The 55,653-nt window shown below is 64.5% G+C and carries 58 protein-coding genes (1 of these 58 only partly in view); 20 read left to right on the top strand and 38 right to left on the bottom strand.

What is annotated here, in order from left to right; translation table 11 throughout:
- The 7 genes from ACK4TE_RS04750 to ACK4TE_RS04720 all read left to right on the top strand — a co-directional run.
- On the top strand, positions 1-498 hold the 3' portion of the coding sequence (locus ACK4TE_RS04750) for a B12-binding domain-containing protein (RefSeq protein ID WP_409910338.1). Its footprint begins 417 nt before the window's first position; 498 of the gene's 915 nt are visible here — the last part of the coding sequence; the start codon falls outside the window, past its left edge; the stop codon is at positions 496-498.
- A 122-nt stretch (positions 499-620) separates the two neighbouring features.
- Complete coding sequence (gene ppsR, locus ACK4TE_RS04745) at positions 621-1,976, top strand: transcriptional regulator PpsR (protein ID WP_409910337.1); 1,356 nt, start codon at positions 621-623, stop codon at positions 1,974-1,976.
- A gap of 102 nt (positions 1,977-2,078) precedes the next feature.
- Positions 2,079-2,987, top strand: coding sequence for a chlorophyll synthase ChlG (gene chlG / locus ACK4TE_RS04740; RefSeq protein WP_409910336.1), 909 nt, complete (start codon positions 2,079-2,081; stop codon positions 2,985-2,987).
- On the top strand, positions 2,984-4,360 hold the full coding sequence (locus ACK4TE_RS04735; protein ID WP_409910335.1) for a BCD family MFS transporter: 1,377 nt from the start codon (positions 2,984-2,986) through the stop codon (positions 4,358-4,360). The genes chlG and ACK4TE_RS04735 overlap by 4 nt, the downstream gene beginning before the upstream one ends.
- Complete coding sequence (locus ACK4TE_RS04730; RefSeq protein ID WP_409910334.1) at positions 4,357-5,571, top strand: geranylgeranyl diphosphate reductase; 1,215 nt, start codon at positions 4,357-4,359, stop codon at positions 5,569-5,571. The genes ACK4TE_RS04735 and ACK4TE_RS04730 overlap by 4 nt, the downstream gene beginning before the upstream one ends.
- On the top strand, positions 5,568-6,044 hold the full coding sequence (locus ACK4TE_RS04725) for a TspO/MBR family protein (protein ID WP_409910333.1): 477 nt from the start codon (positions 5,568-5,570) through the stop codon (positions 6,042-6,044). Before ACK4TE_RS04730 ends, ACK4TE_RS04725 begins: the two co-directional genes overlap by 4 nt.
- 8 nt (positions 6,045-6,052) lie before the next feature.
- On the top strand, positions 6,053-6,325 hold the full coding sequence (locus tag ACK4TE_RS04720) for a hypothetical protein (protein WP_409910332.1): 273 nt from the start codon (positions 6,053-6,055) through the stop codon (positions 6,323-6,325).
- Positions 6,326-6,468: 143 nt separating this feature from the next.
- Here ACK4TE_RS04720 and pufM read toward each other — a convergent pair whose 3' ends face one another.
- From pufM to ACK4TE_RS04665, 11 genes are all read right to left on the bottom strand, one after another.
- Positions 6,469-7,392 carry a photosynthetic reaction center subunit M gene (gene pufM / locus ACK4TE_RS04715; RefSeq protein ID WP_409910331.1) on the bottom strand — a complete coding sequence of 308 codons (924 nt, stop codon included), beginning with the start codon at positions 7,390-7,392 and terminating at the stop codon, positions 6,469-6,471.
- A 12-nt stretch (positions 7,393-7,404) separates the two neighbouring features.
- Complete coding sequence (gene pufL, locus ACK4TE_RS04710) at positions 7,405-8,232, bottom strand: photosynthetic reaction center subunit L (RefSeq protein ID WP_409910330.1); 828 nt, start codon at positions 8,230-8,232, stop codon at positions 7,405-7,407.
- Positions 8,233-8,348: 116 nt separating this feature from the next.
- On the bottom strand, positions 8,349-8,528 hold the full coding sequence (gene pufA / locus ACK4TE_RS04705; protein ID WP_409910329.1) for a light-harvesting antenna LH1, alpha subunit: 180 nt from the start codon (positions 8,526-8,528) through the stop codon (positions 8,349-8,351).
- Positions 8,529-8,542: 14 nt separating this feature from the next.
- A complete protein-coding gene (gene pufB / locus ACK4TE_RS04700; RefSeq protein WP_409910328.1) occupies positions 8,543-8,773 on the bottom strand; it encodes a light-harvesting antenna LH1, beta subunit in 231 nt (76 codons plus the stop codon).
- Between the two features lie 128 nt (positions 8,774-8,901).
- Positions 8,902-9,075: a hypothetical protein gene (locus ACK4TE_RS04695; RefSeq protein WP_409910327.1), complete on the bottom strand. Its 174-nt coding sequence runs from the start codon at positions 9,073-9,075 to the stop codon at positions 8,902-8,904.
- Positions 9,076-9,183: 108 nt separating this feature from the next.
- Positions 9,184-10,641, bottom strand: coding sequence for a chlorophyllide a reductase subunit Z (bchZ, locus tag ACK4TE_RS04690; RefSeq protein ID WP_409910326.1), 1,458 nt, complete (start codon positions 10,639-10,641; stop codon positions 9,184-9,186).
- A complete protein-coding gene (gene bchY / locus ACK4TE_RS04685) occupies positions 10,635-12,206 on the bottom strand; it encodes a chlorophyllide a reductase subunit Y (RefSeq protein WP_409910325.1) in 1,572 nt (523 codons plus the stop codon). The genes bchZ and bchY overlap by 7 nt, the downstream gene beginning before the upstream one ends.
- A 6-nt stretch (positions 12,207-12,212) precedes the next feature.
- Positions 12,213-13,229: a chlorophyllide a reductase iron protein subunit X gene (locus ACK4TE_RS04680; protein WP_409910324.1), complete on the bottom strand. Its 1,017-nt coding sequence runs from the start codon at positions 13,227-13,229 to the stop codon at positions 12,213-12,215.
- Entirely contained in the window at positions 13,222-14,238 is a 1,017-nt protein-coding gene (gene bchC, locus ACK4TE_RS04675) for a chlorophyll synthesis pathway protein BchC (RefSeq protein ID WP_409910323.1), read from the bottom strand. Before bchC ends, ACK4TE_RS04680 begins: the two co-directional genes overlap by 8 nt.
- A gap of 81 nt (positions 14,239-14,319) precedes the next feature.
- On the bottom strand, positions 14,320-15,411 hold the full coding sequence (locus ACK4TE_RS04670) for a methyltransferase (protein ID WP_409910322.1): 1,092 nt from the start codon (positions 15,409-15,411) through the stop codon (positions 14,320-14,322).
- Positions 15,412-15,441: 30 nt separating this feature from the next.
- Positions 15,442-16,314 (bottom strand): polyprenyl synthetase family protein, encoded by an 873-nt coding sequence (locus ACK4TE_RS04665; protein ID WP_409910321.1) that lies wholly within the window; start codon positions 16,312-16,314, stop codon positions 15,442-15,444.
- 86 nt (positions 16,315-16,400) lie between these two features.
- On the opposite strand from ACK4TE_RS04665, the gene ACK4TE_RS04660 reads away from it, so the two are divergent.
- The gene (locus tag ACK4TE_RS04660; RefSeq protein WP_409910320.1) at positions 16,401-17,366 is read left to right on the top strand and encodes a hypothetical protein; all 966 of its coding nucleotides are present in this window, start codon (positions 16,401-16,403) and stop codon (positions 17,364-17,366) included.
- 6 nt (positions 17,367-17,372) lie between these two features.
- On the opposite strand, the gene ACK4TE_RS04655 is transcribed toward ACK4TE_RS04660, so the two are convergent.
- Together ACK4TE_RS04655 and ACK4TE_RS04650 are read right to left on the bottom strand one after the other, a co-directional pair.
- Positions 17,373-17,519, bottom strand: coding sequence for a hypothetical protein (locus ACK4TE_RS04655; RefSeq protein WP_409910319.1), 147 nt, complete (start codon positions 17,517-17,519; stop codon positions 17,373-17,375).
- A gap of 6 nt (positions 17,520-17,525) precedes the next feature.
- Positions 17,526-18,632 carry a phytoene/squalene synthase family protein gene (locus tag ACK4TE_RS04650; RefSeq protein ID WP_409910318.1) on the bottom strand — a complete coding sequence of 369 codons (1,107 nt, stop codon included), beginning with the start codon at positions 18,630-18,632 and terminating at the stop codon, positions 17,526-17,528.
- A gap of 73 nt (positions 18,633-18,705) precedes the next feature.
- Here ACK4TE_RS04650 and crtD point away from each other — a divergent pair, with 73 nt between their 5' ends.
- Positions 18,706-20,214 carry a 1-hydroxycarotenoid 3,4-desaturase CrtD gene (gene crtD / locus ACK4TE_RS04645; RefSeq protein WP_409910317.1) on the top strand — a complete coding sequence of 503 codons (1,509 nt, stop codon included), beginning with the start codon at positions 18,706-18,708 and terminating at the stop codon, positions 20,212-20,214.
- On the opposite strand, the gene crtI is transcribed toward crtD, so the two are convergent.
- The 16 genes from crtI to petA all read right to left on the bottom strand — a co-directional run bounded on the left by crtI (position 20,193) and on the right by petA (position 35,908).
- Positions 20,193-21,716, bottom strand: a complete 1,524-nt coding sequence (gene crtI / locus ACK4TE_RS04640) for a phytoene desaturase family protein (protein WP_409910316.1) — start codon at positions 21,714-21,716, stop codon at positions 20,193-20,195. The genes crtD and crtI overlap by 22 nt on opposite strands.
- A 19-nt stretch (positions 21,717-21,735) precedes the next feature.
- Positions 21,736-23,046: a DUF3422 family protein gene (locus tag ACK4TE_RS04635; RefSeq protein ID WP_409910315.1), complete on the bottom strand. Its 1,311-nt coding sequence runs from the start codon at positions 23,044-23,046 to the stop codon at positions 21,736-21,738.
- Between the two features lie 52 nt (positions 23,047-23,098).
- Positions 23,099-23,998: an alpha/beta fold hydrolase BchO gene (gene bchO, locus ACK4TE_RS04630; RefSeq protein WP_409910314.1), complete on the bottom strand. Its 900-nt coding sequence runs from the start codon at positions 23,996-23,998 to the stop codon at positions 23,099-23,101.
- Between the two features lie 7 nt (positions 23,999-24,005).
- Positions 24,006-25,793, bottom strand: coding sequence for a magnesium chelatase subunit D (locus ACK4TE_RS04625; protein WP_409910313.1), 1,788 nt, complete (start codon positions 25,791-25,793; stop codon positions 24,006-24,008).
- Positions 25,790-26,803: a magnesium chelatase ATPase subunit I gene (bchI, locus tag ACK4TE_RS04620; RefSeq protein WP_409910312.1), complete on the bottom strand. Its 1,014-nt coding sequence runs from the start codon at positions 26,801-26,803 to the stop codon at positions 25,790-25,792. Before bchI ends, ACK4TE_RS04625 begins: the two co-directional genes overlap by 4 nt.
- Before the next feature lie 129 nt (positions 26,804-26,932).
- The gene (locus tag ACK4TE_RS04615) at positions 26,933-27,481 is read right to left on the bottom strand and encodes a c-type cytochrome (RefSeq protein WP_409910311.1); all 549 of its coding nucleotides are present in this window, start codon (positions 27,479-27,481) and stop codon (positions 26,933-26,935) included.
- A 94-nt stretch (positions 27,482-27,575) separates the two neighbouring features.
- The gene (idi, locus tag ACK4TE_RS04610) at positions 27,576-28,115 is read right to left on the bottom strand and encodes an isopentenyl-diphosphate Delta-isomerase (RefSeq protein WP_409910310.1); all 540 of its coding nucleotides are present in this window, start codon (positions 28,113-28,115) and stop codon (positions 27,576-27,578) included.
- Positions 28,116-28,179: 64 nt separating this feature from the next.
- A complete protein-coding gene (locus ACK4TE_RS04605) occupies positions 28,180-28,485 on the bottom strand; it encodes a hypothetical protein (RefSeq protein ID WP_409910309.1) in 306 nt (101 codons plus the stop codon).
- 73 nt (positions 28,486-28,558) lie between these two features.
- Entirely contained in the window at positions 28,559-29,266 is a 708-nt protein-coding gene (locus ACK4TE_RS04600; protein WP_409910308.1) for a TerB family tellurite resistance protein, read from the bottom strand.
- Positions 29,267-29,387: 121 nt separating this feature from the next.
- Entirely contained in the window at positions 29,388-30,344 is a 957-nt protein-coding gene (locus ACK4TE_RS04595) for an ion transporter (protein WP_409910307.1), read from the bottom strand.
- A 94-nt stretch (positions 30,345-30,438) separates the two neighbouring features.
- Entirely contained in the window at positions 30,439-30,903 is a 465-nt protein-coding gene (locus ACK4TE_RS04590; RefSeq protein WP_409910306.1) for a YybH family protein, read from the bottom strand.
- Between the two features lie 7 nt (positions 30,904-30,910).
- Positions 30,911-31,807, bottom strand: a complete 897-nt coding sequence (locus tag ACK4TE_RS04585; RefSeq protein WP_409910305.1) for a hypothetical protein — start codon at positions 31,805-31,807, stop codon at positions 30,911-30,913.
- A gap of 71 nt (positions 31,808-31,878) precedes the next feature.
- A complete protein-coding gene (gene mtnP / locus ACK4TE_RS04580; RefSeq protein ID WP_409910304.1) occupies positions 31,879-32,754 on the bottom strand; it encodes an S-methyl-5'-thioadenosine phosphorylase in 876 nt (291 codons plus the stop codon).
- A 128-nt stretch (positions 32,755-32,882) separates the two neighbouring features.
- Positions 32,883-33,842: a cytochrome c1 gene (locus tag ACK4TE_RS04575; protein ID WP_409910303.1), complete on the bottom strand. Its 960-nt coding sequence runs from the start codon at positions 33,840-33,842 to the stop codon at positions 32,883-32,885.
- Positions 33,843-33,862: 20 nt separating this feature from the next.
- A complete protein-coding gene (locus ACK4TE_RS04570) occupies positions 33,863-35,323 on the bottom strand; it encodes a cytochrome b (protein ID WP_409910302.1) in 1,461 nt (486 codons plus the stop codon).
- Between the two features lie 15 nt (positions 35,324-35,338).
- Positions 35,339-35,908, bottom strand: a complete 570-nt coding sequence (gene petA / locus ACK4TE_RS04565) for a ubiquinol-cytochrome c reductase iron-sulfur subunit (protein ID WP_409910301.1) — start codon at positions 35,906-35,908, stop codon at positions 35,339-35,341.
- A 200-nt stretch (positions 35,909-36,108) separates the two neighbouring features.
- Between petA and hemF the strand changes: the two genes are divergently transcribed.
- The gene (gene hemF, locus ACK4TE_RS04560; RefSeq protein WP_409910300.1) at positions 36,109-37,005 is read left to right on the top strand and encodes an oxygen-dependent coproporphyrinogen oxidase; all 897 of its coding nucleotides are present in this window, start codon (positions 36,109-36,111) and stop codon (positions 37,003-37,005) included.
- A gap of 40 nt (positions 37,006-37,045) precedes the next feature.
- Here hemF and ACK4TE_RS04555 read toward each other — a convergent pair whose 3' ends face one another.
- Both ACK4TE_RS04555 and ACK4TE_RS04550 read right to left on the bottom strand, forming a co-directional pair.
- Positions 37,046-37,447 (bottom strand): type II toxin-antitoxin system death-on-curing family toxin, encoded by a 402-nt coding sequence (locus ACK4TE_RS04555; protein WP_409910299.1) that lies wholly within the window; start codon positions 37,445-37,447, stop codon positions 37,046-37,048.
- A complete protein-coding gene (locus ACK4TE_RS04550) occupies positions 37,444-37,764 on the bottom strand; it encodes an AbrB/MazE/SpoVT family DNA-binding domain-containing protein (RefSeq protein WP_409910298.1) in 321 nt (106 codons plus the stop codon). Before ACK4TE_RS04550 ends, ACK4TE_RS04555 begins: the two co-directional genes overlap by 4 nt.
- Positions 37,765-37,836: 72 nt before the next feature.
- On the opposite strand from ACK4TE_RS04550, the gene ACK4TE_RS04545 reads away from it, so the two are divergent.
- Positions 37,837-38,343 (top strand): TspO/MBR family protein, encoded by a 507-nt coding sequence (locus ACK4TE_RS04545; protein ID WP_409910297.1) that lies wholly within the window; start codon positions 37,837-37,839, stop codon positions 38,341-38,343.
- Here the strand turns inward: ACK4TE_RS04545 and ACK4TE_RS04540 are convergent.
- The 4 genes from ACK4TE_RS04540 to ACK4TE_RS04525 all read right to left on the bottom strand — a co-directional run bounded on the left by ACK4TE_RS04540 (position 38,318) and on the right by ACK4TE_RS04525 (position 41,149).
- The gene (locus ACK4TE_RS04540; RefSeq protein ID WP_409910296.1) at positions 38,318-39,532 is read right to left on the bottom strand and encodes a CCA tRNA nucleotidyltransferase; all 1,215 of its coding nucleotides are present in this window, start codon (positions 39,530-39,532) and stop codon (positions 38,318-38,320) included. The genes ACK4TE_RS04545 and ACK4TE_RS04540 overlap by 26 nt on opposite strands.
- Positions 39,519-39,851 (bottom strand): DUF6111 family protein, encoded by a 333-nt coding sequence (locus ACK4TE_RS04535; protein WP_409910295.1) that lies wholly within the window; start codon positions 39,849-39,851, stop codon positions 39,519-39,521. The genes ACK4TE_RS04540 and ACK4TE_RS04535 overlap by 14 nt, the downstream gene beginning before the upstream one ends.
- 79 nt (positions 39,852-39,930) lie before the next feature.
- A complete protein-coding gene (locus ACK4TE_RS04530; protein ID WP_409910294.1) occupies positions 39,931-40,554 on the bottom strand; it encodes a CoA pyrophosphatase in 624 nt (207 codons plus the stop codon).
- Between the two features lie 7 nt (positions 40,555-40,561).
- Positions 40,562-41,149, bottom strand: coding sequence for a DUF1285 domain-containing protein (locus tag ACK4TE_RS04525; RefSeq protein WP_409910293.1), 588 nt, complete (start codon positions 41,147-41,149; stop codon positions 40,562-40,564).
- A 75-nt stretch (positions 41,150-41,224) separates the two neighbouring features.
- On the opposite strand from ACK4TE_RS04525, the gene ACK4TE_RS04520 reads away from it, so the two are divergent.
- Genes ACK4TE_RS04520 through ACK4TE_RS04505 form a run of 4 tightly spaced genes read left to right on the top strand, consistent with a single transcriptional unit; the run spans position 41,225 to position 47,991 of the window.
- The gene (locus ACK4TE_RS04520; RefSeq protein WP_409910292.1) at positions 41,225-42,223 is read left to right on the top strand and encodes an AAA family ATPase; all 999 of its coding nucleotides are present in this window, start codon (positions 41,225-41,227) and stop codon (positions 42,221-42,223) included.
- A 19-nt stretch (positions 42,224-42,242) separates the two neighbouring features.
- Complete coding sequence (locus ACK4TE_RS04515; protein WP_409910291.1) at positions 42,243-43,109, top strand: DUF58 domain-containing protein; 867 nt, start codon at positions 42,243-42,245, stop codon at positions 43,107-43,109.
- Positions 43,106-45,955: a DUF4159 domain-containing protein gene (locus ACK4TE_RS04510; RefSeq protein WP_409910290.1), complete on the top strand. Its 2,850-nt coding sequence runs from the start codon at positions 43,106-43,108 to the stop codon at positions 45,953-45,955. Before ACK4TE_RS04515 ends, ACK4TE_RS04510 begins: the two co-directional genes overlap by 4 nt.
- Positions 45,952-47,991 (top strand): hypothetical protein, encoded by a 2,040-nt coding sequence (locus tag ACK4TE_RS04505; RefSeq protein ID WP_409910289.1) that lies wholly within the window; start codon positions 45,952-45,954, stop codon positions 47,989-47,991. Before ACK4TE_RS04510 ends, ACK4TE_RS04505 begins: the two co-directional genes overlap by 4 nt.
- On the opposite strand, the gene ACK4TE_RS04500 is transcribed toward ACK4TE_RS04505, so the two are convergent.
- The 3 genes from ACK4TE_RS04500 to ACK4TE_RS04490 all read right to left on the bottom strand — a co-directional run bounded on the left by ACK4TE_RS04500 (position 47,988) and on the right by ACK4TE_RS04490 (position 50,899).
- Entirely contained in the window at positions 47,988-49,334 is a 1,347-nt protein-coding gene (locus ACK4TE_RS04500) for an MFS transporter (RefSeq protein WP_409910288.1), read from the bottom strand. The genes ACK4TE_RS04505 and ACK4TE_RS04500 overlap by 4 nt on opposite strands.
- A 125-nt stretch (positions 49,335-49,459) precedes the next feature.
- Positions 49,460-49,951 carry a GNAT family N-acetyltransferase gene (locus tag ACK4TE_RS04495; protein WP_409910287.1) on the bottom strand — a complete coding sequence of 164 codons (492 nt, stop codon included), beginning with the start codon at positions 49,949-49,951 and terminating at the stop codon, positions 49,460-49,462.
- Positions 49,952-50,002: 51 nt separating this feature from the next.
- On the bottom strand, positions 50,003-50,899 hold the full coding sequence (locus tag ACK4TE_RS04490; protein ID WP_409910286.1) for a 1-acyl-sn-glycerol-3-phosphate acyltransferase: 897 nt from the start codon (positions 50,897-50,899) through the stop codon (positions 50,003-50,005).
- Positions 50,900-51,143: 244 nt separating this feature from the next.
- Here ACK4TE_RS04490 and ACK4TE_RS04485 point away from each other — a divergent pair, with 244 nt between their 5' ends.
- The 5 genes from ACK4TE_RS04485 (at position 51,144) to ACK4TE_RS04465 (ending at position 55,442) form a co-directional block, all read left to right on the top strand.
- Complete coding sequence (locus ACK4TE_RS04485) at positions 51,144-51,587, top strand: response regulator (RefSeq protein ID WP_409910285.1); 444 nt, start codon at positions 51,144-51,146, stop codon at positions 51,585-51,587.
- A gap of 112 nt (positions 51,588-51,699) precedes the next feature.
- The gene (locus tag ACK4TE_RS04480; RefSeq protein WP_409910284.1) at positions 51,700-52,314 is read left to right on the top strand and encodes a rhomboid family intramembrane serine protease; all 615 of its coding nucleotides are present in this window, start codon (positions 51,700-51,702) and stop codon (positions 52,312-52,314) included.
- Between the two features lie 3 nt (positions 52,315-52,317).
- Positions 52,318-53,460: a cell division protein ZapE gene (zapE, locus tag ACK4TE_RS04475; RefSeq protein ID WP_409910283.1), complete on the top strand. Its 1,143-nt coding sequence runs from the start codon at positions 52,318-52,320 to the stop codon at positions 53,458-53,460.
- Positions 53,461-53,728: 268 nt separating this feature from the next.
- Entirely contained in the window at positions 53,729-54,628 is a 900-nt protein-coding gene (gene rpoH, locus ACK4TE_RS04470; RefSeq protein ID WP_409910282.1) for an RNA polymerase sigma factor RpoH, read from the top strand.
- Positions 54,618-55,442, top strand: coding sequence for a TrmH family RNA methyltransferase (locus ACK4TE_RS04465; protein ID WP_409910281.1), 825 nt, complete (start codon positions 54,618-54,620; stop codon positions 55,440-55,442). Before rpoH ends, ACK4TE_RS04465 begins: the two co-directional genes overlap by 11 nt.
- Positions 55,443-55,653 lie beyond the last annotated feature (211 nt).

The raw sequence follows: 55,653 nt of genomic DNA, 5'->3' as shown, positions 1-55,653 counted from the left end.
TGGGCGAATGACCGTGTGAGCTTTGTCGACGTGACCATCGGGGTGTGCCGGCTGCATGAAATCGTTCATCGCATCTCGGGAGACGCCGTACACACGACTGACCTGAGCTCCGAAACGGCCCCGAGCATCCTGATTGCGAGCGCGCCGGGAGAACAACATGTGTTCGGTGTGCTGGTCGCCTCCGAACTCTTCCGCCAGAATGGTTGGGCCGTCACATCGGACACGTCCGGAGACCCAGCCACCCTTCTGCGCACCCTTTCGAATCACCGGTTTGACATGGCCGGGTTGTCCGTGGCGAGCGACCTTGTTGCGGGTGATTTGCGGGCGATCGTGTCATCCTGGCGCAAGGCGTCGCGAAACAACCGGCTCAAGATTCTTGCTGGAGGGCATCTTTTCCAGCACTCACCGCATATTGCGCTGGAAATCGGCGCAGACGCTATCGCTGGTAGCGGACTGGATGCCCCGGACCTTGCAAGGAAACTGTTGGCAATGTCATAGCTGGGCTGCTAGGGGCTTTCGCGGGTTATCACCGTGGTCTGTTTGGAACCAAAATGGATGCATCGTCGCAAGCCTCGCCCCTCAAATCCTCGTTTCGCGACGCGGAGCAGCATCTTTCGGGATTGAGCGCTCAGACTGTTGCGGCACTTCTGGAACAGGCGGCAGACATCGTCCTTATCCTGCAGGACGGGGTGGTGAAGGATGTTGGCATCGCTTCCGAGGAACTGCGCAAATCGGGCTTCGCTGCAGGTTGGATCGGGAAAGCCTGGGCCGACACGGTCGCCCCTGACAGCCGGCCCAAGATCGAAACCCTGCTGAAGGACGCTGACGGCAAGACACAGGGTCGGTTGCGCCAGGTCAATCATCCCTCCGGAAGTGTGCGCGATATCGCGATTGCCTATCGCACCATCCGCGCCGAGGCCGGTGGCCCGGTCGTCGCCTTCGGGCGCGACCTCAGAGACATTTCCGACCTGCAGCAGAAACTCGTCCGGGCGCAGCAGGATATCGAGCGGGACTATTCGCGGCTGCGCAAGGCGGAAGCGCGCTACAAGATGATCTTCGAGGCGGTTGCCGAGCCGATCCTGATCGTGACGGGGGACGATCTCCTGGTCGAAGCGGCAAATCGTTCGGCCGGCAAAGTGTTCGGCACCGATGCAGAACTGCTGGCGAGCCAGGACTTTCCCGGACTGTTCGCGCCGCGCGCCGCAAGATCGGTGGAGCGTATGGCGGCCAAGGCGCTCGCCGCCGGAAGCGCCTCTGCAGAAAAGATCGAGCTTGCCTCCGGCAAGAAGGTGATGCTGTCTGCATCCGTCTTTGGCCAGGGCATGGACTCGCGTCTCGTTGTCAAGGTTGGCAGCGATGCCGTTGCCGGCAATGACGACAAGAACAGCCGCGAAAAGCTGATGCAGACGCTGGAAAGCCTGCCGGATGCATTCGTGGTGACGGATGACGAGCTGAGGGTCCTCGCGGCCAATCACGCCTTCCTCGAGATGGCGCATCTCAGCGAAGAGGATCAGGCCGCCGGTGCGCGCCTGTCTCAATACCTCGGCCGCTCAGCGACGGACCTGAACGTGCTGGTATCGACCCTCAAGAACAATGGCTCGGCCCGCAACTTTGCGACGGTGCTGCGTGACCGGTTCAATACCGAGGAGCAGGTCGAGGTTTCGGCCGTGTCCACGGGCGCGGGCCGGGCAGCGTACTATGCATTTTCGGTGCGCATCGTGAGCCGGAGGCTGGCTGCCGAACCGCCGCCGGGAGAGGAACTGCCGCGGTCGGTGGACCACCTTACCAACCTCGTTGGCCGGATGCCGCTGAAGGACATCGTGCGCGATTCCACCACCCTGATTGAACGACTGTGCATCGAAGCGGCGCTGCGGCTGACCGATGACAACCGTGCCTCGGCGGCAGAGATTCTGGGCCTGAGCCGGCAGGGTCTCTATTCCAAGCTCAAGCGCTTCGGAATCGACGACAAGAATTGACGACGCCTGCCGGTTTTAGTCCGCAGACGGACTATTTTCAGGCCACGCACTGATGCGTCAATTCGGATTGACACCGCGGTACGCCAACCGTAATTTACACTCATGGTCGAGACGCCCCTCCCGGTTATGGCCCGGCACCTGCCCGAACCGCGGGCGGTGCTGGAACTTTTCAAGCCGGTCACCTGGTTTGCCGCGATGTGGGCCTATATGTGCGGCGCCGTATCCAGCGGCCAGCCTCTGGCTCCGAACCTTCACCTGCTGCTCGGCGGCATGCTTCTGGCTGGCCCCATGGTGTGCGCCTCCAGTCAGGCGGTGAATGATTGGTATGACCGCCATGTCGATGCCATCAATGAACCGGGCAGGCCCATTCCGTCGGGGCGGATTCCGGGGCGGTGGGGCTTCTATCTGGCGGTGCTGTGGTCGGGGCTGTCGCTGCTGCTCGGGCTGGCGCTGGGCTTCTGGGCATTTGCGGCGACACTGGTCGCCGTGTTCCTCGCCTGGGCGTACAGCGCGCCGCCGCTGCGCCTCAAGATGAATGGCTGGTGGGGCAATGCCGCAGTCGGAATTTCTTATGAAGGCATCGCCTGGTTCACCGGCGCCGCCGTGATGCTGGGCGCCCTGCCCCATCCGCTGATCCTGATCCTCGCGCTGCTCTACTCTGTCGGCGCGCACGGGATCATGACGCTCAACGACTTCAAGTCGATCGAGGGCGACACGAAGATGGGGGTGCGCTCCCTGCCGGTGCAGCTGGGGCCTGACCGCGCGGCACGGCTAGCCTGCGTCGTGATGGCACTGCCGCAGATGGCGGTGATCCTGCTGCTGATCGGCATCGGCAGGCCCGTGCATGCCGGCATTGTGCTGGCACTGCTGGGCGCGCAGGTCTGGCTTATGCGCCCGCTGCTGGCAGATCCGCGCGGCAAGGCGATCTGGTACTCGGCGTTTGGCGTGCTTCTCTACGTTCTCGGCATGTTGGCGAGCGCCTTTGCGGTTGCGCCCTGGTCTGCCGGATGACCGGCGCGGCGCCCCCTTTCGGCTGGCTCGGCATTGTCCGCCTGGGACTCGTCCAGACCGCGCTCGGCGCCATCGTCATCCTGATGACCTCCACGCTGAACCGGGTCATGGTAGTCGAGCTTGGCCTTGCGGCCGCGATTCCGGGACTGCTGGTCAGCTGGCACTACGCCGTGCAGATGTCGCGCCCCCGTTGGGGATACGGCGCGGATACAGGCGGACGGCGCGCGCCGTGGATCCTCGGCGGCATGGCCGTGCTGGCAGCGGGCGCAATCCTCGCGGCGCTGTCAGCCGCCCTGATGACCTCGCACTTCTGGGCCGGATTTGCCGCCTCTGTGCTGGCCTATGCCCTGATCGGCGGAGGCGTCGGCGCAGCCGGCACGAATCTCCTTGCCCTGCTGGCCATCCGCACACAGCCTTCGCGCAAGGCGGCGGCGGCAGCGATTGTCTGGATCATGATGATCATGGGCTTTGTCCTGACCGCCGGGATTGGCGGCGGCTTCCTGAAGCCCTTCAGTTTTGACCGCCTCATCCTTGTGACAGTTTGCGTTTGCGCGATTGCGCTGGCGGTCACTTTCCTCGCGCTGAGGGGGCTCGAACCCGTCCAGAAACTGTCCACACGCCGGGCCGGATCTGGTGTAGACTCTGCTCAGGAAAACGCAGCCTTCCGGGTCGCCCTGATGGAGACCTGGAATGATCCGCAGGCACGCCGGTTCACGGTCTTCGTCTTCGTGTCGATGCTGGCTTACAGCGCGCAGGACCTGATCCTCGAGCCCTTTGCGGGCTTCGTCCACGGCTATGATGTCGGCAGTTCCACGCAGCTGTCCGGCATGCAGAATATGGGAACCCTGCTGGGCATGATCGTGACCGCGATCGCCGGCACGGTAATCGGCAAGTCCCGGGCAGGCTTCATGCGGGCATGGACCGTGGGCGGATGTATCGCCTCGGCCAGCGCGCTGCTGGCGCTCGGGCTTGGCACTTACAGCTTTGGCGCGGACTGGCCGCTGGCGGCGAACGTGATCGCGCTCGGTATCGCCAACGGCGCATTTGCTGTTGCCGCGATCGGGTCAATGATGACGCTGGCGAGCGCCGGGGGCACACGGCGCGAGGGCACGCGGATGGGCCTGTGGGGCGCCTCGCAGGCCATTGCCTTCGGCCTTGGCGGATTCCTGGGCGCAGCGGCCGTGGATGTTGCCCGCGCCCTGATGGACAGCCCTGCCCCGGCCTTCGCACTGGTCTTCGTGCTGGAAGGCCTGACCTTCATCGTGGCCGCCGCCCTGGCGCTGCGCGTCGGGGCGACCCGGGCCGATGACGCGCGGCTGCCGTCCATGCCCAGCCATGAATTCCTTACCGTCAGAACCGGGGACGCAACATGAACCCTCCGAATACAGATGAAATATATGACTGCGTCATCGTTGGCGGCGGGCCTGCCGGCGCAACGGCCGCGCATGATCTGGCCAGATCCGGCCGCCGCGTGCTGCTGCTCGACAGGGCCGGGCGGATCAAGCCTTGCGGCGGCGCAATCCCGCCCCGCCTGATCCAGGATTTCAATATTCCGGACTCGATGCTGGTGGCCCGGGCGAGCGCGGCGCGTATGGTTGCGCCTTCCGGCCGGGTGGTCGACATGCCGGTTGAGGGCGGCGCCGTCGGGATGGTGGACCGCGAGCACTTTGATGAGTGGCTGCGCGCCCGCGCTGCCTCTGCAGGCGCAGAGCGGCAGGCCGGGAGCTTTTTGCGGATCGACCGCGACACACACGGCGGCGCAACGGTTGTCTATACGCCGAAGGAAGAAGATGCGGGCACCGTCAGCGTCCGCACCCGGACCATCATCGGCGCAGATGGTGCAAAGTCACGCGTTGCGGCCGAGGCGATCCCCGGCGGCGGCGAGACCAAATGCGTGTTTGCCTATCACGAGATCATCCGATCTCCGGCTGCGACGGACGGCTTTGATCCGTCGCGCTGCGACATCTACTATCAGGGCCGCCTTTCGCCGGACTTCTATGCCTGGGTGTTCCCGCATGGCGAAACGACAAGCGTGGGCGTTGGCAGCGCCAACAAGGGATTCTCCCTGCGAGAGGCCATCCGCACACTGCGCAAGGATATCGGCCTCGACCGCGCAGACCTCGTCCGCAAGGAAGGCGCGCCGATCCCGCTGAAACCCCTCAAGCGCTGGGATAATGGGCGGGATGTGATCCTCGCCGGCGATGCCGCCGGTGTTGTCGCGCCGGCGTCCGGCGAAGGCATCTACTATGCGATGCTGGGCGGCCGCGAAGCCGCCACGGCAATTGATGAGCTGCTCAGCACCGGCGATGTCCGCGCGCTGGCCGCGACCCGCAAACGCTACATGAAGGCGCACGGGCAGGTTTTCATGATCCTCGGCATCATGCAGCATTTCTGGTACCGCTCCGACAAGCGGCGGGAAGGCTTTGTGGCCATGTGCAATGACCGGGATGTGCAACGGCTGACCTGGGACGCTTATCTCAACAAGCGCCTCGGCAAGCCGGACCATATGGCCCATCTCAGGATCTTTCTGAAAGATACCGCGCACCTGCTTGGCCTTGCGCCAGCACGGCACGGGCAACCGTGATTCAAAAACGTCCGGTACTGGTTGCGTCTATCGCTGCGCTGGCGACCGCAATTGCCGGCGGCGCGATGACCCGGATCGACGTATGGTACCGCGGACTCGAGAAGTCTTCGCTCAACCCTCCGGACTGGGCATTTGCGCCGGCCTGGACGATCATCTACGCGCTCGCCGCGCTGGCTGCCGCGACGGGATGGAGAGCTGCCCGCACGCAGCGCGACCGTTCCCTGCTGATCATCCTGTTCTTTTTCAACGCCGTGCTGAACATTGCCTGGAGCGGCGTGTTCTTTACGCTTCGGCGGCCGGACTGGGCGCTTGCGGAAGTCGCGACCCTCTGGATATCTGTCCTTGTGCTGATTGTCTTCCTGGCGCGCTTCTCACGGCCAGCCTCAATGCTGATGTGGCCCTATCTTGCCTGGGTGTCGTTTGCGGCCTGGCTGAACTATAAGGTCGTCGCCCTCAATGCGCCGTTCGGATAGGCCTGCAGATGCGCCTTGAACCCTGGATGTTCGATCTGGTGCTGCTTGGCGTGGCGGCAGAGGGCGTGCTGATCTGGGCCCTGCTGCGCCGGACCCGTCAGAAGGTCTGGACCGGACCTGTGGCCTGGTTCCTGGTTTCCGGCGCCCTGCTGATGGCCGCGGTGCGCGGCGCAATTGCGGGCCTGCCACACGCCGCGATTGGCGGCATCCTGTTTGCCAGCCTGCTGACGCATCTGGCCTGCCTCTACAGCGCGTGGCGTCTGATCCGCGCGAGAGACTGAGCTCTCACCTTCAGACCAAAAAGGACCGGACCCGGATAAAACGGGCCCGGCCATTAAAAGCTGGGAGGCACCAGCTCAGTTATACGAAGCAGCATGCGGCGGAAGGAAGTCCGGCTGCCGCTCCGTTTCGCCCGGCTTCGGCATCAGAAGCGAGCGAACCCGTTATCGGCGCCCCAGAGGAACCAGTTATCGACAACTGTGCCGGTCAGCAGAACACCAATACCGCCGGTGATCGGGCAGAGGATGGCGAACCACCAGGCCCAGCGATGGATCGACTCCATCGAGGCATTGAAGCCCATCGTCCAGCGCCAGAACAGAGCTGCGCGCTCTGATGCTGTGCCGCGGTCCGTGATCTGCTCGATCTCCCGCTCACCGCCATACCGGCTGACGGCAAGGATCGTGGCCCCGTGCATCGCGAACAGGAGCGCAGATCCGTAGAGGAAGGCGATCGAGAGCATATGGAACGGGTTGTAGAAGAAGTTGCCGTAGACGAGCGACAGATTGTTGGTCCAGTCGAGATGCGTGAAGATGCCGAAGGGCACGGCCTCGTTCCAGCTTCCCATCATCACGGGACGGATGAACCCGCAGACGAGATAGAGCCAGATCGCCGCCGCGAACGCCCAGCAGATGTGCGTACCGAGCCCGAGCTGTATGGCGCGCCGGTACGACCTCACCCACCAGAGGATGATTGCGGCCGTCAGGAAGAAACCCGCCATCAGCCACCAGCCGCCTTCATTCAGCGGCATGAACAGCTTGAGGCCGTGTTCCGGCAGGGGTTGGTCCAGCGACAGCCAGGGCAGCTGGCCGATGAACCGGATGGGATCCCAGCCGACGCTGGCCCACATGTTGAGCCCGATGATCTCGATGGCGATGAAGCCGCAGATCAGCGAGGCGACACCGGACCAGCCGAGATAGATGGGCCCGAGCTGGGCGTCACCGATGCGGCCGAAGAGGTGGCTGGTGCCGGTCAGCTTGAGGCGGGGTTCATCCCCCTCCCCGTGCACGACACCATAGTCCGTGTGCCCACGAACCTGAACCTGAGTGAAGATATTCTGATAGTCAGCCATGTTTCCAGCCTCCTAGACGCGCCAGATGGCGAGGTTTTTCCAGCCGTCCCACCAGTCGACCCATGAGCCTTCATACAGCGGGCCGGAGATGACGATGCAGATCGCACTCCAGATGCCGGCAGAAAGGGCGAGGAACAGACCGAGGCGGTGGATGCCGAGTGTGCCGACCGAATAGCCGATGAAGTCGCGGAAGAACGCGTTCTCGTGCTCCGGTGTCTTCACCGTCTTGCCCTTGCCCGGATTGGTGGCCGACAGGACAAGGCCGCCATGCATGGCGAGCGCGAGACACGTCGTAAAGAAGAACGTGATCGCGACCATGTGGGCGGGATTGTAGTGGAAGTTGCCGTAGGTGTAGCCGGTGGTCGACACCCAATCGAGATGGCTCATGATCCCGTACGGGAAGCCATATCCCCAGGCGCCCATCAGGAACGGCCGGATGACGACGAGGGTGACATAGGCGAAGATGGCCACGCTGAACGCGATGGGCACATGCAGGCCCATGCCGAGCTTGCGGGAAATCTCGACCTCCCGCAGCGCCCAGGAACCGAACGCGCCGATGGCGCAGATCGTCACAAGCTGCCAGATGCCGCCATCCGCCATGGGCGCAAGCTGCAGACCATATTCTATCGGGGGCGGATCGATACTGATCAGCCAGGGGTTCCAGGTATCTCCCATCGAGGCGCCGAGAAAGATCAGCGCTGTACCGAGGAAAGCGAAGAACAGCGCCGTCACGCCGAAGAAGCCAACATAAAACGGGCCGACCCAGAAATCGAACAGGTCACCGCCAATGAGCGTGCCTCCGCGGATCCGGTATTTTCTTTCAAAGTTGAGTAGCGCCATTGCAGGGCTCCTTGATTGACGTGCGACCCGGAAAGCCGGGCCGGCGCGCCGCTTTTGTCCTTCATGCGTGTGGCAGGTGGCGGACGGGCTGAGCCCGCCCGCCATCCGCCGATGGATCAGGCACTCTGAACCGCATCAACCGTCAGCTCCGCTGCAGCGGCCGGCGCAGTGCCGAGCCAGTTGAAGCGGGGTGTGCTAAGCAGGATGAAGTGGATCAGCAGTGCGAGCACGAAAAGGAAGACCGAGAGGGCCACCAGAACGCGTCTTGGATCGAAGAGAAGCCAAAGTCTCCACATAGGTCAGTTCTCCTTCAAGCCTTGAGGCTCACGAGCGAGCTCGCGAGTCTCAGTCCGTCCTCAATCATGGCGTATCCGTTGGGTCCTGGAATCCAGGGCCGCCACGACCATACGAGGAAGTGGGCACCAACTGCGATCAGCGTGAAGATGATGAAACTCATCATGAAGAGTTTGTGAAACTCTTGTGCTTCTGACGCTGTCAATCCAGTCAGTGACCCAGTCCTTTCATTTGCATTATCGGCCATTCACTTTTCTCCGTTCCTGGGCCTAGGTCTGCGACCGCAATTGCGCCCGATTGCGGTCCAATTGACGGCCCGGTTACCCGATCCGCCAAAAGCTCGTGTCCATCGTACACGGATGAAGGTTGCTTCCTTCATCCGTGTGCGAAGAACCATGGGACGACGCTCTGGGTCAGGTCTGCCGCTTCAGCGAACACGGACCGCCCGGGCGAGGCCCGGCGTGCGTTCGACCTGAAGCCCGGCACCAGCCGCCCGAGCATCGCAACGATCAGGAAGACGGGATAGATCAGCGCCATATAGGCAATCATCGATTGCCTGTTGCGGTCCCGTGGATGTTGGGATGTTCCTGCTCTTACAAGGGCCATCTCTATTCCTCCTTCTTTCCTCCACCGCCCGGCCTGTCTCCTCTCGGAAGATCAGGCCGCACGGTATCCTTCCAGTTCTGTCCGGCTTCGCCTGACAGTCTCAGCCGTAACCCGACCGGTCCCTTCCCGGCTTGCCAGCGCTTCCGCGTGATCGCGAAGCCGCTTGGCAGCCGAAATCCGTGTCAGGACGGAATGGCGGGCGATGTAGGTTTCAAGTTCCTCGCTGGCGCCCGTGTCCCAGACGACCTGGCTTGCCGCCCGCGTAGGCGTTGCTTCGGCGCGGTCCATCGTCGTGGCCAGCGGCAGGATGTGGAATAGCGCATCGAACAGCGCGTTGCAGTATTCCTGGACGACATAAGTCGCCCCGGAATAGCCCATGAAGGGCGTACCAGTATGCCGGCGGATGAGCGCGCCCGGGAAAGAGGCCGGAACCCAGACGGACTTTGCCCCACACTCCTGCAGGTACATGCGCTCGTTGAAGCTTCCGAAGACGACGAAGGGCGCGTTTTCGTGAATGGCGGCCCGCACAGCGTCGTTATCTGTCTTGCGCCCCGCAGCCCGCGTGAAGGCAAAGCTGCAGGGAATGCCCAGATCGGTCTCGAGGAAGTTGCGCAAACCCCTTGCATGCGTCTCGTTGGCGACGATGCCGAAGGAGGCGGTTGCGAAGAAATCCTGGGTAACCGAGCGCCAGAGATCCCAGAGCGGCTTCAGCGTCGAGTGCTTCTCCGACTCGATGAACGGCTCGGGATCAAGTTCCGTCAGGTCACCGAGGGAACGCAGGAATTTCGTGGTCGAGTGAAGGCCGACCGGCGCCTGGAGGTAGGGCTGCCCGAGCGCCTCGCAGAGGGCGCGTCCATATTCCCGATACATGCAGACATTCACGTCGGCATCAATCAGCTTACGGACATCTTCGATATGACTGCCCAGCGGAAAGACCAGATTGATCTCGGCGCCGATGCCCTCAACGAGGCGGCGGATTTCCGCGAGATCGGAGGCCATGTTGAACATGCCATAGGCCGGACCGATGATGTTCACTCGCGGCTTCGATCCCTCGACCCGTCTGGACGGCTTCGGATTGCGGCCTTTGGTTTGCGCAAATTCCGTCCACAGCCAAAGCAGCGCACGGTCCGCGCTCTGCCACTGGTCCTCATCGATAGTGCGCGGCAGGAAACGCTGGATGTTCGAGCCTTCGGGCGTCACCCCGCCGCCGATCATTTCGGCGATCGAGCCGGTGACCACGACTGCAGGAAGCGCCGGATCGAGCACGGAACGGGCGCGTTTCATCGCTGCCTCAGTGCCGAGTTTTCCAAGTTCCTCTTCGCCAAGTCCCGTGACCACGATGGGCAGTTCGTGCGGCGGCAAAGCATCCGTGTAATGAAGAACGGATGTGACGGGCAGGTTCTCGCAGCCGACCGGGCCATCGATGACAACCTGCAGCCCCTTGAGCGCAGTGAAGACATACACCGCGCCCCAATAGCCCCCTGCCCGGTCATGATCCTGGATCAGCATCCTGTGGTTGCCTCCAGGTTTGCGGCCTGCTTCGCTTTCGCGGCAAGCTTGCGCTTCTGATGTTCGCGGAAGCCGGTACGGATTTCCGGCGTGCCCTCCCAGACCCCGGCTGTATCACCAGAGCCAACCCCTTCGAAGAAACCCTTCATCACATCGAACCGCGCTCTGCCGGCGATGGCCGCATTGACGACATCGGCGAGTGATCCGGCGCCTGCCGGGCCCATGAGGGGACGCGCGGAGATCAGGTTGGTGAAGTAAAGGGCGGGGATCGCCCGCTCCTTTGCCGCCTGCACAACCGGGGTCGTGCCGATGGCGAGGTCTGGTGCGAAATCCAGCATGGCCGCGAGGTCCTGCTCCAGCGAGGCGCGGAACTGAACCTGGATGCCTCTTGATTCGAGCCATTCCCGGTCCGGATCAGACCAGCGCGTGCGTGGTAGCGCCGTGCCGACATAGCGCACATCCGCGCCACTTTCGATCAGTAGACGGGCGACAAGCAGCTCCGAGCCTTCATATCCGGAAAGGGTGATCCGCCCACGGATCGGTTTGGAGGCAATCGCGGCAGAAATGGCCTGACGGAAAATGCTGCGGGCTGCATCGACACGGGCGGGCGGAACATTCGCGGCATCACCGATGGCCTTCAGCCAAGCATCTGTCCCATCAAGCCCCACCGGCGCCGAACCGACGATCGGGCGACCGGCGGCTTCAAACTCGCGGATCGAAGCGGTGTAGAAGGGATGGATGGCCGCAACAACCACGCCGTCAAGCGCCGTGTAGAGCTCGCGCCACTCGCGGGTCGGGACCACGGCGCCTGCGGCGAGACCCAGAGGCTCGAGCATGCGCCCGATGATCACCGGATCTGCCGGGAACATTTCGCCCAGCAGCGTGACCTTCGGCATCTGAGCCGTATCATTTGCGGCGCGCGGAACGGGCCCCGCCTGGGCTTCCTTGCGCGCATAGGCGAGCATGGCGCCGGCCAGCACATCCTTGGCCTCTGCATGGGTTGGAACACCAAAGCCCGGCACATCAATGCCGATGATCCGTACACCATTGATCTCGTCCGGCAGCAGACGCAGTGGTACGCCCGACGCTGTCGGCACGCAGAGATTTGTGATGACGACAGTGTCGTACTTTTCGGGATCGGCGGTTGCCTCGACGGCTTCCTTGATGTCCTCGAACAACTTGCCGGTCACCAGCGTCTCGGAGTTGAACGGCACATAGCCGACCGAGCGCTTGGCACCGTAGAAATGCGAGGTGAAGGTCAGTCCATATACGCAGCAGGCAGAGCCGGAGAGTATGGTGGCCGTACGCCGCATACGCAGACCGACCCGCAGGGATCCGAATGCGGGGCACATGCTCTGGGGCTGGTCATGCGGGCCTTGCGGATAATCCTTCGCATACTGATCGAGGATTTCCGATTTTCCAGCCGCCTCCGCTGCAGCGCGTAGTTCCGCCTTGCCCGCATGGCATCCCGAACCGGCAGCTTCCGCCACAGCAGGTGCCGCAGCCTTCGCCTCCGGCGCCGCGACGCGCTCACGGTGTTCAAGGAGGGTTCGGCGCTGCGACATGCGGGGTCAAATCTCCTCGTACACGACTTCGAGCGTGCGTTTTTCCGCTGCGCTCACGCCGCACATGTCGGCAATAGTCGCCGGCTCCAGCACGATGTCTCCGCCGGTATCCTTCGATGAGAAGAGGCCGAGGAGACCGTCCGAGGTCAGAGGATTGGGGCGGTTCGGTATCGAGCCGTGAATATTGGCGGCAAGTTCCGCAAACAGCGGGCCCCACTCCGATGTACCGGTTCCGACAATCTGGTAGTTGGCCGACTTGCGGCGGATGTCGTCATTTGCGGGAATGGTGGCGAGGACCGGAATGCCTACAGCATCTGCGAACGCCGCCGCCTCACCCGTTCCATCGTCCCGGTTGATGACCATGCCGGCGACGCCGACATTGCCGCCCATCTTGCGGAAATACTCGACCGCCGAGCAGACATTGTTGGCGACATAGAGCGATTGCAGGTCGTTCGATCCGACAACGATGACCTTCTGGCACATGTCGCGCGCAATCGGCAGACCGAAACCGCCGCAGACGACATCGCCGAGGAAGTCGAGCAGTACATAGTCGAAGTCCCACTCGTGGAAGCCGAGCTTCTCGAGCAGTTCGAAACCGTGGATGATGCCGCGTCCGCCGCAGCCGCGCCCGACTTCCGGGCCGCCGAGCTCCATCGCGAAAACGCCGTAACGTTTGAAGCAGACATCCCCGATGGTGACCTCTTCGCCCGCAAGCTTCTTCTTCGAGGATGTCTCGATGATGGTCGGGCAGGCCTTGCCGCCGAACAGCAAGGAGGTCGTATCCGATTTCGGATCACAGCCGATCAGCAGGACCTTCTTGCCCTGCTCCGCCATCATGCAGCTCAGATTGGCGAGCGTGAAACTCTTGCCGATGCCGCCTTTGCCATAGATGGCAACGATCTGCGTTTCTTTCTTCACGGGTCCGGTCGAAACCGGATCGGGGTCAGCCGACGCTTCCGCGCGCAGCGCATCGTCGTAGGTGCTTCCACCCCCCCGCGGGGTCAGGCGCAGGTCATCAGGCATCGGAGGACTCCCAGTCGATGATCATTTTGAGGCAAGCCGGATCGGTGAAGGCGCGCGTATAGGCGCTGGCGGCTGCCGAAGCGGGCGAAACATGTGTGATCAACCCCGCAAGCGAGAGGCTGCCTGTAGCGACAAGGCCGATGACGGCATCGAGATCTTCCGGACGCCATTCCGCAGCGACGCGCAAGCGCATTTCCTTCCGGAAAGCCAGCGGGAATGAGAAATCCGGCCGGTCAGAATAGAAGCCCGCAAGGCAGATTTCAGCGCCGTGCCGGCAGTGCGGCAACACCCTGTCGATGATCCCGGCATCGCCGCTCATATCGCAGATGGACGCATAATCCCGGCGCGGATCATCTTCCGGCGCGATCACCGGATAGCTTGCGCCTTCCCGGCGAGCGGCATTGGTTTCCCAGACGACCGGGTCGCCGCCGAGAGCTATCGCGAGCCGGGCAGTCAGGCGGCCGAGCACTCCGTGTCCTATGATCAGATCCGGCAAGTCGCCGCCCGCCAGCGCATGATGTGCGGTGGCAGCGAGCGCAAGCAGCACGCCTTCGCGCGGCTCCTGAAACTCAATCGTGTGCGCCCTGGCGGCCGGCACGACCAGCCGCGAGGCGGCCCCGCCGAACAATCCATACGCGCCTTCGAAACACCGCGCGCCCGGCACAAACACGATCTCGCCGATACGGTCCGGCGCCGCATCCGATGCAACGACCTGGCCGACGGCTTCGTATCCCGGCACTAGCGGATATCCCATGCCCGGAAATGCCGGCATGTCGCCAGACCACATCAGGCGCTCGGTTCCGGTACTGATGCCCGACCACAGCACATCAACCACGAGTTCATCCGCCTGCGGAGCAATCAGGCCAAGCCACCGGAGCGTGGCAGATCGTGTTCCATCGAAGACAATTGCAGCGGCGCGCAGTTCCAGCCGGCCAGACGCCGAGGGCCGGAGCGCCCCGACGGGCATGCTGGGCTTATGCCCCTGCGACTCGATGACGCCCGTTTTCATAGTTGTCACTTTAGTTTGACAGTTGATAGTGTCAATCTTGATTTACGATCTCTGCCCGAATTCAGGGCAGATTCATGATCGTCACTGCGCAACCAGCACGCTGACCAGCATCGGCTGGGCGGTCGGGCGCTGCCGGATCCGCCTGAAGCCTGCCTCCTGCAACAATTCGGCAAGCTCATCTGGGCGACGGGCCGTACCGCGACCCATCGCCCACAGGTAGAAACCGAAATAAGCATCCGCGACCGTCTCAGCGCCGCGGACACCGGCCATTGGCTCGCCGATCAGGAGCGTTCCGCCGGGCGCCAGCGCGCGCCGGATGGACGATAGAAGCAGGCGTACCGGGCGATCATCATGGTCGTGCAAAACCCGGATGAGCGTGATCAGGTCGGCGCCATCGGGGAGAGGCTCGCGCAGCATGTCCCGCGGCTCAATTCTAACACGGGTGGCAGCAGGCCGCCCGGCGATCCGGGTCTGCGCGATCGCTGCAACAGCGGGCAAATCGACGAGGACCAGTTCAGGCTGCGCATGCCGCGCTGCGACCGCGGACAGAAACGCCCCTGCCCCGCCGCCGACATCCATGATCGTCCGGTGCCGGCCAAAATCATACGCATCGAGCACATTGCGCGCGATCAGGGCCTGCGTCTCCGCCATCAGCGAGGAATAGGCCGAGGCGTCATACGCATGGGCTGAGGCGCCATAATCCCAGAAGCGGGCGAGCTCCGTGTCGCGGTCACGCGCCCGCAACAATCCGACCGGATCTGCCATGTCGCGATAGAAAGCCGCGTGATGGCGGATCATGGCGAACACGGATGAATTTCCAAGCAGGGCCGCGCCGGCTTCACCGATGGCATACCGGCCATCAGATCGACGCCGGACGAGGCTCAGGGATGCGGCGGCGCGGAGCAGGCGCTGCGCTGCTTCCAGCGGGAGATCCGCCTTTGCAGCAAAATCGGCCTCGCGCACGGGCGCTGTCCGCACGGTTTCGAGAAGGGCTGTTTCAACACACGCCGCCAGCACCTGCGAATACACAAAGCCGGCCACCAGATCGAAACTGGCCTTGGCCTTCTTCTCGGCAATGCGGCGTGTGAAGGGATTGCGCGCGGCCCATAGCTGGAATTTCGGATCCGCGATCAGCGCGTTGCGCCAGGCGGCCCATTTGTCAGAGAGGTTCATATCCCCAACCTCTCTGCCTGCGGGTGACGGTTACGCGACCTTGCTGAGCAGGCTTTTCGGCATCAGCCGAACCGCCTGAGCCTGCACGATCTGGCGCAGCATCGGCGCCCCGGCACATTCCGGCACCGCATCAGAGGCGTCGGCGACAAGGGATTTCAGACGCGCCATGGCACCCGCAACGCCGAAACTTTGCACCGCATTCGGACGCAGCAGTGACGCATCCTGACCTGCCGGTTTGCCGAGTTCTTCTTCCGACAGCAGCACATCGCGCAGATCATCTGCCACCTGATAGGCTTCGCCCAGGCGCTCGCCGAGGGCCCGCCATGGCGCAGGATCGAGACCCGCAGAGGCCGCGCCCGCCATCGAAGCCGCAATGAACAAGGCGCCTGTCTTTGCCTGATGATATGCGCTGAGATCGATTGTCTCTTCGCTTTCCCAGGCCTGTCCTGCCACAATGCCGCGCGGCGCGCCGACGGCTTCGATCAGGATTGTCATCAAGGGTGACAGGACTTCGGGGGATGTGGCGCATTCATTCAGCAGCGTTTCGAACGCCATGACGATCAGCGCGTCCCCGGCCAGAACAGCGAGGGGCTCACCATAGGCCGAATGCACGGAAGGCTGGCCCCGCCGGATGGCCGCACCATCAAAGGCCGGCAGGTCATCATGGACGAGCGATGCGCAATGCATCAGCTCCAGCGCGGCACCGGCGCCGGCGGCCGCGTCCAGTCCACGGCCATCGCCGCAGGCTGCCGCAACTGCGAAGCACAATTTCGGCCGAACCCGCGCCCCGCCCGGAAACACGGCGTGCCGGATGGCCTTTCCAAGTAAAGGAGGCGCAGACGGGCTCTCGCATCGCTGCACGGAGCGTTCGAGAACGCACTCGATCTTGTCATCAGCGTCCATGGGGCCTCCTATAGCGTCATCGTATATTGTCATTCTTGACTGTCAATTTGAATTGACGTTGTTTGTTCCGGAGAGAGGGAGCGCGGATGGCGAATTCGATTCAGGCGCCACCACCCCCTGCCCGGCTGCTGGATCCGGCAACCCCGCCAGGCGGTTACACATGGTGGTATGCTGACGGCCTAAGCCGAGACGGAGAGTATGGATTCACGCTGATTGCCTTCGTCGGCAGCGTGTTCTCTCCTTATTATGCCTGGTCGGGACGCAAGGACCCCTTCAATCACTGTGCCGTGAATCTTGCCCTGTACGGGCGAAGGCATGCGCGATGGACGATGACCGAGCGCGGGCGGGGCGATCTGCAGGCGGAAGATTCGTCGATCTCGATCGGACCCAGCAGCCTGCACTGGGACGGGTCAGAGCTGATTGCAGACATTGCCGAATATACAGCGCCGCTGCCCCTTCCGGTCCGCGGGCGTATCCGGCTGCGACCGCGCGCCGTGAATGAAACCGCCTTCGGTCTCGACAGTGCCGGCGCCCACACCTGGCGGCCGGTTGCGCCATCTGCTGATATCGAACTGGAGTTCACCGAACCGCATATTCGTTGGCGCGGAGATGCCTATTTCGACACCAATCGCGGCACCACACCGCTGGACGAGGCCTTCCGGTACTGGGACTGGTCGCGTCTTCAGTCCGACGAAGGGCGCACCGCCATTCTCTACAATACCGAGGAGCGCAGCGGATCAAAACGCAATCTCGCCCTACTGTTTCGCCCCGACGGAACGTATGAGACATTTGATCCGCCTGCCGAGTCGGTGCTTCGCCCGACACCGATCTTCCGCATACCGCGCCGGACACGCGCTGCGGCGGACTCGCACACACGGCTCGGACGCACGCTGGAAGATACCCCGTTCTACAGTCGCTCGATTATCGAGAGCGACCTGCTCGGCGCAAGGTCTGTCGGCATTCACGAGAGCTTTGATGGCGACCGCCTGAAGCAGACACTCGTCCGGCTGATGCTGCCCTTCCGGATGCCGCGGCGCCCGATCCGGCTCTGATCGGGGTCAGACCTGTGGCTCGCCTTTTTTCTGCGCGGCCTCTTCAGCCTCGCGTTTGCGGATCGCGCGCTGGGTGCTCCACAATTCCCAGGCACCAATCGCCAGCGCTGCCCCGCTGAACAGAAAAACTTCCAGAATGAACAGGTTGTGCATGGCCCCTCACCCGGCCTCGGCCTGGAGGTCGCGCTGCTCAAGACGCAGGAACAGGTCGATGGCCCAGGGCGCCGTGCCGGCACGAGGGATGTCCGCAGCCTGCGGTCTCGGCAGCGGGGCGGCGGCGACCGCCTCGATCAGAAAGGCGCATTCCGGTGCCGGGGGCAGGTCTGCATCTGCCTCTTCCGTCCGTACCGGGATGAAGGAGCTCGCAGCCAGCGCAATCTTCCGGCGCTTTGAGACCACAGCGCGCCGCGCAATCGTATCGTGTCCGCCGCGGGCGATCTCCGCGCCGATTTCCGCATAGATCGACGCCGCCGCGCGGATCGCCGGCCGGCAAGCTTCAGGCAGAAGGGCAATGCCGCTGACACCGCTGCGATACAGCGGCCGCGCCGCATCCAGCATCCGGGCGGTCAAGGCGCGAACCGGGCTGTCGGCTTCGGCTAACCCTGCAAGGTCGGCGGACGAAAGCCCCGCTTCGCGCAGCCATTCGAGGGGAAGGTAACACCGCCCCGCCCTCGCATCCTCACCGATATCACGCGCGATGTTGGTGAGTTGCATTGCCATGCCGAGATCGCAGGCCCGTGCCAGCGCCTCGCGGCTGCGAACGCCCATCACAAGCGATATCATGACTCCCACAGTTGCGGCAACTCTCGCCGCGTAAGTCTTCACATCGCTGAGCGTCTCGAAGTTGCGCCCGGCTGCGTCCCACTCAAAGCCTTCCAGCAAAGCTTCGGGCAGCGCGGACGGGATGCTGTAGGCACTGATCACCCAGGCAAAGGCGCGGTCGACGCTCGAGGGATCAGGCTGCCCGGCATAAGCTTGGCGTAGCCGGCAGCGTACGCTCAGGAGCGCTCCGGCAGGATCAGCGCCAAGATCCACCGCATCATCGGACACCCGGCAGAACGCGTATAACGCATAGGCGGCCGCCCGCACGTCGCGGGGCAGGAGCAGGGACGCGGCATGGAAACTCTTGGAACCGTCCCGGATGATTCGTCCGCAGGCGGCGAAATCGCCTGCAAGCTCTGCGGCCTGATCCGGCGAAAGGGCGAGACGGGACTGCATACGGATCGCGTATTCCTCATTGCGCGCACCGGCAAGACCTATGGCCAAGCCAGCTTCACAACGCCATGCTACGCTTTACATCGCAGAGTGTCATCCCTAGCGGACAAAATGTGAGCGAAACTTGAGCCGGACCCCTCATATCCTGATCATCGGTGCCGGATCCGGCGGCCTCGCCGCGGCCTGCGACCTGGCCGGGGCAGGACTTCAGGTGACCGTGCTTGAGCGCGCGGCGCAAGAGGGCGGCAAGATGCGCCAGGTCGATGCCGGCGGGGCGATGGTCGATGCGGGACCCACGGTCTTTACCATGCGATGGGTGTTCGACAGCTTGTTTGCGGCCCGCGGCGCGGACTTCGGCCGCGAGGTGGCGCTGACCCCAGCGACGGTGCTCGCACGCCACGCCTGGACAAGTGGAGGCGCGCTTGATCTCAATGCGGACCCTGACGTAAGCGCCGAAGCGATCCGCAACTTTGCCGGACCCGGCGAAGCAGACGCTTTCCGCAAGTTCATGGCGGAGTGCTGCGACATCCATAACACGCTCCGCCCGGCGTTCATGGCGGCGCAGAAACCTTCTCCGCCTGAGCTGATGCTCCGTGTGGGGAACATGCAGGCGATGTTGCGAACCCGCCCGTTCGACACGTTCGGGAAAAGGCTTGAAACCCACTTCAAGGACCCGAGGCTCAGACAGCTGTTCGGGCGATATGCAACCTATGTCGGATCCTCGCCCTTCCTCGCACCGGCAACCCTTATGCTGATCGCGCATGTCGAGCAGGACGGTGTGTGGATACCGGCAGACGGCATGAAGTCTGTGGCCATGGCCATGCGCCGGCTGGCGGAAACGTCCGGGGCTGGCTTCAGAATGAATGCGCATGTGCAGGAAATCCGCATCCGGAACGGGCGCGCCGCAGGCGTTCTCCTGTCATCGGGAGAAGAAATTGCTGCAGATGCGGTTGTCTTCAACGGAGATGCCGGCGCCCTCGCCGATGGCGTGCTCGGCGAGGGCGCACACCGCGCGGTGAAACCGGTTGACCTCCGCGACAGATCCCTCTCGGCAATCACCTGGTGCGTTCGGGCACGCACCAGCGGACTCCCCTTGTCCTATCACAATGTCTTCTTTGCAGAGGACTATCCCCGCGAGTTCAATTCAATTTTCCGGGAGCGGACGATCCCCGCAACCCCGACGGTTTATGTGTGCGCGCAGGACCGGCAGAACAATGTGCTGCCGGATGGACCAGAACGGCTCCTGATCCTGATTAATGCGCCGCCCGACGGGGATCTGCCCCAGCCTGCCCATCCCCTTACGGAATCGGCCGCTGCTCTGGCGCTGGAGGTCCTACGCAAATGCGGCGTCGGGATTGAGGGCGGACTGCCAGGCGCTGCTGCCACTACGCCTGCGGGCTTCCATGCGCTGTTTCCTGGCACCGGCGGCGCGCTATACGGCCGCGCGAATCATTCCGCTTTCGCAAGCTTCAGCCGGCCCGGCGCAGCGTCGCGCATTCCGGGACTGTATCTCGCCGGCGGGTCAGCACATCCCGGCGCCGGTGTGCCCATGGCCGCCCTTTCAGGCCGCCTCGCCGCCGCCCGGCTGCTGGCCGATTTCGGAATCGCGGATCAGACGCTTCGCATCAGCTGAAACTGCGCCGCATCCGGCACCAGCTTGTCGACGGCCTTGGCTGAACACAGCACACTCGGCACCCCTGCTCCAGGATGCGTGCCGGCGCCGACGCGGTAGAGGCCGTCGACATCCGCGTGGCGATTGTGCGGCCGGAACCACGCGCTTTGAAACAGCAGGGGCTCAGGCCCGAAAGCCGCACCATCAGTGGACCTGAGACGGTCGCGGAAATCCAGCGGCGTCATCAACCGTTCACTGACAATATGCTGGCGCAGCCCGGGCAGCATGACGGCCTCAAGCCGTTCTGCGACTTTCTCCCGGTAGAGCGGCGCCATCTGCTCCCAATCTGTTCCGCTGGCAAGATTCGGCACCGGCGCGAGCACATAGAAGGCATCGCATCCCGGCGGCGCGAGTGAGGGATCGCTCGCGGTCGGACGGTGAAGATAGAGGCTGAAATCTTCCGCCAGAATCTTGCGCGTGAAGATATCACCCAGAAGATCCTTGTAACGCGGGCCCAGGAGTATCGTGTGATGCCCCGCCCCGGGATACATCCGGTCCGTACCGAAATACCAGACAAACAGGCTCATCGACTGGCGCAGCGCGCCCGCGCCCCTCCCCCGTACGGGCGCATTCCGCAGCAGGACTGAATCGGTGTGGCCGACTTCCGCATTCGAGACGACAATGTCCGCGTCAATCGTCTCACCCGTTGCAAGGCGGACGCCGTTGACCCGCCCCTGCCGGGTGAGGATTTCATCCACCGCACAATTGTATCGAAGCCTGTTTCCCTGGCCTTCGATCAGGTTCACGAGCCCGCGCACCAGCGCGCCTGTCCCGCCCACCGCATAGTGCACGCCCCAGATCCTCTCGAGATGCGAGATCAGGCAATAGTAGGCAGACGTGGTGTAGGGATTTCCGCCAACGAAAAGCGGGTGGAACGAAAAGGCAATCCGGAGCTTTTCATTGCGGAAGAAATCCGAGACCCGTCCGTAGACGGATCTGTATCCGCCGTGACGCACCATATCGGGCATCGCCGCCAAAAGTGCGGACAGTTCGTGAAAGGGTTCCGCCGCCAGCTTCTCATAGGCCGCCCCGAATATGCCGGCGCTGGCTTTCTGAAATCGCTCGAACCCGGCAAGGTCACCGGAATCGATCCGCGCAATCTCCGCACGCGTCGCGTCTTCGCTGGCGCAGGCCGAGAATTCCGACCCGTCATCAAAGCGTATCTTGTAGAAGGGATCGAGAGGATGCAGATCAATCGCGCTCCGGAAATCCTCTCCGCACAGAGACCACAATTCCTCGAAAAGATGTGGCGCGGTCAGGATGGTCGGGCCTGCATCGAAAGTGAACCCGTCCTGCCGGAAGGTATAAGCCCGTCCGCCGGGGCCATCGAGCGCTTCCAGCACAGTGACACGGTAGCCTTTCGCGCCGAGCCGCACGGCCGCCGCAAGTCCGCCAAATCCTGACCCGATGACGACCGCATGCGGACGGTCGTCATCGGGCGGGTAACCGCTCATCCCGTCCATGCTGCGCCGCCTTCCCTCTTCATGTGCTGCCGGAGACGCTTTTCTCGCGCTGCTCCAGCTGCCGGCGTGTGTGCCACACTCCGGCAATGGCCAGCGCCAGGGAAATCGGCGCCGCAATACCCATCGCAAATTTCGGATCGATCTGTACGCCGATGGCCTGCAACCCGCCGGCGAAGTAGCCGACGACGCCGACGACATAATATGTGATCGCCGCCACCGAAAGGCCTTCAACGGTCTGCTGCAGGCGCAGCTGCAATTCTGCGCGCTTGTTCATGCTCTCCAGAATTTGCCGGTTCTGGGTCTGCAGCGCCTTGTCGACCTTGGCAGAGAGGAGCTGCGCCGCGCGGTCGACCCGCTCGGACAATTCCGCCTGCCGCCGGGCGGTCGACTGGCAGGTGTCCATCGCAGGCGCCAGCCGGCGCTCGGTGAACTCATTGAAAGTCTGCATATCCGCCAGCCGGTCTTCCCGAAGCTCCCGGATGCGCCTCTGAACCAGCGCGTAGTAAGCGGCGGCGGCGCTGAAGCGGAACTGCGTTTCCGTATGGCTCTTCTCGATGGCGGCCTGAAGCCCTGTCAGCCGGCCCAGAAGGCGCGCTTCATCATCAGCGCCCGAAGCAGTCATCTCGGTTGTGACCAGTGACAGGTCTGTCTCCCAGGCTGAAAGTTTCGGCGTCAGCGCCTGCGCGACCGGCAAGGCCATCAATGCCATGATGCGATAGGTCTCGATTTCAAGCAGACGCTGGACAATCCGTCCTGCATGCCACGGCGTCATCGACCTGTTGATGACAAGGAAGCGGGAAAACCCATCCGCATGCAGACGGAAATCTGTTGCCGAGATTGCCGCGCCGCCGGCGATGGAGGCACCGATCAGCGCGTTACCGCTGAAATGCTGCGCTGAAAGGCCTGCATGCGTCGGCATCTCCTCGCCGGCTGGCAGCAGCACAGCATGCGTTGCGACAATCAGCTCCCCCGGCAGTTTCGCAATCCAGTCCGCCGGCGCCGCCTCGATGGCACTGGGCGAGAACGCCGCCACGCCTGCCTTGACCGGAACGATGAAGGTATAACGCGTAAACTCTGTATGCCGCTCCCAGATCAGCCGGAAGTCCCTTAAGTCGACGCTGTAATGCTTGACACCTGGCCCCGGCGGCGTTGCGCCATAGCGGCGGGTCAGCTCCGCGACAACTTCCTGGTCGGCATCCGAGTAGGGCCAGTTCGTGGTCAGTGCGATGCAGGACAGTTTCACGGGTCCTTCAAGCGGCTCCGGAGGCCGGGCATGCACCTCATTGCTGAGGCCGTACCTCTGCTCATGATTGGGCGGGAGCGTCAGCATCGGGCGGGCTCCCAAGCCTGCAGCCTCAATCCATCTGCCTGGGTTCGGGATGTCATGCGCCTGCTTTCCTTTTGAGCCGCACGTCTGATCCGGCTACGGACAGGATGGCTGCGCAGATTCGGCCGGCATCTTCCTCATGCGACAGGTGGCCCAGTCCCGCGAGAACCTCCACCGTCACGCGGTCGCTGCGCCGGGCCAGTATCTTTGCCTGGCTTGGCGGAACGGCGCGGTCAGAGGCGCCGACAATCTGGTGCAGTGGCATACCGGATTTCAGGAACGAGTCCGCAACACCGGAGATATCCCAGTGTGCCATCATCGACAAGGTTCCGGAAACGTGGCCGGTATTGCCGAACAGCCGACCGTAAATTCGCAGGTAATCCGGACCCGGACGGGACCCTGTTCCCTTGATCAGGCGCGAGACCCGCGCCGGATTTCGTCCGCCCTGCGCCAGCGCGTGAACGACGAGAGGATTGACCGAAAGCGCCCTGGCAGCCAGCGGCGCCGCCCAGGCAGCCGCCCCGGAGAAGGGTTGCAGCGCACCGTTGAGCGCAATCACCTGACGCGGCGCAGGGGTCAGCTCTCCCGCAATTGCCACCGTAATCGCGGCGCCCGCAGAATGGCCAACCAGAACTGAGGGCGAGAAACGCTCGACTTCGAGAAGCGCCTTCAGCGCGCGCGTCATCCCGAGTAAGGACGCATCCAGGCGCCTGAGCGGGCGCGTGAAGGCATGGCCCGGAAGGTCGACCGACAGCACGTCGAATCTCTGCGCCAGTTCCGGCAGCAGACCCGCCCATGAATGCGTTGAGGCTCCGGTACCGTGCACCAGCAGTAGCCCCTCTCCGCGCCCCGCGCGCTGCACATGCCAGCGATATCCGCCTGCCTCCGTAAACCGGCTCCACGCGCGGTTCGGCCAGTCTGCTCCATCCGTTGACCAGTCCAGCGCGCCGCTCATGCCTGCCTCATGACAAGAGAAGCGTGCGAACGGTATCGAACACCCGTCGCGCGTCTGCTACCGGCAGCGGTTTGTAAAGTGCGCCCATCTCGGCACTGATCTTCTGTGCTTCGAGACTGGGCCGCTTGGAGATGTCGAAGAACAGGACCGGTTCTGCCAGCGCTTTCAGCCGCCGCGCCATGTCGCGCGCATCCTCCGTAGACTGCTCTCTCCCCGGCGAGCCGTCGAGCGCAATATTGCCCTGCCCGTCCGAAAGGAAAACAATGTGGGGCGATCTGCGCCGCTGCCTTTGCAGGCGGGCGAGCTGGGCAGCGGCCGCTATTCCGGCGGCGAGCGGCGTGCCTCCCCCGCCGGGCAGGCGTGACAGCGAGCGCTTGACCCGGGTCAGCGAACGCGTCGGCGGCAGAAGCAGGTCGGCTGTTTCCTTCCGGAACGCAATCAGCGCAACCGATTCCCGGCGCGCATAGCATCCGCTGAGCAGGAGCTCGATGGCGCCCTTCGCTTCCGCAAGCCGGTTCATCGCCGCCGACCCCGAAGCGTCCACGACAAAGATCACGACTGCCTCGCTGCGATGGCGATACCGTTTCACCCGGAAATCTCCGGCGCGAACCGCGATGGCCGACCCTCCGGGCGCAGGCGTGCGCAGGCGTTGCCAGGGCGCAGCGGCGCGCAGTGTCGCAAGTATATCCAGCCGGCCATCCCGGCGCGGATCGCCGGGCCGCGCGCCGATCCGGCTGCCCCGCATCCGCGAATCCACGGTGTCTCCGGACTTTCCGGCAGCCACTTCCTGCAGCGGCGTCTGCCTGCGCGCCCGGTCTTTCGCGGCAATATCCAGTACCATCCGTACGCGGACCGCTTCGACGAGAACCTCTGTCATGGCGTCCGGCTGGCTCTGCGGATTTCCTTCTGCGTCGCTGTCTGTCTCGTTCTTAGGCGGCGGTGGCGCCTGCTCTTCCGGCGGCGGAAAGAACCGGGCCCGGCTGGCATAGACCAGCTCTGCCGCGAGGGCGGCATCTGCCTCGGTTACGGCCTTCCGGCCGGCAAGCGCGGCAATGCCCCTTGCCGCCGCAAGGCAGAAGCCGGGCGCGCGCATGGAGGCGATCCCGAGCTGCAACGCGGAACCGATGATCGCGTCGATCACGTCGTCCGCCACGGTAATGTCCGTGAGCCCTTCGCGCGCCGCTGCGATCTGTTCCCGGCCGAGCGTTCCGGCGCGCGGCCGGGCGGGTGACACGTCGTGCAGCGCAAGACCAAAGGCGAGCCGGTCGCCAAGACCTGAAGGCAGGACTTCGCCTGGCTCATCCGGATCAGAAATCGCAAGCGTCACGAAGGACGATGCCATCCGTACCGACAGTCCGTCACGTTCTGTGCTGACCTCGCAGGTATCTATGACACGCGCGAGCTGCGCGGCGGACCGTCCAGGCAGGCGCTCGGCCATCGCCACGACAAGAATGCTGCCATTTGCCCGCGCCAACAGGCCGGTCTCCGCAACCGGCCGGCCCATTGCGAGTGTTGCAGCAAGATCGAGCCCGCCCATCAACCGGTCGTCCGTGATCGACACCGGCATGCGGTAAACGGCCGGTGATCCGTCCATCCGGGAAGCCAGCCTGTCCTGGATCAATCCGGCGATTTCGGGCGCCGCGCCCTCGACAACCATGCCCCTGAGGCGCTGCGGCATCAGCGCGAGCAGCGCCGCAGCCAGATCCGCCCGCGCCCACTGCCTTGCATCTTCACGCTCCAGCACATCCCGGCGGGCCTGCCAGCCGGTGGGCCCAGATGGCGCATGCGCGGTCACGGAATGAACACCTCTTCGACAGCGCGTTCCACGCGGACAGACGCATCCGTATCGTCCAGCGGGTCCTTGCGCAGCCTGTGGCGCAGGGCGAGCGGCGCAACCGATTTCAGCGACAGCATCGAGACAGCCGGTTCACCTGCCAGCGCGGCGCGTGCGCGCGCAGCCCGCATCAGTGTGAGTTCACCCCTGAGGCCATCGGCCCCGAGCGCCATGCATAGCTGGACTGCCTTTTCCAGGACGTCATCCGGCATGGCGACCTTGCTCACCTTGTCGCGCGCTGCCACAACCCGCCGCCTGAGCGCCGAGGTTTTCCGTGACCAGTCGCGCACAAATCCGTCCGGGTCGCGCTCGAACGCATCGCGGCGGCGGACAATTTCCATCCGTTCACGGAGATCTGCAGATGTCCGCACGTCGACGCAGAGCCCGAACCGGTCGAGCAGCTGAGGACGCAGGTCCCCCTCCTCCGGGTTGCCGCTTCCGACGAGGACAAAACGCGAGGGGTGACGAACCGACAGACCTTCCCGCTCGACAACATTCTCGCCCGAGGCCGCGACGTCGAGCAGCAGATCCACGAGGTGATCGTCCAGAAGGTTGACTTCATCGATATAGAGGAAGCCGCGGTTTGCCCGGGCGAGCAGTCCGGGTTCGAAGGATTTCTCGCCGCTCGACAGGGCCCGTTCGAGATTCAGGGCGCCGACAACCCGGTCCTCGGTTGCCCCGAGCGGCAGGTCGACGACCGGTGCCGGCATCCGCTCCGCAATCCGCTCCGCCCCTTCCGCACAAGCGGGGCAATGTTCCGCAGGCTGGACGGGTGAGCACCGATACGGGCAACCCCGGACAACTTCGATTTCCGGAAGCAGGCTGGCAAGCGCCCGGATGGCGGTCGATTTGCCCGTTCCGCGGTCGCCAAGGGCGAGCACACCGCCGATGGAAGGTTCGATCGCCGCCATCAGGAGCGCCTCTTTGAGCGGCTCCTGTCCAACGATCGCGACGAAGGGATAGATGGCCAACCGACGAATCCAATCCTGATTGTGTCTATCGTAATTGACACTAGCCTATGTCAACTTGACGCATAAGAAAAGCCGCCGAAACTGATTCCGGCGGCTTTCTGGTCGTTTCGTGGGGTCAGACCCTCAGAATCAGCTCGGATTCTTGAGGTAGGCAATGACGTCCGCGCGGTCCTGCGGGTTGCGAAGACCCGGGAAGGCCATGATCGTGCCGGGGATATAGGCCTGCGGATTCTCAAGGTATTCGAACAGGTTTTCCTCGGTCCAGACGACATCGGAATTCTGGTTCGCGGCGGAATACTTGAAGCCCGGGATCGTGCCGGATTCGCGGCCGACGATCTGGTAGAGTGACGGGCCGACATTATTCCGGCCTTCTTGGACGGCATGGCAGGTCATGCACTGGGCGAAGACGCGTTTGCCTTTGGCAGCGTCGCCCGTATAGGCCGCATAGCCTGTGGCGCCTGCCGCAGGCGCCGCCGCTTCCTCGACGGGGGCGGTCTCTGCCGGAGCGGCCTCAGCGGTTGCCTCAGGCGCAGCTTCGATTGCAGCCGGTTCTTCCGTTGCGGCTGCGGGCTCGGCCGACGGCGCCGGCGCAGGGCTTGACGTTTCCGAACCGCCACAGGCGGCAAGAACGAGTGCAAATCCGCTGGCCAGGCTCAAGGCCAGAAACTTCTTGTCCATTCGCATGCGTTTTCTCCCAATCACAAGCGTCTCTTCATTCTAGATTGATTGCAGCGCCCGGCAATTCCGGACGCCAAAAAGACTGCAGATTCCTTCAGACACGCGCCCTCCAGGCCACCAGCTCCGGCATATGCGCCGTGAAGTAATGGCGCAGCCAGGCACTGAACGCTTCAGGCGCAACCGTGATCTCATCCCGGAGGTCTTCCAGATCGATCCAGCGCACAGCCTGCACTTCAGCCGGGTTCAGCTTCGGGCCCGCTGCGGTGCGCGCAAAGTAGAGGTAGGGGATCTCGTTCTCGATCATGTCATTGTCGAGCTGCGCAACATACCGGCTCTTGAACCCGAAGGTCAGCGGCAGGCGAAGCCCCACCTCTTCTTCCAAACGCCGTTCGGCAGCAGCCAGCGTTGACTCGCCCGGTCTCGGATGTCCGCAGCAGGAGTTCGCCCATTTGCCGGCGGAGTGATACTTGCCCCGCGCGCGTTGCTGGATCAGGCACTTTCCGGCCGTATTGAACACGAACACCGAAAAGGCCCGGTGCAAGAGTCCGTCCTGGTGGATCTGCCATTTGTCGCCGTCACGCAGCGGGCGATCCGCTTCATCAACGAGAATGACCTGTTCGAACTCATCCGTCACGGGATGCTCCTTCGGGGACAGGCGTAACGTAAGCCCAGTTTGTCGTCAATTAAGATTGACGCCCCTACTCTACCGTCCAACCTCGCGGCGTGCGCCGGGCGTTGAGCGTGACAGGCGCTTCTTCAACGCGCGCCGGAATACGGGCGGGCGGGCGCTGGCTGACATAGCGCAGCAGCAAGGCCGCCGCGGCCAGCATCAGTCCGGCGAGCGCCGTCATCATGGCAATCAGGCTGGCGAAGAACACGAGCACTGCACCCACAAGCACCTGCGTCGCGAAGCCGAGGCCGGCGCGAAACGAAGCCAGCACGCCCGGAAGGGAGCGTTCGGCGCGGGGGGGAGGAAGCGTGTGATCCATATCTTCGAGTTTCACCTGTGAAGATGGCCAGAAGAGGGCCGGTCGTCAACGGACAGAGGGCGGGAAAGGGTATTCCCGGGGCCGATGATCAATCCTGGCGCACCAGCAGACCGCGCTCGGCGCGGATGCGTGCATAGGCGGCGGTGATGGCAGCCGCCTTGGAATGGGCTGCATCCTCGAACTCGCGCGGCGCGCCCATCTGCACGATCCGGTCCGGATGGTGATCCGCCATCAGGCGGCGATAGGCGCTGCGGATATCGGAGAACTCGGCATCATGGGCGACCCCGAGGATGTGATAGGGATCGTCGCGCTCCGGCCCCAGATGGCTCGCCTTGATGCGGCGGAAGGTGGCAGCATCGAAGCCGAAGGCCTCGGCGACATTGCGCAGATAGGTGAGTTCGTCGTCAGTGACGACGCCGTCAGCGCCGGCAATCTGGAACAAGCCATCGAGCACGCCTTCGAGAAGGCAGGGCCGGTCACCGTACCGTTTGCCGATCCGGCGGGCGTACGCTTCGTAACCCCGCACAGTCTGGCGTGCGAGCATGAACACACGGCGGACATTCTCCGCATCTTCGGGCGGCGCGCGGAAGACGCGGGAAAAGGCCATGATCTCGCTGTCGCTGACCGTACCGTCTGCCGCCGCCATCTTGGCACCGAGACCAACAACAGCCGCCGTGAAGCCGACATCGTTCGGATCCGGCGCACATCCGTCCGCGCCGGCACTGTCGATACCGGGTTCCGGACCGCTGTCGAACAGGCGGCGACCGGAGTTAAGGAGGGTCTGCCAGAGGCTCATCTTGTTTTGTTCTATAGCAGGTGGAAGGCGGGCTTGCACAGACAAGCCTGCTCAATTGCCTGTGAACCAGGGCTGAAAACACCGCTTCAAGGTAATTAAACCCTGTTGATATTGCAGATTTTCAGCCGCGCGCGGCCAGCATTTCCTTCAGGGAGCGGATTTCCGCATGCATCTCGCGGATCATGCGGGTCATTTCCAGGCGGTCGCTTTCAGCCTCTTCCAGTCCCTCTTCGACATGTCCGAGCGCTTCCTCGATCGATTCGTCCCGGGCGCGGATCTCCTCGATGGCATGGGTCACCCCTGCCGATCCGCCATGTTCTTCCATCACCGCTTCGATCTTCTCCTCGATCGCGGCCTTCTGTTCCGCCTGCAGGGCTTCGACAATCAGGGCGATGAACAAGTTCAGCACCGCGAAACTGCCGATGAAGATGAACAGGATGAAGAACACCCAGGCATAGGGATGGCCATCCTCGGTGACGGCATCGAGCAGTTCCGACCAGCCATCCATCGTCATCAGCTGGAACAGGGTACGCGCCGAATCCGGCAGCGTGCCGAACATTTCCTTCACTTCAGGATTTGACGTGGCGCCGTACATGTTGGTCGCCATGACCGCGCCGACATAGATGACCAGCACAATGACCGCGAGGATCGCGCCCATTCCGGGGATCGATTTCAGCAGCGCCTCGGTGATGCGCTTCATCATCGGCACAAAGCGCAGGAGCCGCAGCACCCTCAGCACACGGAGCGCCCGCAGCACGGTGAAAGCCGAAGCGCCCGGCACCAGCGACACGCCGACCACCAGAAAATCAAACACGTTCCAGCCCAGCCGGAAGAATTGCAGCCGGTAGACATACAGCTTGGCCGCAATCTCGGCGACGAACACCCAGGTGATCGCGGCATCGAGGAAAACCAGCAGGTCAACCATGCCTTCCGGCAGACTTGCGCGATAGGTCAGCGCGCCCAGAATGATGGCATTGGCAATGATCAGCGCAGTAATTGTGGAGCGAATGGACGGGCGCTCGAGAAACGCCTCGATCTCGGAATTGGAAGTTTCATAGTCAAGCGTTGCGCGCGGCATCCGGCTGTCCCCTTGGAAATGATACGCGTGAGGAAGCCGTGTTTGCCGTGCGCCGCAGCGCCTGCCAACTCGTCTTCCGGAAAGCCCTGCTCCCCTATTCCTCCGCCGAGGTCGTGGTGTCCGAGATGATCACCCAGTCGCCTTCCGCCTTGCGCAGCACGAGGGTGTAGAGCCCGCCGGGCGCATCCTTATCGCGTGTCAGCTGCCAGCGGCCATGGGCAACCGCGGCATCCGGCGAAAGGAGGATGATCTCGTGATCGGTCGTCTTCAACGTGCCCATCAGGGCGCGGTCGGAATAGCGCGCCTTGTAGCGCGCCAGCGTGCCGGCATAGCCGCGCGTGACATCCCCGCCGGAAGCGAAACGCAGGTCCTCCGACTGCCAGTAGCCCGCCATGAAGCCATCAATGTCGCCGCGGTTCCAGGCTTCGTCTTGTGCTTCAAGCAGCGCCAGGATCTTCGCGCTTTCACGGGCCTCAAGATCCGCTGTCACCGCCGCCGGAACCGAGGCGCAGGCCGCCACCATCAGAACAGCCAGACCAGCGATCAGCGCACGGAGCATGGCAGCCTCAGTTTGCGGGTTTGTAGTCGCCGGCGCCGGCAGGCGCCGGCTCGGCATCACGGACTTCGCCCTCGACCGGTGCAGCCGCTGCCGTTTCCTCGGCCACCTCTTCCTGAACCTCGTCTTCTTGCTTGCGGCCGAAACCGAACAGGTTCTTGCGGGGCTTCTCCTCTGCAGCAGGCTCGACCTCTGCAGCCTTCGCGACTGGCTTCTCCTTGCGCCGGCCAAGCGGGCCGCGCGCATCCGCGTGGCGGTCATACTGCATCGAATAATATTCCCAGGCGGTGTGCGTCAGCGGCTTCGGCGTCAGCTCCAGGCCGTACATCCGCAGGCGTTCTACGACTTCGTCACGCAGGTGCATGTTCGGGAAGGCATCCGCCTTGAAAGCATGGCCCTTCATCCAGTCGCGCACGTCCCAGCTGCGCACCCGGCCGATCTCGCGGGGCAGCGCGCCCTTGTGCACTTCCCATAGATACAGCGCCGCGATGCCGTTGATGGTGGCGTCCATTGCATCATCGAGCACTGCGCCGGGCTCCTTGCCCTGGGCGAGCTGGGCCCGCAGCGACAGCTTGCGCGCCTCGAGTTCCTGATAGGTCACGCCGACGACAGCGAGGCCGTGGCGGTTGGTGTTGATCAGCGCGCGGTTGACCCCGTCCAGCTGCGGATAGCGGATCGGCAGCAGCACATCCGGCGCGACACCCGGATTTGTGGCGACCTGGGAGAGTTCGCTGATCATGCGGTGAAGGTTGATGCGCAGCTCATGGCTGACACCCTCAAGCGCCGACAAGCGGCCCGCCCGGCTGTCTTCCCGCATGCGCCAGAGATGCCAGGCGACCAGAGTCAGCAGGGCCACCATCAGGCCGAGGCCGCCGGTAAGGAAGGTGTAAAACTGTGCTACGCTCATTCTGAGGTCCCCCGAGACATGCCGAAGCAAGCAAGGCGCGCGCCAGAAGTGCCCGGCACGACAGGAAAGTCTTAACCGCCGAGAACGCGCCCGGCAATGACCCGAAGCCTGTCAATAAGTTCAGGATTGCGCGCGTCGGCTGTCGTAATCAATGCAGAATCAAGGCTGTTTTCGATACCCTGCGGCGAAGCGGTACGCACCGTGCCGCTCAGATCGAGGGCAAGCTGGTGGATCGCACGGCGGGCGAGTGCGCTGTTCTGGTGCATAACCTGCAGCACCTCGGTCACCGTCACAGCCTCCTCCGGACTGCGCCAGCAATCATGGTCCGTCACCATCGCGAGCGTCGCATAGGGCAGCTCCGCCTCGCGGGCGAGGCGGGCTTCGGGCATATTGGTCATGCCGATCACGTCCGCGCCCCATTGCCGGTAGAGCGCCGATTCCGCCCGTGTGGAAAATTGCGGGCCTTCCATCGCGATATAGGTGCCGCCCCTGTGTACCCTCCCCCCGGCCGCCTCCACCGCATCCGCCGCGAGCGCCGAGAGCCGCCGGCAGACCGGATCCGCCATCGAGACATGCGCAACGAGCCCCTCGCCGAAAAAGCTCTGCGGACGCGCCATCGTGCGGTCGATGAACTGATCCACCGCCACAACATGGCCAGGGGCGTAGGCTTCCTGCAGCGAACCGCAGGCCGAGACGGAGAGGATGTCGGTGCAGCCCGCCATCTTCAGCGCCGCGATATTGGCGCGGTAGGGCACATCGGACGGCGACAGGCGGTGGCCCTTGCCATGGCGGGGCAGGAAGACAAGCTGGGTCTGCCCGATACGCCCGCGCACGAGATGATCCGAGGGCAGGCCCCAGGGCGTCTCCGGAGTGAAGATCTCCCAGTCCTCGAGCCCGTCGATGGCGTAGAGACCCGAACCGCCGATGATGCCGAGCGTCCAGCTCATATGCTGCTCCTCAGAACCCCTTGCAGAAACCTTACGCCCGCCCGGTCGCCCCGCGCCACAACGAAAAAGCCATCCGCCGGGCTTGCCCTGCGGATGGCTATGTCAGTGTGCTGACTTTTGGTCAGAGCCTAGTGCTCCACTTTCCGCCAGATGCGTTTGTAGGAGAACCAGAGCAGGATCGCGAGGATGCCGAGATATACCATCGTCGCGATGCCGACTTCCTTGCGGGCCTGCATCTTCGGATCGCCGGCCCAGGCGAGGAATTGCGCCACGTCATACGCCATCTGGCTGATCGTCGCTTCCGTGCCGTCGGTATACTCCACCCGGCCATCCGTCAGTTGCGGGCCCATCGCGAGGAAACCGCCCGGCGGCGCGTGACGCGGATCGCCGGCATAGTTCGGGCGCGTGTCACCCGGCATGTACGGATTATAGTACTGACCCGCCGGTTGCAGCAGATAGGCCGTCGTTTCCGGCTTGTACTTCCCGAGCTTGTCAAACTTTGACATGTCGATGACGGTCTCGTAGATCGTCTCGCCGTCCACTTCGGTCACGCGGTCTTCGTACAGCGAGAAGTCCGGATAGCCCGACAGCAGGTTGTAGACATAGGACGCGCCGCCAACGCGGGCCTTGGTGATGACCGACAGATCGGGCGGCACGGCGCCGCCATTGGCCGCGCGGGCAGCCGCATCGTTCGCGAAGGGCGAGCGGAAACGGTCAGCCGGGGTCGCGGGGCGAAGATCGAACTCGCCCGCATCGTTCGGCGTCGGGCTGACAATCTCGTTCTGCGCGGCAAGCGCCTTCACGAAGGGGTTGTCATTCGGGTTCGGATAAGCCGGATCATAGAACGGGCCACCCTTTTCGCCGAGGTTGCGGTAGCTCAGCAGCTTCATGCCGTGGCAGCTGGAGCAGACTTCCTTGTAGACTTGGTAGCCGCGCTGGACGGACGCCTTGTCATACTTGCCGGTGACGCCTTCGAACGGCCAGCCGCCTTCGGGGCCGTCTGCGTGCTTGGCGCCGCCAGCGGCGTGGGCAAGGCCCGCGAAGGCAAGGCCTGCGAGGCTGGCTGCGAGGATGCGGAAGGTTTTCATTGTCTCTCTCCCCACCCGGATTATTCAGCCGGAACGGCGTTGCCGGACTGGGCCTTCTTGGCCTTCAGAACGGATTTGTGGATCGACTCCGGCAGCGGCTTGGTCTTCTCGCTGAGGCCGAGGAAGAACAGGAGTGCGAAGAAACCGAAGTACAGGATTGTCAGGATCAGCGACAGGTGCCGGAAGGCAAAGGCCGGTGCCGGACGCACTTCCAGCGAGGGGGCAGCGGCTGCCGGCAGCGAGGCCATGAAGGCTTTCGCCGATTCGAAGGCTTCGTATCCGCCCTCGTAGACGCTCGAGGCAGGTGCGCCGTCAGCCGTGTAGTTGACGACCAGCGACGGCTCGCCCTGCAGCGCCGGAATCACCGGATCATCCGGGTTCGCCGCGCCGCACCAGCCGAGCAGCAGGCAGACCGCGACGAAGCCGAAGAAGAACTGGCGGGCCACCGGACGGTAGCGCATCGAGCGGACTTTCGACGTGTCGAGCCAAGGCAGCAGGAACAGGACCGCGATCGAGGCGAACATGAAGATCACACCGAGCAGTTTCGCGTCGATTGGGCCGAGGTCGAAGGTGATGGCGCGCAGGATGGCGTAGAAGGGCAGCAGGTACCATTCCGGCACGATGTGCGCAGGCGTCACCAGCGGGTTGGCCTCGACATAGTTGTCCGCATGGCCGAGCACGTCCGGCGCATAGAACACGAACACGGCAAACATCATCAGGAACACCACAATGCCGAAGGCGTCCTTCACCGTGTAGTACGGATGGAAGGGCACAGTGTCCTTGGCAACATCCTGAACCTCGACACCGGTCGGGTTGGTGTTGCCCGGAACGTGCAGCGCCCAGACGTGCAGGATCACGGCCCCGGCAATCGCGAAGGGCAGGAGATAGTGCAGCGAGAAGAAGCGCTGGAGTGTCTGGTTGCCGATCGAGGGGCCACCCATCAGCCAGGTCTGCAGGCTTTCGCCGACCAGCGGGATGGCGCCGAAGAGACCAGTGATCACGTTGGAACCGTGATAGGACATCTGGCCCCAGGGCAGCATGTAGCCGAGGAAGGCCGTGCCCATCATCAGGAGGTAGATGATGCAGCCGATGATCCATAGCACTTCGCGGGGCGCCTTGTAGGAGCCGTAATAGAGGCCGCGGAACATGTGCAGGTAGACGGCGAGGAAGAACATCGAGGCGCCGTTGGAGTGGATGTAGCGCAGGAGCCAGCCGAACGGCACGTCGCGCATAATGCGCTCGACCGAGGCGAAGGCGCCGTCGACGCTGGCCTCGTAGTGCATCGCGAGGATGACGCCGGTGATGATCTGCACGGCAAGGCAGACCGCCAGGATGCCGCCAAAGATATACCAGTAGTTCAGGTTCTTAGGCGTCGGGAAATTGATCATCGTGTCATTCGCGAAGCGAATGATCGGAAGCCGTTTGTCGAGCCAGCGCTCGAAGGCCGAGTTCGGCGTGTAGGTGGATTCATGTCCGCTCATCTAAAGGGGTCCTTCTCAGAGGGAGATGTTGACGACCGAGTCAGAGACCCAGCGATAGTTGGGAACGGGCAGGTTTGCCGGTGCAGGACCTTTCCGGATACGGCCGGACGTGTCGTAGTGCGACCCGTGGCAGGGGCAGTACCAGCCGCCGAAGTCACCGGTATTGCCCTGGGCAGGGCCAACCGGCACGCAGCCGAGGTGGGTGCACGAACCGGACGTGATCAGGATCGTCTTGTTCAGCGAACCGTCCGCTTTCGGGCGAAGGCGGGCTTCATCCGTTTCCGGGTCCGGCAGGCTGGCAACGTTCACCGATTCGGCGGCCGAGATTTCGGCCTCGGTGCGGTGGCGGATGAAGAAAGGCTTGCCGCCGATCAGGACGCGAATCTCGCCGCCCAGCGGGACTTTCGAGACATCGACGTCCAGCGCGGAGGCGGCCTTGGTGTCGGCAGCCGGGTTCCACTGGTCGATTGCGGCCCAGGCGAACATGCCCGCCCCGCCCAGCGCCACGGCGCCGGTTGCGATGTGGATGAAATTGCGGCGGTCGTCGTCGACCGATTCGGTATGATGAGTGGTCTCAGCGGTCACGCGTGACTCCGTCCCTGCTAACGAGGCGATTAGCGCCCGTCTTTACTAGAGCTGTCTTGCCCGCACATTGCGGCAAGTAGGCGCGGGCGCGGCAATTCTGCACGCGCGTCAGCCCCTTGGGACCAGCGCGTTAGCGCGCTCTGAAGATTGTGACAACAGGGCACTTGCGACCACCCCCGCCCCCGGTCCAGTTTGACCCGATGACACAGACCGCCGGACCTGCCCTTTCAGAAACCCAGAAGTCCCGCGCCAGCGCCTGGTTCCGGGCTCTGCAGGAAGATATCTGCGCCCGCTTCGAAGCCATCGAGGCCGCCGCCGTTCCGCCCCTCTACAAAGGCCCGGCCGGGCGGTTCGAGCTGACCGAGTGGAAACGCGGCGACGGCACCGACGACCTGGGCGGAGGCCGGATGGGCCTGATGCGGGGCAAGGTGTTCGAAAAGGTCGGGGTGCACTTCTCCATGGTGTACGGCACGTTCTCCGAAGCCTTTGCCGCCCAGATCCCCGGCGCAGACAAATCCGGCGGTCGGTTCTGGGCGAGCGGCGTGTCGCTGATCGCCCACCCCCGCAACCCGCGCGTGCCTGCGGCGCACATGAACACACGCATGCTGGTCACCAGCGAAGCCTGGTTCGGCGGCGGCGGAGACCTGAACCCGCTGCTCGACTATCAGCGCAGTGAGGCATTTCCCGACACTGCGGACTTCCACGCCGCCATGAAAGCGGCCTGCGACACCCATTCCGGCGCCGACTACGCGCACATGAAAGAGACCTGCGACACCTATTTCCATCTCGCTCACCGGAACGAGCCGCGCGGCACCGGCGGCATCTTCTATGACCGCTTCAATACCGGCGACTGGGAGAAAGACTTCGCCTTCACCCAGGAAGTCGGCCGCCAGTTCGCAGACATCTATCCGAAACTGGTGCGCCGCCGGATGATCGAACCATGGAGCGAAGCCGAGCGCGAGGAACAGCTGATCCGGCGCGGGCGCTATGTCGAATACAACCTGCTCTACGACCGGGGCACCACGTTCGGCCTGAAGACCGGCGGCAATGTCGAGAGCATCCTCTCCAGCATGCCCCCGGTCGTCAAATGGCCCTGAACCCCGTCCAGAAACTGTCTACACGGGGCGTGTGGACGGGTCAGTCGGAATCAGGCGCAAGGGGAGAGGAATTCTCGCGGAGCCCGCAGCATACTGCTGATCCCCCCCATTCCCCGCTTGCGAGAAGAAGCACCGAAGCGATGACATCATCGTCAGTCGCATCCAGCGACCAGCCGTTCGCATTCAGGAAAAGTTCCGAGAGGATGAACCCGGTTCGCTGGTTTCCGTCTATGGAGGGGTGATTCTTCACGACCCCCGCTGCATAGAGCGCTGGAAGATCAAAAATGTCTTCAACGCCATACGCAAGTGCGTTCAGCGGACGCGCGAGCGCACTTTCTAGCAGACCGGCATCACGCACGCCTGCCGCGCCGCCATGTTCTGCGATTTGCTCATCATGAACTTCGAAGACCAGCCAATCCGGCAGCCATCTCGGACGGATCATTGGGCAAGAACTTTAAGGGCCTTGCGCCGGCGCTTCATGATGTCGGCAGCCATTTCACGCAGCTTTTCAGCTTGCTCATCCCCGACCGAAACCATGATGCCATGTGCGGTGCGCGCGAACGAAACCGTGTCACCTTCGCTGGCGCCAAGCATTTCCAGCACTTCCTTCGGCAGGACAACACCCAGTGAATTGCCGATCTTGCGGATTTTCAGGCGGGAAATGGCGCAGGCCCCTTGTGTGACCACAAGTGTCGTAACGTGAGGGCCATCCCTCAGGAAGACAAGGGCAGGCGGCGCGCCTGCCCAATCCCTGTTCACCCTGACTTTGCCCGCCCTGCCGCGGCGATCGGCGGGTTTGATGCGGGACGGATTGCCTCTATTTTAACGCTCATGGGGACGCAGAAACGCTTTATCGACTGGCCGGGGGCGGCGTTGGTCACGGCCGCGACGCTGGGCGCGCTGGCCATTGGCGGACTGCTCAGCCCCGGCAGCGCAGACCCCTGGTACCAGGCCCTGCGCAAGGCGCCGCTCAATCCGCCCGACATTGCCTTTGCCATTGTCTGGCCAGTCCTGTTCGCGCTGATGCTCGCCGGGGCGCTGATGGTGCTGAAGGAGGCGGGCACATTCAAACGCGCCAGCGCCGCGCTCGGTCTCTACTTCACCATGCTGGCCGCCAATGTCTGCTGGAGCCTGTTCTTCTTCGGCTTCCGCGACCCGCCGGTTGCCCTCGGCGTCCTCGTCGCTCTCTGGCTGTTGATCGCCACGATGATGCTGCGCTTCGCCCTGCACTCACCGCGCGCCGCGCTGCTGCAGGCGCCCTATCTCCTCTGGGTCACCTTCGCGGCCTATCTCAATATCTATGTCTGCCTGTTCAATCCGAATGCCGGAGCAGCCTGAGCAGGGCCTCTCGGGGCAGCGTGAAGCCTGACGCGATCCAGGCCTCTTCAATCCGCCCGAGCGCCTCGCCGATGGCGGGACCTTTCAGGTCTGCATCCAACGCATCAGCCCCGCCAAGCGGGAATTTCGGGCGCTCCCACCCGGCAGCTAGCCGGGCGAGCGAACCAAGATCACCGCGGGCGCCGGACGCCGCTTCCATCGCTGCACGGTCAAGCGCAACGTCTGGGCCGAAGCGGTAGAAGGTTTCTGCGATGGCCGCCTCATCCGACCCGAGCACATGCGGCAGCGCGGCATCGGCCCAGCCCGCAAGGCGCGCGGACTCCTCATTCGAGAGTTTCAGGCGCGAGGCAACCTCTCCCACATCCCGCTGGCGGCGGGGCAGCAAGGCCATGAGGCGGCGCATTGCGTCGGGCGCAAGCCCCGCCTCCTTTTCCGCCGCCATCAGGCCGGGCAGGAGCGCGGTATCTGCAGATGGAAGGATCTCCGCCAGCACGCCCGCTTCCTCCATCGCCAGCATCGCGGCCGAAGGATCCGGCGCGGCGAGCGTGCGTTTCAGTTCCTTCCAGATGCGCTCGGCGGCGATCTTCGCGAGCCCCGATTTCTGGCGCGCGCACGCGGCCTGCCCCTCCGCATCGATACCCGCGCCATACCAGGCATTGAACCTGTAGAAGCGCAGGATGCGCAGGTAATCCTCGATCAGGCGCTGGTCGGCGTCGCCGATGAAGATGACACGGCCCGCGAGGGCATCCGCGACCGAGCCGGGGACGACTTCGTGCAACGTGCCATCCGCGCCCGCATAGATGGCGTTCATGCGGAAATCGCGGCGCGCGGCGTCCTCCGCCCAGTCCTCGGTGAACGCGACAACGGCGCGGCGGCCATCGGTTTCGACATCGCGGCGCAGCGTGGTGATCTCCACCGGCACGCCGTCATGGATGGCCGTGACGGTGCCATGTTCGATACCGGTGGGCAGGGCGCGGATGCCAGCGGCGGTGAGCGCGGCCATCACGTCTTCCGGCGGAATTTGTGTCGCCACATCAATGTCATCCGCAGCCAGTCCGCGCAGCGTGTTGCGCACGCAGCCGCCAACATAGCGCGCCCCGCCAGGGCGCACGGCCTCCAGCGCCACAATAACTGCCCGGCTTGCGGGCGCAGTCAGCCAGTCTGCGGAAAGCCTGTCAGGAAGGGTCATCTGCAGGCGCCTGCGGCGCATCACGGCGGGGAATGCCGACATCCTCGGGCCGGTGCTCGCACTCATAAGACCGTGCCGGGATAACAACACCGTTCTCCACGCGCTCCGGCTCGATACACATGCCCCGCTCGCGCGGCTCGAGCGCGATCAGCACGAACCAGGCGATGGTGGCCAGCGCGATGCCGATCGCGAACAGCAGCTGGATCGGCCATTTGCGCCGCCCAGCCTCCTCGGCAGAGCGGGTCGCGAGCACATAGATGCCGAACACCAGGAAAGGCAGGGAGAAGACGAAGAGTTCGAACAGCAGGCGTCCGGCCACGGCGGAACTTTCCTTCAAAAAACAGGCTTCTGACTACATAGGAGGGCGGGCAGGATTGAGGAACCCTGAATCGGGCCCCTCAGTCGCTTTCGTAAAGCGTCTGGTAGAGGCGGCGGATGATGCCGGCAGTGACACCCCAGATGCGGTATCCGTTGTGTGGCATCTCGTAATAGGTGCGGTGCTGGCCCTTGTAGAAGGCATTACCGGTCTGGTGGTTGGCCGGGTTCATCAGGAAGTCGAGCGGGGTCTCGAACACGGCCGCGACCTCGCCCGGCTCTGGCACCGGATTGAAATCGTGGGGCAGGAGGCCGACCACAGGCGTGATCCGGTAGCGCGTCCCCGTCACATACGGCGCGCCCTTGCCCAGCACATCCACATCGCGCGGTGCCACGCCGACTTCCTCATGCGCCTCGCGCAGGGCAGCAGCGACCTCATCGAGATCTATCGGATCGACCTTGCCGCCTGGAAACGCGACCTGCCCGGCATGGTCCGCCATGGTATCGGGCCGCAGGGTGAGCAGGGCCGTTGGGCCCTCCTTGCGAGGCAGCACGCCGAACAGCACCGCGGCCGGGCGGATGATCGCGACCTCTTCCGGCGTCAGGAAATCCATGTCGCCATACTCGGCCAGCCGCCCGCTGCCGACCGGCGGGTCGAGCTTGTCCTGAACGCGCAGGATGAAGTCGTCGAGATTCTTCCAGCCCATGCGTGCCTCAGACTGCCGGGCCAAGGGTGAAGAATACGCCCCGGCTCCACACGCCCAGTACATCCGGATCGTCCGCTGAAGGAACCGCCATTGACACAAGCTCATAGAAAGCCGGCCGCGTCAGCTTCGCCTCCAGCCGCCCGCGCACCAGCACATAAGGCGCAGGCTCCCCGGTCGCCGCATCCGTCTCGACCCGCAGCGGCGCCTCCGGGCCGGCCAGTGTTTCATCGCCGAGATTGGTGACAAACTTCAATTCCTGCTCCGGCCCCGGCGCGCCTGCCCGGTCCACCCGCACCGCCAGGAAGGGCGCGTCTTCCACCTTCACGATCACTTTCTCGTGCGGCGTCACCAGCCAGACCTTGCCATCCGCATCCTTGCGCAGGATGCGTGCGAACAGTTTCACCAGCCGTTCCCGGTTGATCCGCCCGCCTTCATGCCACCAGCTGCCATCGGCGCGGATTTCCATGCCGATATCCGCCGAGCGGACCGGATTCCACTGCTCAACCGGGGGCAACGGCCCCCCAAACTTGCCTTCCGGCAGGATGGCCTTAAGCGTGTCCTCTAGGCCAAAGGTGCCGCCGGGGCTGGATGTCACATCTATCTCCGCCAAAATCACGCCTTACAAATAGGCTTGTAACAGTCGCAGGTGAAGCCGGAGGCGCAAGACGGAATGGCCGATACAGCATCAAGACCCGAAACCGTCGTCGCGGAAGCCAACGCCGCCGCAGAGGCGCTTGCCCAGGTGAAGGCCGAAATCGGCCGGGCGATCTTCGGGCAGGAGAAGGTGATCGAGTTGGCGCTCGCGGCGGTGCTGGCGGGCGGCCATGCGCTGCTGATCGGCGCGCCGGGCCTTGCCAAGACGCGGCTGGTCGAGGCGATGGGCACTGCCCTCGGTCTTGCCAACCAGCGCATACAGTTCACGCCCGACCTGATGCCGTCCGACATTCTCGGCTCCGAAGTACTGGACGAGAGCCCCTCCGGCCAGCGCAGCTTCCGCTTCCTCAAAGGCCCGATCTTCACCCAGCTCCTGATGGCCGACGAGATCAACCGCGCCAGCCCGCGCACCCAGTCCGCGCTCCTGCAGGCAATGCAGGAGCGGCATGTGACCGTCGCCGGCGTGCGCCACGACCTGCCTGCACCCTTCCATGTGCTGGCCACACAGAACCCGATCGAGCAGGAAGGCACTTATCCGCTGCCCGAAGCCCAGCTCGACCGGTTCCTGCTGAAGGTCGATGTCACCTATCCCGACCTCGACACCGAGCGCCGCATCCTGATCGAGACGACACGCGGCGCTGAAGCGCCCGTGCGCCCCGCCCTCGATGCCGGCCGGTTGATGGCGATCCAAGCACTGGTGCGCCAGATGCCGGTCGGCGAGAAGATCGTCGCTGCCATCCTGAACCTGATCCGCGAGGCACGTCCCGAACAGACGAGCGATGCGCGCGTGCGCCGCCTCGTCGACTGGGGGCCTTCGCCACGCGCCGGGCAGGCGCTCATGCTTGCGGCGCGCTCGCGCGCCCTCTTGCGCGGACGCCTTGCCCCCTCGATGGAAGATGTCGAAGCCCTCGCCGAGCCCTGCCTCGGCCACCGCATGGCGATGCGCTACGACCCGACCGGCGAAGCCCCGAAACTCAGTGATCTGATCAATGACCTTGCGAGGAAGGCAGGCTGACACCCTGACCGGCAACCGCATGACCCCCGCCGCCGATCTTCGCGCCGAAGCCGAACGCCTTGCCCGGCAGTTGCCGGGGCTGAACTTCAAGGCCGAAGCCTCTGAAGCGGCGCATATCGGCTCCGCCGGACGCCGCCGCGCGGGCAGTGGCGAAACCTTCTGGCAATACCGCCGCTATGCGCAGGAAGATGATGCTGGCCGCATCGACTGGCGCCGCTCGGCCAAGGGCGACGACCTCTATGTCCGCGAGACCGAACTCGAAACCGCGCGCACCGTGCTGTTCTGGGCGGACGATCATCCGGGTTTCCGCTGGAAAGGCGAGGGCGACCTGCGCACCAAGGCGGAGGAGGCGATCCTCCTGATGCTGACGATGGCGATCCCGATGTCTAAAGAAGGCGAGCGGATCGGCGTGCTCGGCTCCGGCCGCCGCCCGAGTTTCGGCAAACGCGCCGTCGACCGGCTGGCCACAGACCTGCTGCGCGGCACGGGCGGGCATTTCCCGGCGCCGCCGCGCGCCGCCGCGACGCTGCTTGTCGCCTCCGACTTCTATGATCCGATCCCGGAATGGTCAGCGCGCCTCGCCCCGCTCGCCGCGAAGTGCCCGGAAGGCGTGCTGATCGCGGTGTCGGCGCCTGTGGAAGTAGACTTCCCGTTTCAGGGCCGCACGAAATTCTCACGCCCCGGCGCCACCATCGACCGCATCCTTGGCCGCGCTGAAACGATGCGCGAGGAATACAAGGCACGCTTTCTTGCCCAGCGCGACGCCTTGCAGAAACTCGCCCGCCAGATGGGCTGGGGCTATGTCCAGCACGTCACAGGCGCCCCGGCACTGGAAAGCGCCGCCCGCCTGAAAGCCGAGATCGAACAATTCGGAGCCGCGCGGTGACAGCCCTCGGCCCGTTCCTGCTCGGCTCTCCGCTGGCGCTGGCGGCGCTGGTCGCGCTGCCCGTCATCTGGTGGATCCTGCGCGCCACACCGCCCGCACCGAAACAGGCAGAACTGCCCTCGCTGCGCCTGCTTGAAGGCGCCGTTCCGCGCGAAGAGACACCGGCCCGCACGCCCTGGTGGGTCTGGCTCATCCGTACACTGGCGGTCATCGCCGCAATCCTCGGCCTTGCCCAACCCGTCTATGCGCCCGGCGCAAAATCAGCGGACGCGGGCGAGCAGGGGCCGGTGCTGATCGTCATCGACAATGGCTGGCCCGCCGCCCCGCGCTGGACCGAACTCACCAACGCCGCCGATGCCACGCTTGATGCCGGCGGGCGCGATACAGCCATGCACCTTCTCCTCACCGCGCCGCAGCAGCTGAACGCCGACCCCGCCGAGCGCCTGACCAAAGCTGACCTCGCCAAACGCATCGGCACCCTGCGCCCGCAGCCCTGGGCCGCGGACCGCGCCGATGCGCTCGCCCGTCTCGACGCCTCCGGACTCAAGCCCGCGCGCATCTTCTGGGCAAGCGATGGCCTCGAGAATGGCGGCGGCGCAGCCTTCGCGGCAGAGCTTGCCAGACGCGCCCCGCTCACTGTCTTTGCCGCGCCCGCCGAAGGCCCGGTCGCAATCACCGGCCTCTCCGCCGAAACCGATGCCGTCACCGTCCGCCTTGCCCGCGCTGATGGCCGCGGCAGCGCGCGCGCCTTCGTCTCGGCGCAGACGCGGGATGGCTCGGCCATCGCCTCCGCCGAAGTGCGCTTCGAGGAAGGCGCCCGCGAAGCCGCCGCAAGTTTCCAGATTCCGGCCGCCGCCCTCGCGCGCGTGGCACGGTTCAACGTCACCGGCCGCTCCGGCGCAGGCACGGTCTGGCTCTGGGATTCGGTGGACCGTACACGGAGGGTCGGCCTCGTCGACCAGGGCACCGCCGCACAGCCGCTGCTCTCCGACATGCACTATATCCGCAAGGCGCTGGAACCCTTCGCCTCGATTTCTTCCGGCGATATCGAAAGTGTGGTCGCCACCTCGCCGGATGCAATCATCCTTGCCGATGTCGGCCAGATCCCGGCGGAAGATACCGCCCGCCTCACGGCATGGGTCGAAAGCGGCGGCGCGCTCATCCGCTTTGCAGGGCCCCGCCTCGCCGCGCAGGGCGATGACCTCCTGCCCGTCACGCTGCGCCGCGCCTCCCGCGCGCTTGGCGGCACGCTCGCCTGGGAAGAGCCGCAAGGCCTCGCCGCCTTCTCCGAAACCTCGCCCTTCTCCGGCCTGCCAGTGCCGGAAGACATCCGTGTCCGCCAGCAGGTGCTCGCCAGCCCCGATCCCGAACTCTCGCGCAAGACATGGGCACGCCTCGCCGATGGCTCGCCGCTCGTCACCGCCAGCACGCGCGGTAGCGGTATGCTCATCCTCTTCCACATTACGGCAGGCCCCGATTGGGCGAACCTCGCCTATTCCGGCCTGTTCGAACAGATGCTGCGCCGCGCCATTACTGCAGGGCGCGGCGAAGCGATCGAAGATACCGAAGGCACCTACGCGCCGCTGCTCACTCTCGACGGGTTCGGCCGTCTCTCCGGTGCCAGCCCGAGCGCCGCGCCGATCAAGGCGACGGACTTTGCAACCACCCAGCCTTCCGAAATTCACCCGCCCGGCCTCTATCAGGGACCGGCCGGAACCCGCGCGCTGAATGCCGGCGCCGGGGCGAGACCCGAACTCATCCGTGCCTGGCCCGCAGCGGCGCGCCTGCTTGGCGACGCCGAAACCCGCTCGCTCCGCCTCGCCGGCCCCCTGCTCGCCATCGCCGCCGGCCTTCTCGCGCTCGACCTGTTCATTGCCCTGTTCGTGGCAGGGCGCCTGAGACTGCGGCAGAAATCCGCCAGGCTCGCCGCACTGCTGATCAGTGGACTGACGGTTCTCACGCTCGCCCTGCCGGAGCAGGCGTACGCGCAATACAACTATGAACTGATGCCAGATGGCAGCTACCGCATGGTGTCTACAACGTCGCGTGTCGTGCCGCTGCCGGGCAGCAATGCGCCGCAAAAGCAGATCGACGCTGCGCTCGAAATGCGCTTCGGCTATGTCGAAACCGGCGACAGCCAGCTCAACGCGCGCACCCGAGCCGGACTTGTCGGCCTATCCAACGTCCTCCTGATGCGCACCTCGGTCGAGCCCGCCGAGCCGCACGCGCTGAACCTGGAAACCGACGCGCTCGAACTCTATCCGCTGATCTATTTCAACGTACCGCGCAATGCCGGCACGCTCTCAGACCGCGCGGTCGCCCGTCTCAACGCCTACCTGCGCTCCGGCGGCGCGCTGGTGATCGACACGCGCGCGGGCGAAGTCGCCGGCACACAGACTGATGTCTCTGCGCTCGAAAAACTGCTCGAGGGCCTCGACGTGCCGCCGCTGCAGCCTGTTCCGCAGAACCATGTCCTCTCGCGCAGCTTCTACCTGATCGACGATTTCCCCGGCCGCTTTGCCGGGCGCCGTCTCTGGATCGAGCAGTCCGGACAACCCGATGCTCCGCGCGGCGACGGCGTCTCACGCCTGTTCATCGGGGATGCCGACTGGGCCTCGGCCTGGGCGGTCGACCAGAATGGCCGCGATCTTTACTCCGTAGACGGAGGGGCTGAGCAGCGCGAAACCGCAAAACGCTTTGGCGTGAACCTCGTCATGTATGTCCTCACAGGCAGCTACAAGGACGATCAGGTACACGTCCCCGCCCTGCTTGAACGCCTCGGCGAGCGCAACAACCCGCCCGATCCGCGTCTGCCGACCCAGCTGCCCGACGGTGGCCCGCAATGATTGATGCCGTGCGCCTCAGCTTCGAACCTTTCCTCGGCTGGCCCCTATTCTGGGGTCTCGCCGCGCTGACGGTGGCGGCATGGATCGCGTATCTTGTGCTGCGCGGGCGCGCCTGGCTGACGCGGGCACTCGGCCTCGCCGTGCTTGCCGCCGCGCTGGTGAACCCGTCCCTCGTGCATGAGGAGCGCGAGCCGCTGCCTTCCGTGGCCGCCGTCATCCTCGACCGCTCGGAGAGTATGGAATTCGGCGACCGTCAGAAGGCCGCCGATGCTGCCTACCGCGCTCTGACGGCCCGCCTTGCTGAAGATCCGTCGCTCGAAGTGCGCACCCTCGAAACCAATCCCGGCGATGACGGCACCTATCTCTACGGCGCGCTCGAAGGCCTGATGTCAGACGTCCCGCGCGACCGGATCGCCGGCGCCATCCTGATCACGGACGGTCAGGTGCATGATTTGCCAGACCCTGCAAAGACCAGCGCCCTGATCGGACCTGTCCACGGCCTCATCGCCGGTGATGAGGACCGGGGCGACCGCAGCGTGCGCGTCGTCAATGCCCCGAATTTCGGCATTGTCGGCGAAACCGCCAACCTCGTCGTGCGCACTGAAGACCCGCGCGGCGGCGATATCGAACTGCGCGTCTCGCTGAATGGCGGACCACCGGAACGCATCCGCTTGCGCGCAGGAGAAGACGTGGCCCTTCCCATCGAGATTGAACGGCGCGGTGAGAACATGGTGGTGATCGAAGCCGCCCCCGGCCCGGAAGAGCTGACTCTCGCCAACAACCGCACAGCCGTCACCATCGCCGGCGTGCGCGACCGCCTACGCGTGTTGCTCGTCACCGGCAAGCCGAATCAGGCCGGCCGTGTCTGGCGTGACCTTTTGAAGTCAGACCCTTCAGTCGACCTCGTCCACTTCACCATTCTGCGCCCGCCCTTCAAGACGGATTTCGCGCGCCCTGAGGAACTCGCCCTCATCGCTTTCCCGACTGAAGAATTGTTCGAGGAAAAGCTCACCGAATTCGATCTCATCATCTTCGATCAGTATGAGCGCCAGGGCGTCATCACGCAGGCCTATCTCGCCAACATGTCGCGCTATGTCGCCGATGGCGGCGCACTGCTGATCGTCGCGGGCGAGCAGTTCGCGGGGCCCGCCAGTCTCGCACGCTCACCGCTCGCCTCTGTGCTGCCGGCGACGCCGACAGGGGTGATCCGTACAGGGAAGTTCGTTCCGGAACTCACCAGCGCCGGCAAACGCCACTCCGTCACCGCGCCGCTGGACGATGCGAAATGGGGCGGCTGGATGCGCTACATTGAGGCCGATGCAGTCGCCGGAGACGTCCTCTTCAGCGGGCCGGAACGCCGCCCGCTGCTGATCGTCGACCGGGTCGACAAGGGCCGCGTCGGCATGCTGATGTCAGATCAGATCTGGCTCTGGGCCAGCGGCCATGATGGCGGCGGGCCGTTCGCCGAACTCATCCGGCGCATGGTGCACTGGATGATGAAGGAGCCGGAACTGGAGGAGCGCCGCCTGTCGATGCAGGCCGATTCCGGCAAGGCCACCATCGAGCTGCGCACATTGCTCGACACAGCTCCCCCGCTGGAAATCGAAACTCCGGAAGGCAGCTATCTTCGCCCCAACTGGGTCAATCGCGGGCCCGGGCATTTCTCTGCTGAAACACCCATCGACGAGCTTGGAATCTACCGTGCCCGCGCAGGCGGCCTTGAAGCCATCGCGCTCAACGGCCCGGCCAATCCGCGTGAGTATGAAGACCTGAGCTCGACCACTGAAATCCTCGCCCCGCTTGCCCGCGCCACCGGCGGCAGTGTCATACGCTTGAATGATGCGGGCACGAACCTTCCGGAGATCCGGCGCATTGGCAACCAGCGCAATGCCGCCGGCAGCGGATGGCTCGGCCTGCGCGAGCGCGGCGCCTATGCCGTTCGATCCTCCACCAGCCAACCGCTGCTGCCCGGCATCCTTGCGGCCGCCGGCATCATCCTCTTCCTCCTGCTCGCCTGGCGCCGCGAAGGGCGCTAGGCAGGCAGAGCGGGCACGGATTTAGTCCGCTGGCTGACGAGCCAGATCAGGATCAGCGGCGGGATCGCAGCCAGCGGCGTGAAGCAGAAATAGGTCGCAAAGCCCTGCATGGCCGAGCCCGTGCGCGCCTGCAGCGCTTCGACTCCCAGCCCGGCAAAGCCGCCAAGCAAGCCCCCCACCAGCGTCATCAGGGAAGAGAGCATCGCGAACTGCGCCGCCGTCGCCATCGGATTGGTCAGCCGGCTCGCCCAGGCCACCATCGCGGCATTCGCCATGCCGCCGCTGAAACCTTCGAACATCGCCGCCGCGATCCACACGCCCTTGTCGCCGCCGCTGAGCGCAAGGAAAGCGAAGCCGATATTCGACACCGCCGCCAGCGTCACGGCGATTGCCATAGCCGGCAGCGTGCCGAAGCGCAGTCCGATCAGCCCCGCCATCACCACACCTGCGAGCGTTGCCGGAAAGCCGAACACGGTGCGCACCCCGGCAATCTCCGGGCCGGTAAAGCCGAGATCGATATACAGCGGCCCGATCATCGAGATGATCAGGCCGTCGGGCACAAAGAACAGCGCCACCAGCGGCAGAAATAGGAACAGGCCCTTGTCATGGTCCTGCCAGAAAACCTTCAGGGGACGGAAGAGTGCAGACAGCACGCTGCCAATCCCGGTCATTGGCGCAAAGTCACGCGGCTTGGCCGGCTCGCGCGCCACGGCGAGCGCCGCGATCCCGGCAAGCCCCGCCACCGCCGCGCAGAAATACGACATCTGCCAGCCGATCACCGCCGACATTGCCAGCAGCGGCACATTGCCAAGAAAGTATCCCGAGCGCAGCCCGAGAATGTAGGCCGACGCCATCAGGTCCTGCTCGGCATCCTCCGCGCTCTCGATCCGCCAGGCATCGACCGCAATGTCCTGTGTCGCGGTGGCGAAAGAGGTCAGCAGCGCAAAGGCGGCAAACAGTGTGAAATTGTCTTTCGGTCCAGTCACCGCCATGCCGACAAGGCCGATGAACACGAAGGTCAGACCCACCAGCATCCAGGAGCGCCGGTGGCCAAGCCGCTTCTCCAGGAAAGGCAGCCGGATCCAGTCGACGAACGGCGCCCACAGGAACTTGGTCGAGATGAAGATGCCGACCCAGCTCATGAAGCCGATGGCGGCCAGCGCGATGCCCTCCGAGCGCAGCCAGAAGCCGAGCGTCGAAACCACCAGCACAGGCGGCATGCCGGTGGCGATGCCGAACGCGATCGCAATCGCAACCTTGCGCTGGCGCAGCGATGCCAGAACCTCGCGCATCCCCGCCCGTGGGCGGATCGGCTCGTCCTGGCCGGTAACGATATCGGCCATCTTTCCTCCCGTGCGCAGGCTGCCCCGCCTCCCCTCTCATGTGGGGGAGTCTGACCGGGAGGGCTGCGAACAGGGGGAAAGGTGCCAGCCGATTTCCGGCGCGGCAAGTGAAACCGCGGCCCGCCTCAGGCTGCCGTCACGGCACCTTCGAGCAGGGACGCATCGCCGGCGAGATCCTTCACCATCACCCGGCCCGGATCCTGCGGCCCCGGAAAGCTCAGCCTGCCCTTGGGCACCACGGCAAAGCCCGCCTTGCCGAACAGGCTGTGCGCCCCGATCAGTACGGCCGCCGGCCAGCCCGCCGCCTTGCCGGCTTCAAGGGCCGCTTCCGTGATTCGCAGGCTGAGGAAATTGCCGCGATACTCGGGGTCCACCGCCACCGGCCCGTAGAACAGCGCCGGCCGGCGCGCCGCGCCCACCACCAGCGGCCAGACCCGGCACACGCCCACCACCTTGCCGCCCGCCAGCGCCACCCGGTTGATGTCCGGCAGCGAGCGCGAATATTCGCGCAGCCGCTCTGCCGTCTTGGCAAAGTGGCCGGGGCCGAATGTGCGGTCGAAAAGGTCTTCGATCGCATCGGCATGCAGCGCAGGGTTTTCAGGCAAGATCTCGATCATCGCGCGCGGCTCTAGGGCTCTATCGCGCTCGCTGCAAGCGCTCGTCGCCCCTCAGGGGCGGAACACCGCGTCCGCATCCTTCAGAAGCGCATAGGAGACGTGGTTCTTCAGCTTCTCCGTCACTGTGCCCGGCTCGCCGTGCAGCAGGTCCGGCGGGATCACTTCGCCAAAGGTCATCCGTATCTTCGCGCCGCGCTTGTTCAGCAGTTCATGGAACAGCGTGATGTCGCGCAGCTCGTTCGACAGCTCGCAGAACAGGTAATATAGCGTCGAATTGCGCGCATCGAGATTGAGCGGCACCACCGGTGCGTTCTGCTTGCGCGCGAGGCCCACCACCGTCGGGAACCAGTCCTTCTCGATCATCTGCCCGCCCTGCTTCAGCGCCAGCCGGCCGGACGGGAAGATGACGACACACTTCTCCTGCTCGAACGCCGCCGCCGCACGCCGCAGCGTCTCGCGTGCCTTCGCCGGGCTGCGCTTCTCGACCACCCATTCGACCGGGATGATCACATCCTCGAATTTCGGATTGACACGCATCGCGTCCGCATTGGCGAAGAAGACGATGTCCTGCCGCTTCTGTTTCAGGAGGTCCCACACCGCGACCCCGTCCGCGAGCCCGGTCGGGTGATTCGCGGCGACGATGCAGCGCCCCCTCTCCGGCAGCCGGTCGATCCGGTCCACCGTCATGTCAAAGGCGAGCTGGCGCGACAGCCGGTCAAACGATTCGCGCCCGGTCAGCACCGACAGCTCATCCGCCATAGCCCGCGCCTTGGAATAGCCAAGCAGGCCGTAGAGCACCGGGCGCGCCACCGGCCAAGCCGGGCTCGCGCGCAAACGCGGGCAGCGTTCCTCAATCAGTTCGTCGACAATGTGCAGCCCTCCAGCCTTCGCCGTGAACAGGGTCGCGGGCGGGGCGGCCTTCAGCGTGTCAGTTGTGTCGTCCGTCATGCAGGCTCTCGGGCTCACCCGGAATCGGGAGAGAGGTTAATCATACGGGTGGCCCGGTGCCCTGCCTAGATGACGCCTGCCGCGCAGAAAAATCGCCGGCCCACCCGATTCAGGCCGATTTTAAATATTTCAGAAAGTTTCGCTTTACCAAGGCGCAAGACGCGCGTGGCAAGGTGAACCCATCACGGGCCCCGGCTTAACGCTTCCGGCCTGCCAGCCAGCTTCCTGAGACGGGGTAAAGTATATGAAAGTTCTGTGGGTCGAGGATCATGAGCCGGTGCGCGACATGCTGGCGATTGCTGCCGACAAGGCGGCGCGCGCGCGCGTGCAGGTTGATCTCGTGATGGCGCCGACCCTGATGGCTGCCGAATCGCGCCTGCGTTTGGAACGTTTCGATCTCGTCGTGCTCGACCTTGGCCTGCCGGACAGCGTGGATGCCGACATGACTATCGCGCGGGTCGCCAACATGGGCAAATACCGTATCGCGGTTGTCTCCTCTCAGGAAAACCGCGACCAGGCCGTCGCCTCTGCCGTCCGCTGCGGGGCAAACATCCACCCGCAGGCCGTGTTCAAGGCGAACCTGCCCTTCAACCGCTTCATCCAGCGCCCCGAAAGCTTCGAGGATTTCTTCCTCGAGCTGATGCCGGCTGCCGGCGCTGTTCCGGCCCGTCCCGCCCGCGCTGCCTGACCCTGCCGGCCTGCCCGCGAGGGTTGCTGCCCGCTGCACTTGATTGCTAAGCCGCCCGGAAGGCCCCTCCGGGCGGCTTGTCGTTTCGGCCCCGCCCCGCCAAGGTACGCTCATGGACACCCTGTTTGCCTCGCCCGTGACGTTCGGCCTCTTGGTGCTGAATATCGGGGCCAGCCTCATCGCCTTCTCCAACCCGGCCTTCATGTCCCAGAACATCCTCTGGGTCGGGCCGATGCGCGACCGGGGCGAATGGTACCGGGGCCTGAGTTCCGGCTTCCTGCACGTCAACGGCCCGCACCTCCTGCTCAACATGTACGGCCTGTTCCTGTTCGGCCCGATCTGCGAATTCGTGCTCGGTGGTGTCGGCTTCGCCATCGTCTATTTCGCCTCGCTGATCGGCGGCAGCGCCTGGGCCTACATGCACAACCGCACCGTTTCGGACTACCGCGCCGCCGGCGCCTCCGGCGCGCTCTCGGGCATGATCCTTGCCTTCTGCCTCTTCGAGCCCTTCGCGGTCCTTCTCGCCTTCTTCGTCATCCCGATGTGGGGCATCGTGTTCGGCATCCTCTATATCGGCCTTAGCTACGCCTTCTCGATGCGCGCCGACCGGATCATCGGCCATGAGGCGCATCTCGGCGGCGCCGTCGCCGGCATCATCGCCACCCTTCTGGTGCGCCCGGAAACCTTCGGCGAGTTCATCGCGCAGGCCGCAGCAAAGTTCGGCTGACACATGGGCGGGGTGCGGGCGCGTTATGACGAACGGGTGGCCAGCGGTACGCTGACGGGCGACGCTGCGCAGGCCGAAGCCGCTACCCGTCTCGACACGCTCGCCGCCGCGCTTGCCCATCCGCCGCGCCGCAACCTCTTCGGCAAGCCGCCGGAACCCATCCGCGGCCTCTACATCTGGGGCGGCGTCGGACGCGGCAAGTCGATGCTGATGGACCTCTTCTTCGCCGAAGCGAAGACCAGCCCGAAACGCCGCGTCCACTTCCATGAATTCATGGCCGAAGTGCACGAGCGCCTCGACATCTGGCGCCGGATGAGCACTGCCGACCGCAAACGCTCGCCCTGGTTCGTGCGCAGCGCCGGCGACGACCCGATCGCGCCGGTTGCAAAACAGGTCGCCAGCGAAGCGAAACTCCTCTGCTTCGACGAATTCCAGGTCACCCAGATCGCCGACGCGATGATCCTCGGCCGCCTGTTCGACGCCCTACTCGGCCACGGCGTCACCGTCGTCGCCACATCGAACCGCAAGCCCGATGATCTGTACAAGGACGGCATCAACCGCCAGCTCTTCCTGCCCTTCATCGACCGGCTCAAGGAACGCTGCGAGGTGATGGAGCTTGCCTCGGCCCGCGACTACCGGGTTGACCGTCTGGTCGAGGCGCCCGTCTGGTATGCCCCGCTCGGCCCCGGCAGCACCGCCGCGCTCGACCTCGCCTGGAGCCGCCTCACCCATGGCGCCGAGCCGCAGCACATCGTCCTCACCGTCAAGGGCCGCAAGCTCGATGTCCGCCGCGAAGCCGCCGGCGTCGCCCGCTTCACCTTCGAGGAATTGTGCGCCCGCCCCCTCGGCCCGCTGGACTACCTCACCCTCGCGGCAAATTTCCACACCGTCATCCTCGAGGGCGTCCCGCTGCTGACGCCCGACCGGCGCAATGAAGCCGCCCGCTTTGTCAGCCTCATCGACGCGCTCTACGAAGCCCGCACCAAGCTCGTCGCCAGCGCCGAAGCCGAGCCCGACCGACTCTACCCGGGCGGCGACGGCGCCTTCGAATTCCAGCGCACCGCCAGCCGCCTCTTCGAAATGCGCTCGGCCAGCTATATCGCCGAGGAGCGCCGCGACGTGGACGCTGCCGGCTTCGGCAACTGAGTTCCGGCCTTGCGCGCCGCCCGGGGCTGCCTACATCCGCCTCAGGACGAACCGCCCGGTTCTCACGCCTTCGTGACCCACTTTTAATCGAACGCGGGGCCCTCTTCCACATGCCCGCCCCAATTCCTATTTATGCTGAAGCGCAATGAGAGAATTGCGTGCGTCCGGGGACGACGCAGCCGCCATGCGGGGCTAGAAACCGGATGAGCTCTAGGATGGACAGGGCGGGTTGCCGCGAAGCGGAACCGGCCCGGAATGGAGGACTGATATGGCGAACGCGCCGACAAAAGCCGGGTCTGTTGCCCTGAGTCCCGAACAGGGACTTAGCAGGTATCTCAGCGAGATCCGCAAGTTTCCGATGCTCGAGAAGAACGAGGAATTCATGCTGGCGCGCCAGTGGCGCGACCATGAAGACACCGAGGCTGCCGAAAAGATGGTCACCTCGCACCTGCGCCTCGTGGCAAAGATCGCCATGGGCTATCGCGGCTACGGCCTGCCGATGGCCGAGGTGATCTCGGAAGGCAACGTGGGCCTAATGCAGGCCGTCAAGAAATTCGATCCCGACAAGGGTTTCCGCCTTGCTACCTATGCAATGTGGTGGATCCGCGCCGCGATCCAGGAATATATCCTGCGCTCGTGGAGCCTCGTGAAGCTCGGCACCACCGCCGCACAGAAGAAACTCTTCTTCAACCTGCGCCGCCTGAAAGGCGAGATGCAGGCGCTGGAAGAAGGCGACCTGAAACCCGAACAGGCCCGCCTGATCGCCGAGAAGCTCAACGTCACCGAGGACGAGGTCTATTCGATGAACGGACGCATGTCCGGCTCGGATGCCTCGCTCAACGTGCCGATGGGCACGGACGGCGACATGGAATGGCAGGACTGGCTCGCCGATGACGAGCCCGGCACGGCCGAGACCTTTGCCAACCGCCAGGAAATGGACGCCCGCATGGAACTGCTGACGCAAGCCATGTCCGAACTCTCCGAGCGCGAGCAGCACATCCTCACCGAGCGCCGCCTGATTGACGAGCCGAAGACGCTCGAAGACCTGTCGGAAGAATACGGCGTCAGCCGCGAGCGTATCCGCCAGATCGAGGTCCGCGCCTTCGAGAAGCTGCAGAAGACGATGAAGCGCCTCGCGAAGGAACAGGGCCTGCCGGTTGGCGCCTGACCCCGCAAACCTCGTCCGCATCACAGACAGCCGCGACCCCCGGGTCGCGGCTTTTCTGTCGATCCGCGAGCGCGACCTTGCCGGCGCCCATGGCGGCCGCTTCATTGTCGAAGGCAAGGTCACGCTGGAAACCCTGCTGCGCCGCTCCCGCTTTGCCATCGAAAGCCTGTTCCTCTGCGAAACGCGCCTTGCGCCGCTGGCAGGTCTTCTCGCCCTCGTGCCGCATACCGTGCCGATCTACGCTGCCCCGCAGGGCGTCATGGACGATGTCGCCGGCTTCCCGATGCATCGCGGCATCCTCGCCTGCGGCATGAAAGGCGCACCGCTCGCCCCGGCAGATATTCTGCCCACGGACGGTCCGTCCACCGCCCTCCTGCTCGCCGGTCTCTCGAATCACGACAATGTCGGCGCCTGTTTCCGCAACGCCGCCGCCTTCGGCGCCGCCGCCGTCCTGCTGGATGCGGAAAGCTGCGACCCGCTCTACCGCAAATCCATCCGCGTCTCCTCCGGCGCCAGTCTCTGGCTGCCCTTCGCCCATGGCGGCACGGGCGCCTCGCTGATCGAGGCGGCTGAAACGGCCGGCCACGAAGTCTGGGCCCTCACCCCGCGCGCCGATGCCAAGCCCCTGCCCTCCCTCGAAGTCCCGCCCCGCGTCGCGCTCCTGATGGGCGCCGAAGGCCCCGGCCTGCCGTCAGACCTGATCGCCCGCGCCCGTCCCGTGCGTATTCCGATGACGGACGGTTTCGACAGCCTCAACGTCGCCACCGCCGCCGCCCTCGCGATGGGGCATGTCTTCAACGCCCGCCGCCCCTGACAGAGCCCCCATAGGGTGCATCAAGGCCGCAAGCCGCACCGCACCGCTCTGAAACCTGTTGTAGTCAAAGCCCCTTGTGCAACACTTCGGCCCCCTCCCGCGCCCCCACCCCCTGTCATCCCGGCGAAAGCCGGGACCCGGAAAGCCCAGCAGGAACAACGCTCAAGCGGGCTCCCCGCCTCCACCGCCCCACCAAACCGAAGAATTCCAC

The sequence above is a fragment of the Hyphomonas sp. genome (genome assembly GCF_046313975.1).
Lineage (GTDB): Bacteria > Pseudomonadota > Alphaproteobacteria > Caulobacterales > Hyphomonadaceae > Hyphomonas.
Note: the sequence above shows the minus strand (reverse complement) of the source record. Positions and strands in the feature narration are given on the sequence as shown.

Excerpts from the sequence above, each read along its gene's own strand:
- chlG (WP_409910336.1), top strand. The coding sequence starts at position 2,079 with ATGGTCGAGACGCCCCTCCCGGTTATGGCCCGGCACCTGCCCGAACCG.
- ACK4TE_RS04735 (WP_409910335.1), top strand. The coding sequence starts at position 2,984 with ATGACCGGCGCGGCGCCCCCTTTCGGCTGGCTCGGCATTGTCCGCCTG.
- ACK4TE_RS04730 (WP_409910334.1), top strand. The coding sequence starts at position 4,357 with ATGAACCCTCCGAATACAGATGAAATATATGACTGCGTCATCGTTGGC.
- ACK4TE_RS04720 (WP_409910332.1), top strand. The coding sequence starts at position 6,053 with ATGCGCCTTGAACCCTGGATGTTCGATCTGGTGCTGCTTGGCGTGGCG.
- pufM (WP_409910331.1), bottom strand. The coding sequence starts at position 7,392 with ATGGCTGACTATCAGAATATCTTCACTCAGGTTCAGGTTCGTGGGCAC.
- pufL (WP_409910330.1), bottom strand. The coding sequence starts at position 8,232 with ATGGCGCTACTCAACTTTGAAAGAAAATACCGGATCCGCGGAGGCACG.
- pufA (WP_409910329.1), bottom strand. The coding sequence starts at position 8,528 with ATGTGGAGACTTTGGCTTCTCTTCGATCCAAGACGCGTTCTGGTGGCC.
- pufB (WP_409910328.1), bottom strand. The coding sequence starts at position 8,773 with ATGGCCGATAATGCAAATGAAAGGACTGGGTCACTGACTGGATTGACA.
- ACK4TE_RS04695 (WP_409910327.1), bottom strand. The coding sequence starts at position 9,075 with ATGATTGCCTATATGGCGCTGATCTATCCCGTCTTCCTGATCGTTGCG.
- bchZ (WP_409910326.1), bottom strand. The coding sequence starts at position 10,641 with ATGCTGATCCAGGATCATGACCGGGCAGGGGGCTATTGGGGCGCGGTG.
- bchY (WP_409910325.1), bottom strand. The coding sequence starts at position 12,206 with ATGTCGCAGCGCCGAACCCTCCTTGAACACCGTGAGCGCGTCGCGGCG.
- ACK4TE_RS04680 (WP_409910324.1), bottom strand. The coding sequence starts at position 13,229 with ATGCCTGATGACCTGCGCCTGACCCCGCGGGGGGGTGGAAGCACCTAC.
- bchC (WP_409910323.1), bottom strand. The coding sequence starts at position 14,238 with ATGAAAACGGGCGTCATCGAGTCGCAGGGGCATAAGCCCAGCATGCCC.
- ACK4TE_RS04670 (WP_409910322.1), bottom strand. The coding sequence starts at position 15,411 with ATGAACCTCTCTGACAAATGGGCCGCCTGGCGCAACGCGCTGATCGCG.
- ACK4TE_RS04665 (WP_409910321.1), bottom strand. The coding sequence starts at position 16,314 with ATGGACGCTGATGACAAGATCGAGTGCGTTCTCGAACGCTCCGTGCAG.
- ACK4TE_RS04660 (WP_409910320.1), top strand. The coding sequence starts at position 16,401 with ATGGCGAATTCGATTCAGGCGCCACCACCCCCTGCCCGGCTGCTGGAT.
- ACK4TE_RS04655 (WP_409910319.1), bottom strand. The coding sequence starts at position 17,519 with ATGCACAACCTGTTCATTCTGGAAGTTTTTCTGTTCAGCGGGGCAGCG.
- crtI (WP_409910316.1), bottom strand. The coding sequence starts at position 21,716 with ATGGACGGGATGAGCGGTTACCCGCCCGATGACGACCGTCCGCATGCG.
- ACK4TE_RS04635 (WP_409910315.1), bottom strand. The coding sequence starts at position 23,046 with ATGCTGACGCTCCCGCCCAATCATGAGCAGAGGTACGGCCTCAGCAAT.
- bchO (WP_409910314.1), bottom strand. The coding sequence starts at position 23,998 with ATGAGCGGCGCGCTGGACTGGTCAACGGATGGAGCAGACTGGCCGAAC.
- ACK4TE_RS04615 (WP_409910311.1), bottom strand. The coding sequence starts at position 27,481 with ATGGACAAGAAGTTTCTGGCCTTGAGCCTGGCCAGCGGATTTGCACTC.
- ACK4TE_RS04600 (WP_409910308.1), bottom strand. The coding sequence starts at position 29,266 with ATGAGCCTCTGGCAGACCCTCCTTAACTCCGGTCGCCGCCTGTTCGAC.
- ACK4TE_RS04595 (WP_409910307.1), bottom strand. The coding sequence starts at position 30,344 with ATGCCGCGCGCAACGCTTGACTATGAAACTTCCAATTCCGAGATCGAG.
- ACK4TE_RS04590 (WP_409910306.1), bottom strand. The coding sequence starts at position 30,903 with ATGCTCCGTGCGCTGATCGCTGGTCTGGCTGTTCTGATGGTGGCGGCC.
- ACK4TE_RS04585 (WP_409910305.1), bottom strand. The coding sequence starts at position 31,807 with ATGAGCGTAGCACAGTTTTACACCTTCCTTACCGGCGGCCTCGGCCTG.
- mtnP (WP_409910304.1), bottom strand. The coding sequence starts at position 32,754 with ATGAGCTGGACGCTCGGCATCATCGGCGGTTCGGGTCTCTACGCCATC.
- ACK4TE_RS04575 (WP_409910303.1), bottom strand. The coding sequence starts at position 33,842 with ATGAAAACCTTCCGCATCCTCGCAGCCAGCCTCGCAGGCCTTGCCTTC.
- ACK4TE_RS04570 (WP_409910302.1), bottom strand. The coding sequence starts at position 35,323 with ATGAGCGGACATGAATCCACCTACACGCCGAACTCGGCCTTCGAGCGC.
- hemF (WP_409910300.1), top strand. The coding sequence starts at position 36,109 with ATGACACAGACCGCCGGACCTGCCCTTTCAGAAACCCAGAAGTCCCGC.
- ACK4TE_RS04555 (WP_409910299.1), bottom strand. The coding sequence starts at position 37,447 with ATGATCCGTCCGAGATGGCTGCCGGATTGGCTGGTCTTCGAAGTTCAT.
- ACK4TE_RS04545 (WP_409910297.1), top strand. The coding sequence starts at position 37,837 with ATGGGGACGCAGAAACGCTTTATCGACTGGCCGGGGGCGGCGTTGGTC.
- ACK4TE_RS04540 (WP_409910296.1), bottom strand. The coding sequence starts at position 39,532 with ATGACCCTTCCTGACAGGCTTTCCGCAGACTGGCTGACTGCGCCCGCA.
- ACK4TE_RS04530 (WP_409910294.1), bottom strand. The coding sequence starts at position 40,554 with ATGGGCTGGAAGAATCTCGACGACTTCATCCTGCGCGTTCAGGACAAG.
- ACK4TE_RS04520 (WP_409910292.1), top strand. The coding sequence starts at position 41,225 with ATGGCCGATACAGCATCAAGACCCGAAACCGTCGTCGCGGAAGCCAAC.
- ACK4TE_RS04515 (WP_409910291.1), top strand. The coding sequence starts at position 42,243 with ATGACCCCCGCCGCCGATCTTCGCGCCGAAGCCGAACGCCTTGCCCGG.
- ACK4TE_RS04505 (WP_409910289.1), top strand. The coding sequence starts at position 45,952 with ATGATTGATGCCGTGCGCCTCAGCTTCGAACCTTTCCTCGGCTGGCCC.
- ACK4TE_RS04500 (WP_409910288.1), bottom strand. The coding sequence starts at position 49,334 with ATGGCCGATATCGTTACCGGCCAGGACGAGCCGATCCGCCCACGGGCG.
- ACK4TE_RS04495 (WP_409910287.1), bottom strand. The coding sequence starts at position 49,951 with ATGATCGAGATCTTGCCTGAAAACCCTGCGCTGCATGCCGATGCGATC.
- ACK4TE_RS04490 (WP_409910286.1), bottom strand. The coding sequence starts at position 50,899 with ATGACGGACGACACAACTGACACGCTGAAGGCCGCCCCGCCCGCGACC.
- ACK4TE_RS04485 (WP_409910285.1), top strand. The coding sequence starts at position 51,144 with ATGAAAGTTCTGTGGGTCGAGGATCATGAGCCGGTGCGCGACATGCTG.
- ACK4TE_RS04480 (WP_409910284.1), top strand. The coding sequence starts at position 51,700 with ATGGACACCCTGTTTGCCTCGCCCGTGACGTTCGGCCTCTTGGTGCTG.
- zapE (WP_409910283.1), top strand. The coding sequence starts at position 52,318 with ATGGGCGGGGTGCGGGCGCGTTATGACGAACGGGTGGCCAGCGGTACG.
- rpoH (WP_409910282.1), top strand. The coding sequence starts at position 53,729 with ATGGCGAACGCGCCGACAAAAGCCGGGTCTGTTGCCCTGAGTCCCGAA.